The sequence below is a fragment of the Streptomyces sp. NPDC037389 genome (assembly GCF_040636475.1).
Taxonomy (GTDB): domain Bacteria; phylum Actinomycetota; class Actinomycetes; order Streptomycetales; family Streptomycetaceae; genus Streptomyces; species Streptomyces hesseae.
Map to the genome: position 1 here is coordinate 89,582 of NZ_JBEZUS010000001.1, position 54,807 is coordinate 144,388.

The following is a 54,807-nucleotide window of genomic DNA, read 5'->3' on the forward strand; positions in this document are numbered from 1 at the left end:
TCCCCGCTCCTGGCGGGGTCCCCCCCCCCCCGCGCCCCCGACCCCCCCGGGCCGGCCGGCGCGCTGCCCCCCCCCCCCCCCCGGGGGCCCCGGCCCTCGCGCCGGTCAGCCCTGCTGCGCCCCGATCCGGAACCGCAGTCGGCAGATCACCGCATCCGTATCCCGCCGCACCGCGTGGGCGACGACCGCGCCCCGCTGGTTCTGGAGCAGCCGCTGCCACAAACGCGCAGGCTCCACCTCGGGTATCAGCACCGTCACCCGCGTGTCCGGGTGGCGGTCCGACAGTTCGCGGACGTAGTCCACGATCGGCCGCCCCAGCGCCCGTGTCGGCGCCGGCAGTTCGACCAGATCAACCCCCGGCCGCCACAGCTCCCAGTCCCGCCGCAGCGACTCCGCGGCACGGCGGCCCTCCGCGTCCGGCTGGGTGACCGTCACGGCCACGACCTCGTCGCCCAGCGACACCGCCGCCGTCAGCGCCTTGCTCGTCAGCCGGGACAGCGACGACACCGGCACCACGACCACGGAGTGGCAGCGACGCGGCGCCTCCGGCACCCGGCCCAGCTCCAGCCGCTCGCCGATCCGCTCGTACGCCCGGTGGACCACCTCGAAGGCCAGCACCAGCACCGGGAGCGCCACCACGATCAGCCAGGCGCCCTCGGCGAACTTCGTCGCCGTGACGACCACCGCCGACACACCCGTCAGCACCGCGCCGAAGCCGTTGAGGAGTGCCTTGCCCTTCCATCCGGAGGAACGTTCCTGCCGCCAGTGGCGCACCATACCGACCTGGCAGATGGTGAAGCCGACGAACACGCCGATCGCGAAGAGCGGCACGAGCGTGTTGACGTCGCCACCGGAGAAGACCAGCAGCAGCGCGGAGACGGCGGCCAGCGCCAGTACGCCGTGGCGGTGGACCTGGCGGTCGGCCTTGAGGCCGAAGACGTGCGGCAGGTAGTTGTCGCGGGCCAGCAGGCCCATCAGGACCGGAAGCCCACCGAAGGACGTGTTCGCGGCCAGCGCCAGCAGCACGACGGTGGCGAACTGCACCACGTAGAAGGCCCAGTTGTGGCCGAGCGAGGCGTCCGCGAGCTGGGCGAGGACGGTGACGCCCTCGACCGGCTGGAGGTGGAAGCGGCCGATCAGCACCGACAGGCCGATCAGCATGACGCCGAGCAGCGCGCCGAGGGCGACCTCCGTGCGCTGCGCCCGCCGGGTGGCGGGGGCGCGGAAGGACGGGACGGCGTTGGCGACGGCCTCGACGCCGGTGAGGGCGGAGCAGCCCGCGGCGAAGGCCTTCAGCAGCAGGAGCGCGCCGACGGCGGTGGCGTTCCCGGCCAGCGCGGAGGCGTGCCCGGTGGCGGCCTCGGTGCTCGCGGGGGCGGAGCGGAAGAGCCCCACGACGATCATGGCGAGAATCGAGCCCACGAAGACGGCGGTCGGCACGATGAACGCCTTGGCGGATTCCACGATGCCGCGCAGATTGACGCCGGTGACCAGGACCAGCACGGCCAGGCAGATCCACAGCCGGTCCGCGTAGAGGGAGGGGAAGGCGGAGGTCAGGGCGGCGACGCCGGCGGTGACCGAGACCGCCACGTTCAGCACGTAGTCCAGGACCAGGGAGGCCGCCGTGAACAGACTGGTGCGTCGGCCCAGGTGCCGCTTGGCGACCGCGTAGGAGCCGCCGCCGTCGGGGAACGCCGCGATGACCTGCCGGTAGGAGGCGACGAGGACAGCCAGCAGGGCGGCGATCGCGAGCGTGACCGGCAGCGTGAACCCGAGGCCGTGCGCCCCGGCCGCCGCCAGTACGAGAACGATCGACTCGGGCCCGTACGCCACCGACGCCATCGCGTCGAGCGACAGGGCCGCCAGGCCCTGGACGGCCGTCAACCGGTGCCGGTCCTCGGCGGACCGCGCGGCGCCGGTATCAGGCGGTTCCTCGCCGGTGCCGGCGGCGTTCTCCGAATTGGCCAGCATGGACATGTTTTGTCGTACCTCCGTGGTGTCCGAGCGCTCAGCGTGCGCTCGGGCAGAGAGGGTCGCGACCGGCCTTGGCGGCCTCTTGGCGCGCTTTGGCGGTTTCCATACGCGTTATTGACGAGGGAGGAGGGAGGGGCGTCAGGGCGGCGCAAGGATTGGCCAACGCCACGTCAGCACGCCGTCAACATCCCGCGCCGCGTTCGGTCAGCGGTTCTAGCGTCAGGAGCATGGGACGGCGACAGACGTTACGAGCGCGGCACGGTGGCTACGTACGACGGACACACGCCGGGAAGCCCGGGAAGCCCGGGGCGTCGGGGCGCGTCCTCGCCCGGGACCTCGGCTGGCGGCGCGAAGCCCACTCGGCCTGGCTGTGCGGGCTGGGGCTCGGCGGGGCGCTGCTCCTCGCCGACGTCGCCCGGGGCAGCGTCAACTGGCCGCGCGGCGGCTGCTGGACGGTCATCGCCATGACGCTCGTCGCCGTGCTGTGGCCCGCGCGCGTCACCGCCGGCGAGAACTGGCTGGCGGTGCGGGGCCTGCTGCGCGAGCGCCGGGTACGCACCGATCTGCTCACCCGGGTGCGCAGATCGGACGGCATGTCACCGAGGCTGGTGCTGCGGGATGTGGCGGGCAACCGCGTGGAGTTCGACCCCAAGGTCCTGACCGCGAACCCACTGCTCTGGCACCACCTCGACACGGGCGCGCGCCGCGCCCGCGAGAGCGGCCTGCTGCGCGAGGGCGCGATGCCCCTGGGCGCGCTGGCGGACCGCATCGACAGCGAGGGCGCGCGCAGGCTGCTGCGGTCGGCGGGGCTGGAGTAGGGACGGGAGCGGAGACGGGAGCGGAGGCAGGGCCCGGCGGTGTCCAGGCCGCCCCCACCCCCACCCCGGCGCGACGCCCTACTCAGGGATACGTCACGCCCGTCAGCCGCTCCGACACCGCCCACAGGCCCGCGCTCGCCCGGTCGTCGCGTGTCCACCACGCTCGTACCGAGCGCGTCGGCGCGCCGCGCAACAGCTGGACGCGCGGGCCGATGAAGTCGTCCTGGCGTACGCCCGCCGCCGTGGCGGCGTAGAGCGACGGCAGCGCCCCGTCCTCCGCGCTCTGCGCGACGACACGGTTCAGGAGCTCCGCGCCCCGCTCCATCCAGGCCCGCTCCTCCATCCGGGCACCCGCTGTCTGGAGATTGGTCGCCGCGTACCCCGGGTGCGCGGCCGCCGCCACGACGGACCCGCCCTCGGCCGTCAGCCGGCGCGACAGCTCGTGCGTGAACAGCAGATTGGCGCTCTTCGAACGGCCGTAGGCGATCCAGCGCCGGTAGCGGCGGTCCATCTGCACATCGCGCGGGTCGACCGTGCCGAGGAGGTGCAGCCCGCTGGAGACGGTCACCACCCGCGCCCCGGGGCCGGCGGCGCGCAGCCGGTCCAGCAGCAGGCCCGTCAGCGCGAAGTGGCCGAGGTGGTTGGTGCCGAACTGCATCTCGAAGCCGTCCACGGTCCTGCGCTGCGGCAGCGCCATCACCCCGGCGTTGTTCATCAGCAGATCGACGCGCTGGTCCGGGAGTTCCTTCGCGAAGGCCCGTACCGACGACAGGTCGGCGAGGTCCAGTGTCGCCAACCGTAGGTCCGCGTCCGGCACCTGAGCTCGCATCAGCTCCTCGGCCGCCTTGCCCCGGGTGGCGTCCCGGCAGGCCAGCACCACCCGCGCGCCCCGCCGGGCCAGTTCCCGCGCCGTCACATAGCCGATGCCGCTGTTGGCGCCGGTGACCACGGCGGTGCGGCCGCTCTGGTCGGGGATGTCCTCAGCTCTCCAGCCAGTCATGCGGCCGACAGTACCCGTGCGGCGGCCGGAACGCGCTTCTTACGGACGTTCACCCTTTCCCCTTACGGTGGCTCACCTCCATCACCTCATGGGGGGATATCGCTGACATGATCATGCGAAGAAGAAACGTGCCGGCGCGGGTGCTCCTCGCCCTGCTGGCCGCCACCGGGCTCGTCCTGGGCGGCACGGCCCCGGCCCACGCCACCCAACGGGACTCCGCCCCGGCGGCCACGCCCGGCGGCATCGACGAGACGATCGTCTTCGGCCGGAAGCTCATCGTGCCCCAGCCGTACACGCCCGACCCCACGACCGGCATCGGGCCGAACGCCTGCCTGCTCAAGTACCACGAGTACGACCCCACGCCCGGCTGCGGCGGCTTCACCCTCGACGTGACCCTGCACAACGTCCGTTCCCAGCCCGGCTACCTCGCCGGCAAGTACGGCGGGCACAACTGGTTCAAGGCCACCGCCGACACCGCCCGCACCTTCGGCTGCCGCACGGCCGACGGCACGTTCGACTGGTCCACCGCCTTCGTGGTGCGGACGGAGCGGACCCCGCTCCTGTCCTGGTACTACTACGCCGACCCGGGGTGGATCACGAACATGTTCCGCGGGAACCCGGAGCGGGACTTCGGGCCGCAGTTCTCCATGAACTTCCCCGCCGTGAAGGTCGACTGCGCCCCGGGCACCACTCCCGTGCAGTACGGCCTCAAGGTCACCGACATCGACGTCTCGATCGAGGGCTCCGACGTCTATGGCACCACGAGCTGGCACCACGACGGGCCCTTCTACGGCTGATTCAGCCGATCCAGCCGATCCCGCACGGACGGTACCGAGGGAATTCATCGGTCATTCGCACTACCGACCTTCCGGAAAGCTGCTCGGTGCGCTGCGATCCCGGTTGTTGCGGTTAGCCTGTCGACAGCCTTCCTGACGTGGTGGGGGTGCTCGTGCCTTTCCTCCGGTGGTCCAGGGTCCCTTGGGTCCGGGCCGTGCTCGCGGGCCTGTACGTCGTCGCGCTCGCGGCCGCCGTGCCCAGGGGGGCCGGCGGTCACGGGCGGGGCGGCAACTGGTCCAGCGCGGAGGCCCGCCGCTTCTGGGGGCCCACCCGTACGGCGGACACCGCCGACGGCGCGGACGGCGCCGCGAGCGGGGTCCGGCGGATCTCCGGCAGCGCGCGCCACTTCGACGGGGTGCCCTCGGTCGGCGTGCTCTTCTACGCCGGCGAGGACATGAAGGACCACCACTGCACGGCCAGCGTGGTGCACAGCCCCAAGGGCAACCTCATCGTCACCGCCGGCCACTGCGGCTTCAGTGAGGGCGCCTCCTTCGTCCCGGACTACCAGCAGGGCGCGGGTGCCCAGCCGTACGGGGTGTGGACCGTGGACCGCGCCTTCGCCGACCCCCGGCGCGACGACTACGGCGACGGCTCCGACCTGGACTTCGCCTTCGCCACGGTCAGACCCGACGGCCGGGGCCGCCAGATCGAGCGGGTCACGGGCGCCAACCGGCTGGTCCGCACGCCCGGCTTCACCAATCTTGTCACCGTCATCGGCTACCCGAGCGCCGACAGCGACCCCGCCGACCAGGCCGTCCGCTGCGCGGCCCTGACCGCCCGGCTGGCGGGGCACAACCAGCTCAAAATGCGCTGCGACGGGTTCACCTCGGGCACCTCGGGCAGCCCCTGGCTCCTCCACTTCAGCGAGAAGGCCGGAACGGGCGACCTCGTCGGCGTCCTCGGCGGCCTCAACGGCGGCGGCCCCGACGGCGATGACGCCGACCGGGTCTCCTACAGCCCCGTCAACGACGACGAGATCTTCAAGCTCTACCTGGACGCCATCAACGGCCGTGAACCCCGGCGGTGACGCGCCCCCGGCGGTGACGGGAAACCGCCAGTGACGGCGTTCCGGGAGCGCGTCGGTCGGGTGTGCGAGCACGGTGTCCTCCTCCGCAGTCGAACAAAGGGAGGGCAACCATGCCGAGGAGTTGGGGCCGTGCCGCCGTCGCCACGGCGGTGCTGCTGGGAGCGCTGGTCCCGGCCGGAACGGCCACCGCCGGGGGAAAACGTGTCCACGCGCGCGTGGTCGCCGAGCTGGCGGGCGAGCACGTCGCCTCCGCCGTGAACAGACACGGCGAGCTCGTGTTCAGGACCAAAGAGGGCGAGCCCACGCTGTGGAACCCGGAGACGGGCGAGCGCCGGGCACTCGGAGGAGCGCCCGGTACGAATCCCACCGGCCTCACCGACGACGGCCGGGTCGTGGGCGCGCACTACAAGGACGGCCTGGTCCTGTGGGACGCCGACGGGAACGTCACCAAGCCCGGCATTCCCGCCGGCGAGACGGCGGTCGACGAGAACTCCGCCCGGATCGGCGCGGACGGATCCGTGATCCTCAAGGCCTACCACTGGATCGGCCCCGGCCCCGGACCGCGCCCGCGCCCCGAGCCCGTCCTCACGTACTACCGCTGGAACCCCGGTGCCGGATTCCGGTCACTGGGCCCGCTGAAGGGCGGCACGACCGCCGTGGCCGTCAACGACGAGGGCCTGATCGCCGGGAGCCTCGGCAACACCGCCGCCGTCTGGCACCCCGACGGCCGGACGGAGACCTACGCGCCCACCGTGGAGGGGACGACCTCGACCTGGGCCCGGGGCGTCAGCAACCGGAACGTGCTCGTCGGCGGGCAGCTGCGCCCGGGCGGGCTGAGCGTCGTCCCGACCCGCTGGGACGAGCCCACCGAGCCACGGGAGCTGCCGGACCTCGGCTTCGGCGGTGAGGCCACCTCCGTCAACAGCCACGGCTGGATCGCCGGTGTCGCCCGTACCTCCGCGAGCGACTACCGCACCGTGCCGGTGGTGTGGGAACCGCACGGCGGCATCCACCGCCTCGACGAACTGCTGGACCTTCCGGGCGGCGACAGGCCGGTGACCGTGGAGGCGCTCAACGACCGCGACCAGATGCTGGTGAGTACGTACAAGGACGACTGGACGCCGCTGGCGTGGGTGGTGCGGCTCACCTGACCGTAGCTGCCGTATGACCGTAGCTGCCGTATGACCGTAGAGGTCGTACGGCCTACCGCCCCGCCGTCTCCAGCGCCCGCTCCACGCCCGGCTCGTGCGGGCCCAGGAAGACCGGGCTGGGCCGTACGACCGCGTCCAGCGCGGCCTTGCCCGCGGCGAGGACCTCCCGGGCCCCGCCCGCCAGCCAGGTGATGTCGTGCTTCTCGCCCGCCCCGACGCCGTACGCGTCGATGCCGGCCGCCCCGCACAGCGCCACCGCGCGCCGTATGTGGAAGTCCTGGCTGATCAGGACCGCCCGGTCCACCCCGAAGACCCGTTTGGCGCGGGCGCACGAGTCCCAGGTGTCGAAACCGGCGAAGTCGCTGACGATCCGGTCGCCGGGCACCCCGCGTCTCGTCAGATACGCGCGCATCGCGTCAGGTTCGTCGTAGTCGTCACGGCTGTTGTCGCCCGTCACCAGCAGCACCCGGACCTTGCCCGCGCGGTACAGGTCCACCGCCGTGTCCAGCCGGTGGGCCAGGTACGGGGACGGCTTGCCGCCCCACAGGCCCGCGCCGAAGACCATGGCGACCGGGGCCGCCGGGACGTCACCGGCGGTCCGCACCCGGGGCGTGCCCGCCGCGTGCACCCAGGTGACGGGCAGGAGCGCCAGCACACAGCCCGCCATCACGCCCCGCACCGCCCGCCGCCGCCCGGCGACGGTCGCGGGCAGCCGCAGCCGTGGCCGCGCCCGGCGCAGCCGGTACCGCAGTCCGGGCAGCCCGGCACCGCTCGTCACACCCATATGGACCTCCCCCGTATCGCGAAGGGCCAACGTCGCGGCGGAGCCGCGGGTTCCCGGAGCGCCCCGGCACCGGCGGAGGCCCCCGCGAAGAGCCCCTCGAAGACCCCCGCACGCATCGCTGCTGTCACACCCTGGGGCTACCGTCGGGGGTATGAACGGCAGCGCAGCAGGGCCCGTGACAGAGCAGGACGGCATCGCCGGATACGACCCGGCCGACCTGGAGCGGTGGGCGCCCGAGCCCGACAAACGGCCGGGCCGCACCGCCTTCCAGCGCGACCGGGCGCGGGTGCTGCACTCCGCGGCGCTGCGCCGGCTGGCCGGCAAGACCCAGGTGGTCACCCCCGGCACCAGCGCCCGCGCCTGGGACGCCAGCCCCCGCACCCGGCTGACGCACTCCCTGGAGTGCGCCCAGGTCGGCCGGGAGCTGGGCGCCGCCCTCGGCTGCGACCCCGACCTGGTGGAGGTCGCCTGCCTGGCCCACGACCTCGGCCATCCGCCCTTCGGCCACAACGGCGAGCAGGCGCTCAACGAAGTCGCCGGACCCTGCGGCGGTTTCGAGGGCAACGCCCAGTCGCTGCGGCTGCTCACCCGCCTGGAGCCCAAGCGCTTCGTCACCGTCCCCGCCACCGGCGAGGTCGTCAGCGTCGGCCTCAACCTGACGCGCGCCGCCCTGGACGCCGCCACCAAGTACCCCTGGCCGCAGGGCGGCCACCCCACCGACCCGGACTCCCCGAAGTTCGGCGTCTACGCCGACGACATGCCCGTCTTCGCCTGGCTGCGCCAGGGCGCCCCCGGCCACCGCCGCAGCTTCGAGGCCCAGGTCATGGACTGGGCCGACGACGTCGCCTACTCCGTGCACGATGTCGAGGACGGCCTCCACGCCGGCCACCTCGACCCCCACGTCCTGCTCGCCGAGTCCGAGCGCCGGGAGATCTTCGCCGTCGCCGCCGGCCGCTACGCCCCGGGCGCCGCCCCCGACGAGCTCGCCGATGCCCTCGACCGGCTCCTGGAGCAGGAGTGGTGGCCGCACGGCTATGACGGCTCGGCCGTCTCCCAGGCGAGCCTGAAGGACGCGACGAGCCAGCTCATCGGCCGTTTCTGCCTGGCGGCGGAGGAGGCCACCCGGTCCACCCACGGGCCCGGTCGGCTCACCCGGTACCGGGCCGAACTGGTCGTCCCCCGGGGCACCCGCCTGGAGTGCGCCGTGCTCAAGGCCGTCGCCGACCGCTATGTGATGCAGCGCGAGGACCAGGAGAAGCTCCGCGCCGAACAGCGCGTCGTCATCGCCGAGCTCGCCGAGGCCCTGGTGGCCCGCGCCCCCGACGGCCTCGACCCGCAGTTCCACTCCCTGTGGACCGAGGCGAAGGACGACGCCGGGCGGCTGCGCGCGGTCGTCGACCAGATCGCCGCCCTGACCGACAGCTCCGCCCGCTCCCTCCACGCCCGGCTCGTCGGCGGCGGGGCCGCCCGGCCCCGGACGTGACCCGCCCGACCCCTTGCGGGGGCCGCCCCGTCCGGGGTACTCCCTCTACCGGCGGCACGCGGGGTACGGCACGCTCGGCGTTGGCGCCTTCCGCGGTGGCGCGGTCCGCCCGGAGGCGCGGCCCGCGGACGTGAGACCCGATGGCCGTACCACGCACGGCGTGGCACGGCGGCAGCGAGGAGGCAGCAAGTGGTGGACGCGAACCAGACGTTCGTCATCGTCGGAGGAGGACTGGCCGGCGCCAAGGCGGCCGAGACCCTCCGGCAGGAGGGCTTCACCGGCCGGGTGATCCTCATCTGCGACGAACGCGAGCACCCCTACGAGCGGCCCCCGCTCTCCAAGGGGTACCTCACGGGCCGCGACGCCCGGGACAGCGTCTTCGTCCACAAGCCCGACTGGTACGCCAAAGCCGACGTCGAGCTGCATCTCGGCCAGCCCGCCGTCCACCTCGACCGGGCCGCGAAAACCGTGCGCCTGGGCGACGGCACCCTCGTCCACTACGACAAGCTGCTGCTGGCCACCGGCGCCGAGCCCCGCCGCCTCGACATCCCCGGCACCGGCCTCGCCGGCGTCCACCACCTGCGCCGCCTCGCCCACGCCGAGCGGCTGCGCGGCGTGCTGTCCTCCCTCGGCCGGGATAACGGCCACCTCGTGATCGCCGGAGCCGGCTGGATCGGCCTGGAGGTCGCCGCCGCCGCCCGCGGCTACGGCGCCGAGGTCACCGTCGTCGAGCCCGAGCCCACCCCGCTGCACACCGTCCTCGGCCCCGAACTCGGCCAGCTCTTCACCGACCTCCACGCCGAGCACGGCGTCCGCTTCCACTTCGGCGCCCGCCTCACCGACATCGCCGGCCACGACGGCATGGTCCTGGCCGCCCGCACCGACGACGGCGAGGAGCACCCCGCCCACGACGTCCTCGCCGCCATCGGCGCCGCCCCCCGCACCGCCCTCGCCGAAGCCGCCGGCCTCGCCCTCGTCGACCGCGCCGACGGGGGTGGCATCGCCGTCGACGCCTCCCTGCGCACCTCCGACCCCGACATCTACGCCGCGGGCGACGTCGCCGCCGCCGAGCACCCATGGCTGGGCACCCGCCTGCGCGTGGAGCACTGGGCCAACGCCCTCAACGAGGGCCCCGCCGCCGCCCGCGCCATGCTCGGCCAGGAGGTCTCCTACGACCGGGTGCCGTACTTCTTCTCCGACCAGTACGACGTCGGCATGGAGTACTCCGGCTACGCACCGCCCGGCTCCTACGACCAGGTCGTCTGCCGGGGCGACGTGGGCAAGCGCGAGTTCATCGCCTTCTGGCTCGCCGAGGGCCGGGTCCTCGCCGGGATGAACGTCAATGTGTGGGACGTCACCGAGGACATCCAGAAACTCATCCGCGCCGGTGCCCGCCCGGACCTCGACGCCCTCGCCGACCCCTCCGTGCCCCTGCGGTCCTTCGTGCCGTAGCCATGAGGGCCCGCGCTGTCGGTGCCCGGCCGTAGAATTCACGGCGTGGCAGGCAGGATCAACGATGACGACGTGAAGGCGGTCCGGGACGCGGTCCCGATCGACGCCGTCGTGTCCGAGTACCTCCAGCTGCGCAACGCGGGCGGCGGAAACCTCAAGGGCCTCTGCCCCTTCCACGACGAGAAGTCCCCGTCCTTCCAGGTGAGCCCCGCCAAGGGGCTCTTCTACTGCTTCGGCTGCCAGGAGGGCGGGGACACCGTCGACTTCATCATGAAGATCGACCACCTCTCCTTCTCCGAGACGATCGAGCGCCTGGCCTCCCAGGCCGGCATCACCCTGCGCTACGAGGAGGGCGGCTACACCCCGGGCCGCCAGCAGGGCGAGCGCATCCGCCTGATCGAGGCCCACAAGATCGCCGCCCGGTTCTACGCGGACCAGCTGGCGAGCCCCGAGGCCGAGATCGGCCGGAAGTTCCTGGCGGGCCGGGGCTTCGACCAGGCCGCCGCCGAGCACTTCGGCGTGGGCTACAGCCCGGCCGGCTGGGATCACCTCACCCGCTTCCTGCGCGGCAAGGGCTTCTCCGACAAGGAGCTGCTGCTCTCCGGCCTCGCCCAGGACAGCCGCAGCGGCAAGCCCATCGACCGCTTCCGCGGCCGTCTGATGTGGCCCATCCGCGACATCACCGGCGAGGTCATCGGCTTCGGCGCCCGCAAGCTCCGCGACGACGACAACGGCCCGAAGTACCTCAACACCCCCGAGACGGCGATCTACAAGAAGTCGCACGTCCTCTACGGCATCGACCTCGCCAAGAAGGACATCGCCAAGACCGACCGCGCCGTCGTCGTCGAGGGCTACACCGACGTCATGGCCTGCCACCTGGCCGGCGTCACCACCGCCATCGCCACCTGCGGCACCGCCTTCGCGGGCGACCACATCAAGATCCTGCGGCGGCTGCTGATGGACAACGCCGCCTCCGAGGTCGTCTTCACCTTCGACGGCGACGCCGCCGGCCAGAAGGCCGCCCTGCGCGCCTTCGAGGACGACCAGAAGTTCGCCGCCGAGACCTCCATCGCCATCACCCCCGGCGGCATGGACCCCTGCGAGCTGCGCCTCGCCGAGGGCGACGCCGCCGTGGCGGCCCTGGTCGAATCCCGCACCCCGCTGTTCGCCTTCGCCATCCGCCAGGGCGTCGCCCGCCACAACCTGGACACCGCCGAGGGCCGCGCCGCCGCCCTGGAGGCGGCCGCGCCCATCGTGGCCAACATCAAGAACAGCTCCATCCAGCACGAGTACGCCGTCCAGCTCGCGGGCATGCTCGGCATCCTCGACACCCAGTTCGTGGTCCGCCGCGTCGGCCAGCTCGCCCGCTGGGCCCGCGAGCGGGGCCAGCGCCCCGACGGCCGTACGCCCACCCGGCAGAGCGCGCCCCCGGCCGCCGCGCCGCAGCCGCAGGCCGCGCGCGGGCCCGCGCTCAATCTGCGCAGTCCGGCCGCGCTCACCGAGCGCGAGCTGCTCAAGCTCGCCCTTCAGCACCCCCACCTGGTGGCCCCGGCCTTCGACGCGTACGGCGAGGACGAGTTCACCGCCGCGCCGTACGTGCTCGTGCGCCGCGCCGTCGAGGCGGCCGGCGGCGTCACGGGTGCCGACGCCGGCTATCTCGCGAAGGTCCGCGACGCCGCTCCCGACGACACGGTGCGTTCCCTGGTGACCGAGCTCGCCGTCGAGGCGGTGCGCGCGAAGACCGTCGACGAGGTCTACGCGGGCGTCCAGCTCGTCCAGGTGCGGCTGCGGGCCGTCGAGCGGCGCATCCAGGACGTCCAGGCCGGCCTCGTCCGCCTCGGCGACCGCCCCGACCCCGAGCACCTGGCCGCCGTCCAGAACGAGCTGTGGGTCCTGGAGCAGTACGGGCGTGCCCTGAAGGACCGCGGGGCAGCGGCGCTGTAGTAGCCGGCCCGTTCGTGGGCAGGCGTTCCGCGGGGCTGGGGGGGCACCTCCCAGCGGTAGCTGGGGGAGGGCGGGCACAAACCGGCCACCGGGCCGCACCCGAAAACGTCGGTACGGCACCGCCGGGCTCCCCGGCGGGGGCTGAGCGCCGTCGCGGCGGGAGGAAAACGTAAGCGCCCGGTCACGACCCGGGCTCAGAAAGTGAGCGCACGCCCCTCGTGGCGGGCACGCGTCGTGCCCCACACTGGTGGGCGGTGCCTCTAGGGGGCCCGGAGCGCGGGAGGTCCGGTGTGCCGGACCGGAATCCCCCGATGTCCGACGCCGCGCCGGCTCCCCGGCCGCCGTACGTCCAGCCGCTCGTTCTGCCGCCTCAGCAGCGATCACCTGGAGGTCGCCCCCGTGCAGACCCGGACCCCGACCCTGAAGGCCCCGGCACACCCGCTGGCGGCGGTGCCCCAGCAGGCCGAGCCGCCAGCGTCCGAGACCCTGGCCCTCCCCGACGATCCCGCCCCGGAGCCGGTCCCCGAACGGGCCGCACGGGCCGCACGGGCCGATACGAGCAGCCCTTCCTCCGACCTCTTCCGCCAGTACCTGAGGGAGATCGGCCGGATCCCGCTGCTCTCCGCCGCCGAGGAGGTGGAGCTCGCCCGCCGTGTCGAGGCGGGCCTGTTCGCCGAGGAGAAGCTCGGCAGCACCCCGGACCTCGACACCCAGCTCGCCCTCGACCTCGACCGGCTGGTCGTGCTCGGCAGGATGGCCAAGCGCCGTCTCATCGAGGCGAATCTGCGCCTCGTCGTCTCCGTCGCCAAGCGCTACATCGGCCGCGGGCTGACGATGCTCGACCTCGTCCAGGAGGGAAACCTCGGTCTCATCAGGGCGGTTGAGAAGTTCGACTACGCGCGCGGCTACAAGTTCTCGACGTACGCGACCTGGTGGATCCGTCAGGCGATGTCCCGGGCGCTGGCCGACCAGGCCCGGACCATCCGCGTCCCCGTCCACGTCGTCGAGCTGATCAACCGGGTGGTGCGCGTCCAGCGGCGGATGCTCCAGGAGCGCGGCTGCGAACCCACCGCCGAGGAGGTCGCCGCCACCCTCGACCTGTCCGAGGAACGCGTCAGCGAGGTCCTGCGGCTGGCCCAGGAACCGGTGTCGCTGCACGCGCCCGTCGGCGAGGAGGACGACGTCGCCCTCGGCGACCTCATCGAGGACGGCGACGCCGCATCGCCCGTGGAGTCGGCCGCCTTCCTGCTGCTGCGCGAGCACCTGGAGGCCGTGCTCTCCACCCTCGGCGAGCGCGAGCGCAAGGTCGTCCAGCTGCGCTACGGGCTCGTCGACGGCCGGCCGCGCACCCTGGAGGAGATCGGCCGGATCTTCGGCGTCACCAGGGAACGCATCCGCCAGATCGAGTCCAAGACCCTCAACAAGCTGCGCGACCACGCCTTCGCCGACCAGCTGCGCGGCTATCTGGACTGAGCGGGCCCACACGGGCACACGGGTCATTGGCCCGCGTCTCACCGGCCCGCGTCGAAGGCTCCCGGGTGGGTCTGCTCGCGCACGGTCGCGTACTGCCGGCGCACCGCCTGCCCGACCGGCAGGTCCTCGCCCGCGACGTCGAAGACCTGACTGGCCGCCGCGGGCCACAGCGGGGGCTGCTGCGGGGACAGCACGCCCTGCTGCGCGCCCAGCGCCCAGGCCGCCTGCCGGGCCGCGCCCAGCGCCGCGTAGTCGGCCGGCTGCGGCACGACGACCTGCGCCCCGAACAGCGACGGCGCGATCGCCTGCACGGCCGGCAGTTCGGCGGCCGCGCCCAGCAGGAACACCCGGCGCACCTCGACGCCGCGCCCGCGCAGCACGTCCAGGGCGTCCGTGAGGCCGCACAGCATGCCCTCGAAGGCCGCCCGGGCCAGGTGCTCGGGCTTCATGCTCTCGCGCCGCAGGCCGGCCAGCGTGCCCGCCGTGTGGGGCAGGTGCGGGGTCCGCTCGCCCTCCAGGTAGGGCAGCAGCACCAGCCCGTAGGAGCCGGCGGAGGAGCGCAGGGCGAGCTCGGAGAGGCCCGGCAGGTCCGTGCCGAGCATCTCGGCGGTGCCGCGCAGGACCCGCACGGCGTTGAGGGTGTGGACGACGGGCAGGTGCATGCCGGTCGCGTCGGCGAAGGACGTGATGGTGCCGGTCGCGTCCGCGAGCGCGGAGTGGTGGACGGCGAAGACGGAGCCCGAGGCGCCCAGCGAGACCACCGCGTCGCCCGGCCCCACGCCCAGCCCGAAGGCCGCCGCCATCGTCTCGCCCGTACCGGCGGAGATCAGCAGCCCCTCGGGGGTGTGCCCGGCCGGCTCGGCGGGCCCCAGCACGTCCGGGAGCGTCGCCTGGCGGCCCAGGGCCAGCTCCACCAGATCGGGCCGCCACTCGCCCGTGGCCGCGGACCAGAAGCCCGTGCCGGAGGCGTCGCCGCGGTCGGTCGCGCACCGTACCGGGCGGCCCAGCAGCTGCCAGACCAGCCAGTCGTGCGGCTGGAGGACGGTTGCCACCCGGGCCGCGGACTCCGGCTCGTTACGGGCCAGCCAGCGCAGCTTCGCCACGGCCTGCCCGGCCTGCGGCACCGAACCGACGGCCTCCGCCCACGCGGCCCGGCCGCCCAGGGCGTCGGTCAGCTCGGCCGCGGCGGCCTGGACGCGCCTGTCGTTGCCGAGGAGGGCGGGGCGGACGAGGACGCCGCCCGCGTCCAGCGTCAGCAGCCCGTGCTGCTGGGCGGCGACGCCGATGGCCTGGACGCCCTCCAGGACTCCGCCGGTGGCCGCCTCGCCCAGCGAGATCAGCCATGCCTGTGGGTCACCCTCGGGAGCGGACGCCGGATGGGGCGCGTAGCCCTGCCGCAGCACGGCTCCCGACTCCGCGTCGCAGACGACGACGCTCGTGCCCTCGGAGGAACTGCCCAACCCCGCGACTATGCCCATGCCGAGATGATGCCAAACCTTTTGGCCCCGGCGGCATCCGGACGGCCATTCGGGGGACGGTCAGGTGTTGCTCGTGCCCCAGTCGTCCTCGACGCCGCCCTGTCCCCGCTCGCGCAGGGAGCGGACCCGCTCCGCGACGGAGCCGGGCAGCCGGTCCCCGACCTTGTCGAAGGTCCGGGTGACGAGGGCCCGGCCGTTGACGGCGGCGGTCTCGGCGGTGTTGCGCACCGCCGGGTTCTGCGCGATGCGCCGCGCGCCCTTGCGCAGCTCCTCGTACCGCTCGCGCCCGGCGCGCGCGCCGAGCACGTACCCCACAGCCGCGCCGGTGATGAAGGTCAGCCGGTAGCGCATCGCGCCCGTCCTTCCGTTGGGTTCCGCTGAGCCCGCCGCCAGCCGCCTACCCTGCCGGGCCGAAGGTCACTCCCGGGGCCTGCGGGGATACCGATTGGCGGAGCACCCCCCTGCTTGCGCTAATGTATGTCTCGCAGCGAACGCGCGCCGCCCGGGAGACCGGCCGGAGGAGCATTCGAGGCAAACGCGACAATCCCCTGTAGCTCAATTGGCAGAGCAGCCGACTGTTAATCGGCAGGTTACTGGTTCGAGTCCAGTCGGGGGAGCGCGGTCCCCTGTAGCTCAATTGGCAGAGCAGCCGACTGTTAATCGGCAGGTTACTGGTTCGAGTCCAGTCGGGGGAGCAGTGAGATCAGGACCCCTCGGGGTCCTTTTTTCATGCCGGAAACCGCCGGAAGCGGGAACCGAACCGGCGTGATCGAAGTCCTCATGGTCAGACCGATCACACGATACGGACCCACCGGGGCAGCAGATCGTATGAGCGGCTATGCTGCGGCAGACGGCGCGCACAGTTGTGCGCGACGCGCCGTGAACGGGGCGGTAGCTCAGCCGGTTAGAGCAGCGGACTCATAATCCGTCGGCCGTGGGTTCGAGTCCCACCCGCCCCACACGCGCGGTTCAGGTGCAGAAACGATCTCGCCTGCCGTTTCGACGCCCCGACCGGGATCTCCCGGCCGGGGCGCGGTGTTTTCCGGGGGCGTACGCGGTCGCGGCACCCGGTGTGACACCGGTCTCGCCCCGGCCGTCCGCGGGTCGGCACGGGGCGGCCGGCACGGGGACGGCCGCCGGAATAGGCCGCCTTCCCCGCCTGTTGGCGTGCTTGGGCCACACTGGCCCGGACGCGACGGACAACCGGAAGCGGGAAGGCGCTCATGAGCAGCAGCACCGTGGAGCTCACCAAGGACAACTTCGACGAGGTCGTCTCCGGCAACGGATTCGTGCTCATCGACTTCTGGGCCGAGTGGTGCGGCCCGTGCCGGAACTTCGCCCCCGTCTTCGAGCGGGCGGCCGGGCGCCACCAGGACCTGGTGTTCGCGAAGGTGGACACCGAGGCACAGCCCGAGCTCGCGGCCACGTTCGAGATCCGGTCGATCCCCACGCTGATGATCGTGCGGGACAACATCGCCGTGTACGCCCAGCCCGGCGCGCTGCCGGAGGCCGCGCTGGAGGACATCATCGGGCAGGCGCGCGCCCTGGACATGGACGAGGTGCGGGCCTCGGTGGAGCAGGCCCGGACCGAGGGGGCGGCGGCTCCCGGCAACGATGGGTGAGCTGCTGCTGATCCGGCACGGCGAGACGGCCTGGAGCCGGGACGGACGCCACACCAGCTGGACGGACCTCCCGCTGACCGGGCACGGGGAGCGGGAGGCCGAGTCGCTGCGGCCGGCGCTGGAGGGGCGCGACATCGCCTTGGTGCTCACCAGCCCCCTGGCCAGGGCCGTGCGCACGGCCGAGCTGGCGGGGCTGAAGGGCGCGGAGACCGAGCCGGATCTGCGGGAGTGGGACTACGGCGGCTACGAGGGCGTCACCACGGCCGCCATCCAGCGGGACCGGCCGGGCTGGTTCCTCTTCGACGACGGGGTCGCGCCCGGTCCGCCGGAGCACCCCGGCGAGTCGCCGGCGGAGGTCGGCGCCCGTGCCGACCGGGTGCTGGCCCGGATCGCCTCCCGCCTGGCGGACGGTGTCCCCGGCGACGTCGCGCTGGTCGCCCACGGGCACTTCCTACGGGTGCTGACGGCTCGTAGGCTCGGGCTGCCGCCGTCGGCCGGCGCGCTGTTCCGGCTGGACACCGCCACGGTCAGCCGCATCGGCACCGAGCACGGCCGCCCCGCCCTGGTCGCCTGGAACGGGCGTGTCGGAGCCTGAGGGCGGCCGCCGGGCGCAGGATGATCGGGGCGGTTTCCACTGCATAGAGTCGTCCACGTCACAGACCACTTCATAGAGGAGACAGCGTGGCCACCAACCGCATCGCCACCACCGTCTGGAACGGTGAGCTGATCAAGGGCAACGGCGAGATCGCCTTCGAGTCGTCCGGCATCGGCACGTACCCGGTCACCTGGGCCTCCCGCGCGGAGCAGGCCAACGGCAGGACCAGCCCGGAGGAGCTGATCGCGGCCGCCCACTCCAGCTGCTTCTCCATGGCCCTCTCGCACGCCCTGACCGGCGCCGGCACCCCGCCCACCCGGCTGGAGACCAAGGCCGAGGTGACCTTCCAGCCCGGCGAGGGCATCACCGGCATCCACCTCTCCGTCCGCGGCGAGGTGCCGGGTCTGGACGAGGAGGGCTTCGCCGCGGCGGCCGAGGACGCCAAGAAGAACTGCCCGGTCAGCCAGGCGCTCACCGGGACGACGATCACCCTGGCCGCCGAGCTCGCCTGACGTCTCCCGTGCGCCGTCTACGCGAGCTTCGCGTAGACGATCAGGTCGCCCGCGCAGGTGACCAGGCGGAGCGCCTTCTCCCGGGTCTCCCCGTAGACCTTCCGCGTGGGGAAGGCGCTCTCGGCGACCTTCTCCGTGCCGGTGACCGTGAAGTGCAGTATCTTGCCGTCGCCGCGCTCGACGTCGATCACGTCGCCCTCCTTGATCCTGTGCAGGTCGCGGAAGACGGCCTTGCCGTCGGGGGTCGCGTCATGGCCGATGATCACGGCGGCGCCCCGGGTGCCCGGCTTGGCGCTGCCCCGGTACCAGCCCGCGGTCCTGCCCTTCTCCGGCGGCGGCACCCGCGCGGTGCCGTCGTCGCCGCGGCCCAGCCGCATCAGCGGGCTGTCCACGCCGAGGGACGGGATGGCGACCCGGGACGGCTCCTCGGCCTGCGCCGGACCGCCGATGGCCTTGCCGGTCCCGCCGCCCGGCGTGCAGGCGCAGGCGCCGGTCAGCACGGCGGCCACCACCAGCAGCAGCAGGGCCGTCAGGGAACGGCGGATGCGGGGTGTGGACGTGGACATGGACATGCGCCCCAACCTAGGACCCGCCCCCGCGCCCCCGCCTCGGCCGAACGGCCACTCCGCCCTCCGCCGGGAGACGGACCGGCCCGCCGCCGCTAGGGAATCAGCCGCTGGAACAGCCCCCACGTGAACTCCGCGACGTACTCCCCGGGCACCCCGGCCGCGTCCGGTGCCGTGAAGGCCAGCCGCCAGCGCGTCGGGGCGGTGCCCTCCATCGGCCGGGCGGGCGGGAAGGCCCGGGCGACCTCGTCCACCGTGCAGGACCAGGGCAGCAGCTCCTCGACCGTACGCGGCACGGCCGGGCCGGCCCCGGGCGCGCGGACCAGCCACTCGTTCCACACCGCGCCGCCGGGGGCGCTCAGCACCTCGAAGCGCAGCCCGGGCCAGAGCGGCACCGGCCAGGACGCCGCCTCGAAGGTCAGATCGCCGACGCGGCGCTCCCCGGTGCTCTCCGGCGGGCCCAGGACGGAGCGGTAGCGGGTCCCCGCGCCCCGGCCACGCGGGGAGCGCGTCATGGCCTGCCAGCGGCGGTTGGCCTCACGCATCTCGGCGCGCCCGACGCCCAGTTCGCGCAGCGCGTCCTCGACCAGCCCGGGCTGGTGGTCGGCCATCCGGCGCAGCAGCACGAGCTGGAACTCCAGGGGCCCGAAGGCGGCGACGGGACCAAGGACGGGGTCGGAAGACGGTCTCATGCGTGCCATCGTGACGCACCCGCCCCGCCTTTCGGCAACGCATCGGAAAACCTCGGCGAGTTGCCGGCCGCGCACCCCGAAGTCGCCCTTCGCGGAAGCTTTACCTACCGGCAGCCGTGAGCCCGCCCGGAGGCCGCCCACGCCGAGGTCGCGGCCGGTACGGTCTGGGGCCATGACGGAACTCGACCCCCAGCGCACCGCACTCGTCCTCGTCGACCTCATGGAGCGCCTCGTGGCGTTGCCCCTCGCGCCCCACCACGGCGACGAAGTGGCGCGGGCGGCGGCGGAGTTGGCGCGTTCCTTCCGCAAGGCGGGGGCGCCGGTGGTGGTCGTCCGGGTGGAGCGGCCCGGCCTCGCCGAACAGCCTCCCGGCAGCGGGCTGCTCGCGGGGATCGCGGAGCCGGGGGACATCGAGATCGTCAAGCGGACGGTGGGCGCGTTCCACGGCACCGGGCTCGACGACCGGCTGCGCGAGCGCGGGGTGCGGACGCTGGTGCTCGCCGGGATCGCCACCAACCTCGGGGTGGAGTCGACCGGCCGGGCGGCCGCCGACCACGGCTACGACCTCGTCTTCGTCGAGGACGCGATGAGCGCGCTGACGGCCGAGGAGCACCGGGCGTCGGTGGCGCTGGACATGCCCCGGCTGGGGACGGTCGTCACGGCGGGGGAGCTGCGGCTGCCCGCGTAGCCCTCGCCGGGCGGGCCGGGGCGACCGGTGCCGGTGCTCGCGACGCCCGGGCCGCACGCGCCCTCCGGCGCCGCCGCGTGTCAGCCGGCCGTGGGGGGTGCGGGCGGTTCCTCGCCCAGCATCCGCTTCAGCAGGTCCCGCAGCGCGGCGCGCTCCTCCTCGGACAGCCCGGCCAGCGGCTCGCGCGCGAAGTGCAGCGACTCCCGCAGCCGGGCGGCCGTCCGGCGGCCCTCCTCCGTCGCCGCCGCGAGCTTGACCCGGCGGTCGTCCGGGTCCGGGCGGCGCTCGACCAGGTCCCGGGCCTCCAGCCGGTCGACGATCCCCGTGATGTTCGACGGCTCGCACTTCAGCTTCAGGGCGATCTTCCGCATCGGCAGCGGCTCCCGGGCCAGCAGGGCCAGGACCCGGGCCTGGGCGCCGGTGAGCGAGTGCCGGGCGGCCGCCTCCTCGTACTCCTCGTGGTAGCGCGCGACGACGGTCGCGATGAGGTCGACCACCTCGAGGGTCAGGGCGTCGGCGGGTCGTGGAGGGGGTGTCATGCAAACCAGACTACTCGGTTACTTGACATAGTGAAATATCGAGGCACATGATTGGTTGAGGTTCTTAAGTATCTGGAGGGTTGTTTCCCATGACCGCCACAGCCGCCCGCATCCCCGAGACCGCCCGGGAATGGCACCTCGTCGCCCGCCCCGTGGGCTGGCCCGAGCCGGAGGACTTCGCCCTGCGCGAGGTCGCCCTCCCCGAGGTCGGCGAGGGCCAGATCCTGGTCCGCAACGTCCACCTGTCCGTCGACCCCTACATGCGCGGCCGCATGGACGAGCGCGAGTCCTACATCCCGCCGTACCAGCTGGACCGGCCGATGGACGGCGGCGCGGTCGGCGAGGTCGTGGCCTCGCGGGCCGAGGGCTTCGAGCCCGGCGACCACGTCCTGCACGGCCTCGGCTGGCGTGACTACGCGGTGGTCGACGCCGCCCGCGCCGCCAAGGTCGACCCGAAGATCGCCCCGCTCTCCGCCTACCTCGGCGTGCTGGGCATGCCCGGCATGACCGCCTACGCGGGCCTGCTGGAGGTCGCCTCCTTCAAGGAGGGCGACACCGTCTTCGTCTCCGGTGCCGCCGGCGCCGTCGGCAGCCTCGTCGGCCAGATCGCCCGGCTCAAGGGCGCCGCGCGCGTCATCGGCAGCGCGGGCTCGGCCGAGAAGGTCCGCGTGCTGCGCGAGGAGTACGGCTTCGACGCCGCCTTCAACTACAAGGACGGCCCGGTCGTCGACCAGCTGAAGGCGGCGGCCCCCGACGGCATCGACGTCTACTTCGACAACGTCGGCGGCGAGCACTTCGAGGCGGCGCTGAGCGCCCTCAACCTCCACGGCCGCGTCACGATCTGCGGCATGATCGCCCAGTACAACGCCACCGAGCCCGTGCCCGGCCCGCGCAACATGGTCAACATCCTGGCCAAGCGGCTGCGCGTCCAGGGCATGATCGTCTCGGACCACAACGCGCTGCGCCCGCAGTTCGTCGAGGAGGTCGGCGGCTGGATCCGCTCCGGCGAGCTCAAGGTCCGCGAGACCGTTGTCGAGGGCATCGAGCACAACGTCGACGCGTTCCTCGGTCTGCTGCGCGGCGAGAACACCGGAAAGATGATCGTCACGCTCTGACGGCACGGGGCCGCCCGCCCCGGCGGCTACGATGTGCCGCCATGCGAGATCTTGTGACGGGCATGTCGTACCTGGTCAAGGGCCAGCGCTGGGTGGGGCGCAACCGCCGGCAATGGGGCTTCGGGCTGCTGCCCGGGCTGATCACCCTGATCGGGTACGCGGCGGCGATGACCGCGCTCGTCTTCTGGGCCGACGACGTCGTCGACTGGGCCACGCCCTTCGCCGACGGCTGGGGCTCACCCTGGCTCGGCCTCTTCCGCGGCGCGCTGACGGCGCTCTTCTTCGGCGGCTGCCTGCTGCTGGCGATGCTCTCCTTCACCGCGGTGACGCTGCTCGTCGGACAGCCCTTCTACGAGGCGCTGTCCGAGCGGGTCGACCTGGCGGAGGGCGGCAGCGCCCCGTCGTCCGGGCTGCCGCTCTGGCGCGAGCTGTGGATCTCGGCCCGCGAGAGCCTCGCCGTGCTCGTCCGGGCCGCGCTGTGGGGCGTCCTCTTCTTCGCCCTGGGCTTTGTGCCCTTCGTCGGCCAGACGGTGGTCCCGGCCATCGGATTCTGCTTCTCCGGCTTCTTTCTGACGGAGGAACTCTCCGCCGTCGCCCTCCAGCGACGCGGGGTGCCGCTGCGCCGGCGGCTGGAGCTGCTGCGCTCCCGCAAGCTGCTGGTGCTGGGCTTCGGAGTGCCGCTGACCCTGCTCTTCCTGGTGCCGCTCGTCGCGGTGTTCGTGATGCCGGGGGCCGTGGCGGGGGCGACGCTGCTGGCGCGGGACCTGACGGGGGAGACGGGGGAGGACGAACCCGAGCCCTCGCCGTGGGAGGGGGAGTCTCCCCAGCCCCACCCCTTCCCGTAGCCGGGGCTCCGCCCCGGACCCCGTTCGACGTAAGGGTTACTCCCGGCCCGCCGACGTGAACCTCATGTCCGGGTAGCGGTCGCCGGCCACCTTGCCGGCGATGGGCTCCAGGGCCGCGAGCTCGTCCGCCGTCAGCTCGACGCGGGTGGCGCCCACGTTCTCCTCCAGACGGGAACGCTTGCGCGTGCCCGGGATCGGAACGACCGTCAGGCCCACCACCACCGCCCGCTGCTGCACCCACGCCAGCGCGACCTGGGCGAGCGTGACGCCCCGCGCCTCGGCGATCCGCCGCAGCGGCTCCAGCAGGGCGACGTTCGACGACGCGTTGTCACCCGTGAAGCGCGGCTGGGTGCGGCGCCAGTCGTCGGACGACAGCTCCTTTTCGGCGTTCGCGAAAGAACCCGTCAGGAAGCCGCGGCCCAGCGGTGAGTACGGCACGAGGGCGACGCCCAGCTCACGGGCGACCGGGACGACGTTCTCCTCGATGTCCCGGCTGAAGAGCGACCACTCCGATTGCACGGCGGCGATCGGGTGCACGGTGTGCGCCTCGCGCAGCTCGTTGCCCGTGACCTCGCTCAGGCCCAGGTGCTTGACCTTGCCCTCCGCCACCAGCTCGGCCATCGCGCCCACCGACTCCGCCAGCGGGACCTCGGGGTTGCGGCGGTGCATGTAGTAGAGGTCGATCTGCTCGACGCCCAGCCGCCGCAGGCTGCCCTCGACCGCCTCACGGATGTACGCGGGCTCGTTGCGGATGGTGCGCTTCGCGGGGTTCGTCGGGTCCTCGGGGTCCGGGGAGATCGCGAACTTCGTCGCCAGCACCACGTGTTCCCGGTTGGCCTGGATGAAGGGGGCGATGAACTTCTCGTTCTCACCCATCGCGTACATGTCGGCGGTGTCGTAGAGGGTGACGCCCAGCTCCAGCGCCCGCTCCAGCGTCGCCCGGGCCTCCGCCTCGTCCGTCGTCGGGCCGTAGGCGAAGCTCATGCCCATGCAGCCCAGGCCCTGGACGCCGACCTCCGGGCCGCCGTTGCCGAGGGCCACACGTGCGATCTTCTCGTTGCTCATCTGTCATGCCCCTTCGGACGCCCGGCGGGCGTCGGCATAGATGTCGATCTTGTAGTCCAGTACTTCCAGCGTGCTGCGCAGCTCCGCGATGCGCATCCGCACGTCGTCGCGGTGCGTGCTCAGCAGCCGTTCGCGCTCGGGGAAGGTGTGCTCGCCCTGGCGGACCAGTTCCGCGTAGCGGACCATGTCGGCCACCGGCATCCCGGTCAGCCGCAGCCGGCCCACCAGGTCCAGCCAGTCCAGGTCGCGGTCGGTGTAGCGGCGCTGCCCCGTGTGGGAGCGGTCGACGTGCGGCATCAGCCCGATCCGCTCGTACCAGCGGAGGGTGTGCGCGGACAGCCCGGCGTACGCGGCCACTTCGCTGATCGTGTAGCGCTCCCGGCCCTCCGGGCGGCGCTGGCGCTCGCGGGCGAGCGGGGAGCAGGGGTCGGGCACCGCTCCGGCCGGCGCGCTCTCGGTGTCCATCAATGTCATTGCCGCTTCCCCCTCGCTCGCCCCGTGCGGTGCGTCCCCAACGCTAGAGAGTTGGAGTGCACTCGAAGCAAGCGGGATTCCGACGTGATCCGGCCCGATCCCGCCGCGCGTTAGGCTCCTTGCCATGGAAAGCCTGCGGATGATCGAGAACTGGCCCGTCAAGACCGCGGCGGCCGCCGTCGTGCGCGCGGACGGTACCTACGCGGGTGCGCACGGCCCGACCCGCCACCGTTTCCCGCTGGCCTCCGTCACCAAACCGCTGGCCGCGTACGCCGCGCTGATCGCCGTGGAGGAAGGCGCGATCGAGCTCGACGAGCCGGCCGGCCCGCCCGGTTCCACGGTGCGCCATCTGCTCGCCCACACCTCCGGTCTCGCCTTCGACGAGTACCGCTCCATGGCCGAGCCGGGCTCCCGGCGGCTGTACTCCAACGCCGGCTTCGACGCCCTGGGCGACCACATCGCCAAGGCCACGGAGATCCCCTTCGCCGAATACCTCCGGCAGGCGGTGCTGGAGCCCCTCGGCATGGCCTCCACGGACCTTCCCGGCTCGCCCGCCAAGGACGGCGTGTCGACGGTGGACGACCTGGCCCGGTTCGCCGCCGAGCTCCAGGCGCCGCGACTGCTCTCGCGCACCACGCTGGACGAGGCCACGACGGTGGTCTTCCCCGGTGTCACGGGCGTCCTGCCCGGATACGGGCATCAGCGGCCCAACGACTGGGGCCTCGGCTTCGAGATCCGGGACGGCAAGTCCCCGCACTGGACGGGCACGTCGTCCTCGCCGCGGACGTTCGGGCACTTCGGCCAGTCCGGCACGTTCCTGTGGGTCGACCCGGACCTGGGCGCGGCGTGTGTAGCCCTCGCGGACCGGGCCTTCGGCTCCTGGGCGATCGAGGCCTGGCCGCTCCTGACGAACGCGGTCATCGCGGAGCTCCGCCAGGCATAACGGTTCGGGGCAATCGGGCGGGAGGGTGGGCGAATCCCGGCGCGCAGCGCCGGGCTACCCGAAACGCGGCTCCGCGTGCATCTCCCACGCGAGCACCTCGGCGCGGGAGCCGATCGCCTCGACCGTCGCACCGGAGGCGTCGAGAACGCGAGCCGCGTCCCCCTCCCGCAGAACGTCCTCCCCGAGCCGGACGGCTCCTCGTGCCACATGCACGTACAACCACGGCGCGTCCGGCAGCGCGGCCTGCCCGCCCGGGGGAAGGCGCCGGACATGCAAGACCGCCTCCGCCCTCCCCAACGCATACGGTGTCCCGTCGGCGATCCCCCGCACCACCTCGTACGACGGTTCGCCCCCGAAATCGGATGGCGTCAGCCACATCTGGACGAACCGCAGTGGAACGGACCCCGCGTTGCGCTCGGTGTGCCGGACGCCGGAGCCGGCGCTCAGCCGCTGGAGGTCGCCGGGGCGGACGGTCACGACCTGCCCGGTGGAGTCCTCGTGCGTGAGCTCGCCCTCGACCACCCAGGTGACGATCTCCACGTCCCGGTGCGGATGCTCGGCGAAGCCCGCGCCGCCCGCCAGCCGCTCCTCGTTGCAGGCCGCGAGCGGGCCGAACCGTACATTGTCGGGGTCGTAGAAGCCCGAGAAGGAGAAGGCGTGCCAGGTCTCGATCCCGGCCGCCGGATCGCCGCCGCGGAAGCGATCGGCGGCCCGCTGCACGTACGTCATCGGCCCACCGTAGCCCCGCCGGGCGCCCCGGAGGGGGCCCGGCGGCTCCGTATCGCACCCGAATAAGGCAGGCTTGTCCCCGTGCCCGAACCAGCCGCTCATCCCCCCCACCCCCACCGCGCCACCCTCCGCAACCTGGAACAGTCCTCCGGGACGCTGGCCGCCGCGGCCATCGCCCGCATGGACGCCCAGCTGCCGTGGTACCGGGCGATGCCCCCGGAGAACCGGTCGTGGATCGGCCTGGTCGCCCAGGCCGGTATCGCGGCGTTCACGGAGTGGTTCCGGCATCCGGAGACACCGCAGGCCATCAGCACGGACGTGTTCGGCACGGCGCCGCGCGAGCTGACCCGGGCGATCACCCTGCGCCAGACCGTGGAGATGGTCCGGACGACCATCGAGGTCATGGAGTCGGCCATCGACGAGGTGGCCGCCCCCGGCGACTCGTCGGCGCTGCGCGAGGCGCTGCTGGTCTACGCCCGGGAGATCGCCTTCGCCACGGCCCAGGTGTATGCCCAGGCCGCCGAGGCGCGCGGCGCCTGGGACGCCCGGCTGGAGTCGCTGGTCGTCAACGCGGTGCTGTCGGGCGAGGCGGACGAGGGCGCCCTGTCGCGCGCGGCCGCGCTGGGCTGGAACGCGCCGGCGCATGTCGCGGTGGTGCTGGGCACGGCGCCCAACGGGGACAGCGAGCTGACCGTCGAGGCCATCCGCCGGGCGGCGCGCCACGCCAAGCTCCAGGTCCTCACGGGCGTGCTGGGCGACCGGCTGGTGGTGATCGCCGGCGGTTCGGACAATCCGCTCCAGACGGCGAAGTCGCTGATCGGCCCGTTCGCGGCGGGCCCCGTGGTGGCCGGGCCGGTGGTGCCCGATCTGCTGGCGGCGACGAAGTCCGCGCAGGCCGCGGCGGCCGGCCTCAAGGCGTGCGCGGCCTGGCCGGACGCCCCCCGGCCCGTACTCGCGGACGATCTCCTGCCGGAGCGGGCGATGGCCGGAGACCCGGCCGCCCGTGACCAGCTGGTGGAGGAGATCTACAGACCGCTGGAGGAGGCGGGCTCGGCCCTCCTGGAGACGCTGAGCGTCTATCTGGAGCAGGCCAGCAGCCTGGAGGGCGCGGCGCGGATGCTGTTCGTCCACCCCAACACCGTGCGATACCGGCTGCGACGTGTGACGGACGTCACCGGATGGTCACCCTCCGATGTCCGCTCCGCCTTCACCCTGCGCATCGCACTGATCCTCGGGCGGCTGGCCGACGCGGAGTGACCCACTTACGCTTTTGTTGAACGCCAACAATTCCCCTGGCGGTTCTTGGTCCCTGTCCTCACGGGTGGGCGGAGCCGTCCACGAGAGAGAGTGTGAGGGTGCTCGTACTCGTCGCTCCCGGCCAGGGCGCTCAGACGCCCGGCTTCCTGACCCCCTGGCTCGACCTCCCCGGTGTCGCCGACCGCCTTCGTGCGTGGTCGGACGCCATCGACCTGGACCTTGTCCACTACGGCACGGCCGCCGACGCCGACGAGATCCGTGACACCGCCGTGGCCCAGCCGCTGCTGGTGGCCTCCGCGCTGCTCTCCGCCGGGCAGCTCTTCCCGGCCGGCGACGAGCTCGCCGCCCGGGTGGGCGCCGTGGCCGGGCACAGCGTGGGTGAGCTCGCCGCCGCCGCGCTGACCGGTGTGCTGTCCGAGGAGGAGGCCATGCGGCTGGTGCGCAAGCGCGGGCTGGCCATGGCCGAGGCCGCCGCGGTCACCGAGACCGGGATGTCCGCCCTGCTGGGCGGCGAGGCGGACGTCGTCCTGCCGCACCTGGAGAAGCTGGGCCTGACCCCCGCGAACGTCAACGGCGCGGGCCAGATCGTGGCCGCGGGTACGGCCGGGCAGCTGGCGGCGCTGGCCGAGGACAAGCCCGAGGGCACCCGTCGTGTGGTGCCGCTCAAGGTGGCGGGCGCCTTCCACACCCACCACATGGCACCGGCCGTCTCGGTCCTTCGGGCGGCGGTCGCCGAGCTGACCCCCGCCGCCCCCCGCACCCGCTATGTCTCCAACAAGGACGGCGCCGTCGTCGCCGCCGGCCCCGAGGTCGTCGCGCGGCTGGTCGGCCAGGTGGCCAACCCGGTCCGCTGGGACCTGTGCATGGAGACCTTCAAGGAGCTGGGCGTCACGGCCATGATCGAGGCGGCGCCCGGTGGCACCCTCGTGGGGCTGGCCAAGCGCGCCCTGCCGGGGGTCACTACGCTCGCGCTCAAGACCCCGGAGGACCTCGACGCCGCCCGCGCGCTCATCGCCGAGCACGCCGGCGCCGAAGTCACCCCGGCCGAATAAGGAGCCCGAGAAGCATGACCGCGAAGATCAAGCCCGCCAGGGGCGCCGCGTACGCGCGCATCATGGGCGTCGGCGGCTACCGTCCCGTCCGGGTGGTGCCGAACGAGGAGATCCTCAAGCACATCGACTCCTCGGACGAGTGGATCCGCTCGCGCTCGGGCATCGCCACCCGCCACTGGGCCGGGCCGGAGGAGACCGTTGCCGCGATGTCCCTGGAGGCCGCCGGCAAGGCGATCGCCGACGCGGGCATCACCGCCGACCAGATCGGCGCCGTCATCGTCTCGACGGTGTCGCACTTCAAGCAGACCCCGGCCGTCGCGACCGAGATCGCCCACAAGGTGGGCGCGGGCAAGCCCGCCGCCTTCGACATCTCGGCCGGCTGCGCGGGCTTCGGCTACGGCCTGGCCATGGCCCGGGACATGGTGACCGGCGGCTCCGCCGAGCACGTCCTGGTCATCGGTGTCGAGCGGCTCTCGGACCTCACCGACCTGGAGGACCGCGCGACGGCCTTCCTGTTCGGCGACGGCGCCGGTGCCGTGGTCGTCGGCCCGTCCGCCGAGCCCGCCATCGGCCCGGTCGTCTGGGGCTCCGAGGGCGACAAGGCTGAGACGATCAAGCAGACCGTCGCCTGGGACGTCTACCGCGAGGAGACGGACGTCCGCTTCCCCGCCATCACCCAGGAGGGTCAGGCGGTCTTCCGCTGGGCCGTCTTCGAAATGGCGAAGATCGCCCAGCAGGCGCTGGACGAGGCGGGCGTCAGCCCCGAGGACCTGGACGTCTTCATTCCGCACCAGGCCAACATGCGGATCATCGATTCGATGGTGAAGACCCTCAAACTGCCGGAGAGCGTCACGGTCGCCCGTGACGTGGAGACCACGGGCAACACCTCCGCGGCCTCCATTCCGCTCGCCATGGAACGGCTCCTGGCCACCGGCGCGGCGAAGAGCGGGGACACCGCGCTCCTCATCGGCTTCGGGGCGGGTCTCGTGTACGCCGCCACGGTCGTTACCCTCCCCTAGGCGAGATTCCCGGACCGGCACCCACCGGGGCCGGTCCGCACAGGACCTCGCCGCACCAGCAGTTCCCTTAATCAGCAGCACATCGCAATACATAGAAGGAGCGCGCACATGGCCGCCACCCAGGAAGAGATCCTCAAGGGCCTCGCCGAGATCGTCAACGAGATCGCCGGCATCCCGGTCGAGGACGTCAAGCTCGACAAGTCCTTCACCGACGACCTGGACGTCGACTCGCTGTCCATGGTCGAGGTCGTCGTGGCCGCCGAGGAGCGCTTCGACGTCAAGATCCCGGACGGCGACGTCAAGGACCTCAAGACGGTCGGCGACGCCGCCAGCTACATCCTGAAGCACCAGGACTGACCGTAGCGTTCGTCGCCACCCCGGCGGTGGCGGTTCCAGCACCTCTACACGTGGAGACAGAATCCCGATGAACTCGACCAATCGCACCGTGGTCGTCACCGGTATCGGCGCAACCACACCGCTGGGTGGCGACAGCGCTTCGACCTGGGAAGGCCTGCTCGCGGGCCGCTCGGGCGTCAAGCCCCTGGAGGGCGAGCGCTTCGCCGAGCTCCCGGTCCGCATCGCCGCCCCCGTGGCGGTCGACCCGGCCGACGTCCTGCCCCGCCCCATGCTGCGCAAGCTGGACCGCTCGGCGCAGCTCGCGCTGATCGCGGCGCGCGAGGCCTGGGCCGACGCGGGCTTCGCCGACAAGGCCGGTGACGACACCGGCGTCACCCCCGAGCGGCTGGGCGCGGTCGTCGCCTCCGGCATCGGCGGTGTGACCACCCTGCTCGACCAGTACGACGTGCTCCGGGAGAAGGGCGCCCGTCGCGTCTCCCCGCACACCGTGCCGATGCTGATGCCCAACAGCCCCTCCGCCAACGTCGGCCTGGAGGTGAACGCCCAGGCGGGCGTCCACACCCCGGTCAGCGCCTGCGCGTCGGGCGCCGAGGCCATCGGCTACGCCTACGAGATGATCCGCTCCGGCCGTGCCGACGTCGTCGTCGCCGGCGGCACCGAGGCGGCCATCCACCCGCTGCCGGTCGCGGCGTTCGCCAGCATGATGGCGATGTCGAAGAACAACGACGAGCCCGGCAAGGCCTCCCGCCCGTACGACAAGGCCCGTGACGGCTTCGTCCTCGGCGAGGGTGCCGGCATCGTCGTCCTGGAGTCGGCCGAGCACGCCGCCGCGCGCGGCGCCCGCGTCTACTGCGAGGTGCTGGGCCAGGGCCTGTCCGCCGACAGCCACCACATCGCGCAGCCGGAGCCGACCGGCCGCGGCATCGCGGCGGCGCTCCAGAACCTGCTCGACAGCAGCGACCTGAAGCCGGCGGAGGTCGTCCACCTCAACGCCCACGCCACCTCCACGCCGCAGGGCGACGCCGCCGAGATCAAGGCGCTGCGCAAGGTCCTGGGCGACGACCTCGACCACGTCGCGGTCTCCGCGACCAAGTCGATGACGGGCCACCTGCTGGGCGGCGCCGGCGGCATCGAGACGGTCGCGACCGTCCTCGCCCTGTACCACCGCACGGCCCCGCCGACCATCAACATCGACGAGCTGGACGAGGACATCGACGCGGACATCGTCCGCGACGAGCCCCGCCCGCTGCCGCAGGGCACGATCGCGGCGATCAACAACTCGTTCGGCTTCGGCGGCCACAACGTGGTGCTCGCGCTGCGCACGGTCTGACGATCCCGACGGGAAGGGCCCGCCCCGGCTGTGACAGCCGGGGCGGGCCCTTCCCGCTTGTCTCACTTGGTGAAGCTGGCGAAGTACGAGGCCGCCATGTCCTCGTCGCCGTGGCCCTGCTCGATCGCCCGGCGGAAGCGTTCGGCGCCCGCCGCCGCGACGTCGAGGCGCACCCCGGCGGCCTCCCCGGCGGCGACGATCAGCCGCGCGTCCTTCTCGGCCGTGGTGGTCGCGAAGGACGGCGGGGTGAGGGCGCCGTCCCTCAGCAGCCCGGCCTTGGCGCGCAGATAGCCCATGTCGAGCGGGCCACCCGCGACCGCGTCCAGGAAACGGGCCGGGTCCACGCCCAGTCCGTCGGCCAGCGCGAGGGCCTCGGCGGTGCCGTGGGTGACGGCCAGCACCCAGCTGTTGATGACGAGCTTGAGCCGGGTCGCGGCGCCGCCCGCCGCGTCGTCCCCGACCCAGACGGTCCGGGAGCCGATGGCGTCGAAGACGGGCGCCAGGGTGTCGCGGGTCTCCTCCGGCCCGGCGGCCAGCACCGTGAGCGTGCCCTCCTCGGCGGGCCGCCGGGTGCCCAGGACGGGGGCGTCGACCAGGACGAGGCCGTGCTCGCGGGCGAAGTCCGCGAGCACGGCGGTGCCGTCGAGCCCGGCGGTGGTGGACTGCGCCCAGACCGTCCCGGGGCGCAGGGCGGGGGCGGCGGCGCGCATCACGTCGAGGGCGGCCGGGCCGTCGTACAGCATGGTGACGACCACATCGGCGCCGGTGACCGCCTCGGCGGGCGTGTCCACGACTGTGACACCGTGCGCGGCCAGCGGTTCGGCCTTGTCGCGGCTACGGTTCCAGGCCCGGACGGGCAGCCCGGCCCGGGCGAGACTGCGGGCCATGGCGAAGCCCATGATGCCGGTGCCGAGGACGGTGACGGTGGCGGTGCTGGGTGAGGTCATGCGCCGACGCTAGGGCTTGGAGCGGGCTCCAACGCAAGGGCGCGTCGTGCGTGGCCGCCGGCCGTTGCGGGGGCCCGGCCCGGGAAGGGCCCCGATCCCGAGGGCTTCGCCCCGGGCCCGGGCGGGGGCGAAGCCCCTCGCCCTGCCGGGGGCTGGGGGCTTGCCCCAGGAAACGGTGAAAGGGCGGGTCCGGGGCATCCCTCCCGCCGTGTCGGCGTCCCGCCCCGGCGGCGCACCCCGAGGTGCCCAACGGCGCGGGCCGTGGTCAGACCACCTGGTGGAGCCACCGCACCGGCGCGCCCTCGCCCGCGTGGCGGAAGGGTTCCAGCTCGTCGTCCCACGGCTTGCCCAGCAGCTTCTCGACCTCTGCCCGGAGGTCCGTCTCCCCCCGGTCGGCGCGGGAGAGCGCGGCGCGGAGGCGGTCCTCCGGGATCAGGATGTCGCCGTGGATGCCGGTGACGGCGTGGAAGATGCCGAGGTCCGGGGTGGAGCTGTAGCGCTCGCCCTCGGCCGTGGCGCACGGCTCCGCGGTCACCTCGAAGCGCAGGAGGTGCCAGCCGCGCAGCGCCGAGGCGAGTTTGGAGGCGGTGCCCACCTGGCCCTGCCAGGAGAGCTCGGAGCGCCAGGTGCCGGGGGAAGCGGGCTGCCGGATCCAGTCGAGGGTGACGCGCGCGCCGAGGACGCCGCCCACGGCCCACTCGACGTGCGGGCAGAGCGCTCGGGGCGCGGAGTGCACATACAGAACTCCACGTGTCGTCACCGGGTCCTCCAGTGCGGTTCGAGGTTCGCCTTCCCCAGCGGCCTCGCAGCCGAACCGGTCCCGCCCGGGACAGCAGCAGACATTCTGCCCCAATGGCCACTCCCGCACCAGCCCGCGAGGTTACCAACAGTAAACACCATCGGGAGCAATTCTCCTGAAAAGGGACAGGATGTGACGTGTTGTGATTTGGTGCCGTCGTAGAGCGAAAGGCGGAGCGAAAGATGCCGGACCGACCCGATCACCCGGGAAAAAGCTACCGTGCGGGCGTGTCGCGGGCGTGACGTACCGTCGGTCCCGGACAGATATCACCCGGCCGGAGGGGATCACGAGCATGAGCGTCGCACGGGGGAAGAGGCGAGGGGCGGTCGGCAAAGCGGCCGTGGCGGTGGTCTGCGCCGCCCTGCTGGTCTCGGGCTGCGAGAGCGCGGGTGGCGCGGACGCCGGCGCCGAGAAGCCGGCCGCCGCCCCGGCCAAGCCCAAGCCCGTCCGCCCGGCCTGGAACACCCGACCCGAGTCGATCGCCTCCCTCGGTGACTCCATCACCCGTGGCTTCGACGCCTGTTCCATGCTCAAGGACTGCCCCGAGGCGTCCTGGGCCACCGGCACCTCCGTCGACAGCCTCGCCCGGCGGCTGCTGGCCTCGCCCGGGACCAGCAGCTGGAACCACGCCCGCACCGGCGCCCGGATGGCCGACCTGCCGGAGCAGATGCGCTCGGCCGTCGTCGACAAACCGCAGCTCGTGACGGTGCTGGTGGGGGCCAACGACGCCTGCCGCAAGAACGTGGACGACATGACCACCGTGGACGACTTCCGCGCCGACTTCGAGAAGTCGCTGCGGGAGCTGCGCCCCGCCCTGCCGAAGTCCCAGGTGTATGTGGCCGGGGTGCCGGACCTGCGGCGGCTGTGGGCGGAGGGGCGCAAGAGCCTGATCGGCCCGGAGATCTGGAAGCTGGGCTCGGTCTGCCCGTCGATGCTGGCCGACGCGGGCTCCGACGACGCGGTGGCCGAGGCCCGGCGCGTACGGGTCGAGCAGCGGGTCCTGGAGTACAACACCGTGCTCAAGAGCGTCTGCGAGCGCGACGGGCTGTGCCGCTTCGACGGCTCGGTCCACGGCTACGACTTCAGCGGCCAGGCGCTCAGTAAGTGGGACTGGTTCCACCCCAGCAAGCAGGGGCAGGGCGAACTGGCGGCCCTCGCCTACCGCACCGTCACCGCCGCCGAGCCGCCCGCCGCATAGGCCGCCGCACAGGCCGCAGGGGCGGGATCCGTCAGGTGACCCCGCCCCCGCCCCACGCACGGCCCGCCACCGGCGTACCGGGCGCGGAACCTCCGGCACCGGGGCCCGTACCCTCGCCCCGGACTCCCGGTGCCTCCCGCGCCCGCGCGATGGCGCCCGGGCCGTGACCGAAGGCGGGCACGGGTGACCGCGACCGGCCCGTACCGCCTTCCGCCCCGCACGTTATCCGATGAACGAGCGCTTCTCATAAGCGAGTTCACCCGCGCGGGGGCATGCCGTACGGATCGCCGCGCCCGTCAGTCCGTGCTCTCGCGATGGGCGTGGAGATCGATGTCGAGGATGCCCTCCCATTCGGCGAGCTCCTCCATCAGCGGATGCGCCGATCCCTTGCCCTCCAGGCTCAGCACCACGCCCGCCTCCCTGACCTTGCCCCTGGCCCGTTCCGTGCCCTCTTCCTGTCGGGCCCGGGCGTGGACCTGGACGTCCGTGACCCGGAAGCCGGACCGGGTGCACAGCTCCAGCACCCGCCCCAGCAGCCCCTTGCGGGTGCGGTAGGACAGGCTCAGCTCGACGTACTCCAGCGAGGGCGTCGCGGCCAGCCGCCGGGTCACCACCGGGAAGCCGCGCACCACCAGGAAGTGCACCGCGGCCGCCATGCCGCCCAGCAGGGGCAGCCCGCCGCCGCACGCCATGCCCACGGCGCAGGTCAGCCAGATCGTGGCGGCCGTCGTCAGGCCGCGCACGGCGTCGCGGCGGACGAAGATCAGGCCACCGCCGATGAAACCGATGCCCGAGACGATCTGCGCCGCGACCCGGGAGCCGTCGAACTGGCCCGCCCCCGTGAATCCATGGATCGAGACCTCCATGAACAGCGCGCTGCCCACGCCGACCAGCGTGTGGGTGCGCAGCCCCGCGCTCTTCTGCTGGAGCTCCCGCTCCAGCCCGATGAGCGAGGAGAGCAGCAACGCGAGTGCCAACTCGGCTAACTGGCGGGTGCCTTGACCCGTCCCGGGATCGAACAGTGGGGCGGCATCGGCTCGTCCGGCGGATATCAGCGGGTCCATCAGGAACTGCACTGTGTCCATCTCGCCATTGTGGCCTGAAATCGCCGCCACCCGAAGGGTGTTGACCACCCTCTATCGCTCCATGCGGTCACGGTGATTTCCTTCCGTCCCATGAGACCCCGTGATATATCCCGGACGCCGGGCCCGCTCCGGCTGGCCGTCCTCGGCGCCGTCCTGCTCGCCTGCTCCCCTCCCCCAGACTTCGTCCGGGGGGACCCCCATCTCGCTCCGCTCACCTTCGCCGCCCCCGCCGGGGCCGTGCCCGCCGCCCCCGCGCCCACCGTCGAGGAACAGCGGCTCCCCGGAGCCGTGCCGCAGGAGATCCTGCGCCGCAGCGGCTTCGACGACGTCGCCCCCGGCTTCGCCCGCGCCCTGGCCCGTACGCGCGGCGCCGCCGAGGCCGAGCGCCTGGCGGCCGCCGACGGCCGGCGGCTGTGGCGGCGGGCCGTGGACCGGGCCCAGGGCCGCGGCCCGGACGGCGGCGATCTGAGCCGGGACGACGACCGGCCGCTGTACTGGGCGCGGCTGGGCATGACGCGGGCGCTGCGCGAGTGGCGGCCGGCGTTCCCGCTGCCGGAGCGGCGGCGCGCGGCCCTGGAGGCCGCCGTGGAGCGCGCCTCGCGCGGCCAGGACTCCCTCGACCTTCCCCCACTGCCTGAACGGCGTGGGAGGTACCCCCACGCGGGCGAGACGGTGAAGCGGGTGCTGATCACCGGCTTCGACCCGTTCCAGCTCGACTCCGACATCCGTCGCTCCAACCCCTCCGGGGCGGCCGCGCTGGCCCTGGACGGGACCGTGATCGACACCCCGGCCGGCCCGGCGCGCGTGGAGGCGGCCGTCTTTCCGGTGCGCTGGACGGACTTCGCCGACGGCACGGTCGAACGGACCCTGCTGCCGTACTTCCGGCCCGGCCCCCGGAAGGTCGACCTGTTCACCACCATCAGCCAGGGCCGCCCCGGCCGCTTCGACGTCGAGCGCACGAACGGCGCCTGGCGCGGCGGCGCCCCGGACAACGCCAGGCTCTCGCGCACGGAGACCGTGCCGGTGCCGCCGGGCGTACCGACCGTGACCCCGCAGCCGCAGTGGACGACCACGACCCTGCCGTACGCGGCCATCACGGCGGCCACCACCGGCCCGTTCCCGGTGCGTGACAACACCTCCGTCACCGAGATCCCGGCGGGCGGCACCGAGCCCGTCGCCCGGCCGGACGGTCCCACCCCGGGCTCGACGGCCCGCGCGGGCGGCGGGGGCGACTACCTGTCCAACGAGATCGCCTACCGCGCCACCCTGCTCCGCGACGCCGTGGGCCTGAAGGTCCCGGGCGGCCATCTCCACACCCCCGTGCTGAACTTCGGCGCGGGCAACACGGACCCCGCCACCGGGCGGATCACCGACCCCGCGTTCGTCCGCGCGCGGATGGCGATCACCGCGCAGGTCAGGGCCGTGCTCGCGGTGGCCGTGGGAGCCACGGCCGGGTCATGATGTGCACATGATCATCGCAGCAGCGCAGTTCACCGCCCGGCCGTGCGACGTCGCTGCCAACGTGACCCGCATGGCCGGCCTGGTCGCCGAGGCGGGCGAGCGGGGCGCGGCCCTCGTCGTCTTCCCCGAACTCGCCGTCACCGGCTACGAGCTCGACGCCATCACCGGCGACCCCGGCCGGCTGACCCTGGCCCCGGACGACCCCCGGCTCGACCCGCTGCGCGCGGCCTGCCGGACGGCGGGCGTCGCGGCGGCGGTGAACTGCGCCGGCCGCGCCCCGGCCGGCCCGACGATCAGCACCTTCGTGTACGGCCCCGACGGGGAGCTCCTCACCCGCTACGACAAGCGCCACGTCACGGAGACGGAGACCGCCGCGGGCTTCAGGGCGGGCACGGAGGACGGCCGTTTCACGCTGGCCGGGGTCGCCTTCGGCCTCGTCATCTGCTTCGACGCCCACTTCCCCGACCTCGCGTGCCGGGCAGCCGCCGACGGCTGCGACGTGCTGCTGGCGAGCTCGCTCTACGGCCGGGGAGGCGGCGCCCGCGAACGGATGGAGATCTTCCCCGCCCTGGCCGGCTCCAACGGCCTCCACGTCCTGCTCGCCAACCACGTCGGCACGGCGGGCCCCTACGACGCCTGCGGCCTGAGCGCGGTATGGGGCCCGGACGGCGGCTTGCTGGCGGAGGGCCCGGGTGACGCGGAAGGTTTGGTCCTGGCAACGGTGAGGTAGCGCCCCGAAGGGGCGCGGGGCAGTGTCGATATGCGGCTGCCGCCGTGTGGGCGCGACAAGCCCCCACCGGCCGTCAGTGGCAAATGAACCGCCGCTCCCCACCCCGATGCTCCGTGATCGGACTGCGGCACCCCTGCGGGCAGGCGGCCGGCACGGCCGCCGCGTTGACCGCCCGCTCCGGCGGATGCGCGCACACCGAGCAGTACCAGGACGGCTGCTGGCCCGGCGTCACATCCCACCACATGGCGTTGTGACAGCGATTGCACCGCACCAGCGGGGCGCTCCGGGCGAGATGAAGGTCGGCGGACATCCCCGCATCGTCGCGCGCCCGGCGCCTCCCCGTCCCGGTTTCGGGAGCGCTCCCACCCGTACCGGGGGGCGGTCAGCCCTCGCCCGGGGTGACCAGCCCCGATTCGTAGGCGAAGATGACCGCCTGCGCACGGTCCCGGAGGTTCAGCTTCGCCAGGACCCGCCCGACGTGGGTCTTGACCGTCTGCTCGGCCAGGATCAGCCGGTCCGCGATCTCCTGGTTGGACAGGCCCCGCGCGATCAGCTCCAGCACCTCCGTCTCCCGGGGCGTCAGCCCGCCGGGGCGGGCCGTGCCCGAGCGGCGGCGGGGGGCCGGGCGCTTGGCGAAGTCCGCGATGAGCCGGCGGGTGACGGAGGGCGCCAGGAGCGCCTCGCCCGCGGCGACCACCCGGACCGCCGAGATCAGGTCGGCCGGCGGGGCGTCCTTGAGGAGGAAGCCGGAGGCGCCCGCGCGCAGCGCCTCGTAGACGTAGTCGTCGACGTCGAAGGTCGTCAGCATCAGTACCTTGGGCCGGTGCGCAATTCCGGGATAGGGGCCTCCCCGCGAAGCAGGGGAAGGGTCGAGGATCTGCCGGGCCGCCTCCAGGCCGTCCATCTCCGGCATCCGGACGTCCATCAGCACCACGTCCGGGTGGGCGGAACGGCTCAGGGCCACGCCCTGCCGGCCGTCCGCCGCGTCGCCGACGACGTCGATGTCGGACTGGGCGGCCAGCAGTGCGGCGAAGCCCGCCCGCACCATGGCCTGGTCGTCGACGATGATCACCTTGATGGTCATGCGGTGGGGGGTTCCTCTTCTGTACGCAGCGGGAGCCGGGCCGCGACCCGGAAGCCGCCCTCCGGCAGGGGGCCGGTGTCGAGCGTGCCACCCACCAGCCGGACCCGCTCCCGCATCCCGACCAGACCATGGCCGGTGTCACCGGTCTCCAGCGGCGGAGTGTCCTCCTCCGGTGCCGCGTTGACGACCAGGACCACCAGGCCCGTCCCGTCCGGGTCCGGCGAGACCGAGACGCGGGTGACCGAGCCCGGGGCGTGCCGGACGACATTGGCCAGGGCCTCCTGCACGATGCGGTAGGCGGACAGGTCCACGGCCTGCGGGAGCGCGGGCAGTTCGGGCATCGACAGCTCCACCGGCACCCCCGCCCGTACCGTCGCCTCGACCAGTTGCGGGATCCGCTCGGCCCCCGGCTGCGGGGCCCGCTCGGCCGCGCCGGGGCCGGCGGCGGTGTCCTCGCTGCGCAGCACGCCCAGCAGCCGGCGCATCTCCGTCAGCGACTCCCGGGCCGTGGCCGCGATCGACCCGAACTCCTCGCGGGCCGCGTCCGGGAGGCCCTCGATGCGGTACGGGGCGCTGTCCGCCTGCACGGTGATGACGGACATGTGGTGGGCGACGACGTCGTGCAGCTCACGGGCGATCCGGGCGCGCTCCTCCAGCAGCGTGCGGCGGGACCGTTCGGCCTCGCTGATGGTCTCCTGCTCTGCCAGCGCCCGCTGGGTGACGGCGCGTTCGCGCAGCAGGCCGCCGATGACGAGCAGCACCCCGCCGATGACGAACAGGGCCACCCAGGAGCCGTTGCTGCGCCCCGGGGCGATGGACTGGAAGACCAGGCTGACCGCGCCCGTCAGCGTCCACACCGCGACCAGGGTGCGGTTGCGCTCGCGCAGGCCGACGGCGAGCAGGAGCAGCAGCTGGCCGATGATGCCCATGGGCGTCCACGGCCAGGGCTGGGGGTTCGGGCCCGGCGGAAAGCCCAGGATGGCCGCCGCGCAGACCGTGTGGGCGGTGAAGGCGACGCCCCAGGCCGGCAGCGGCCGCCGCACGGCGAACAGCAGCGGCAGCACCTGGAAGAGGCCGAGCACCAGCGCCAGGTCGGGGTTCAGGTGGTAGCCCTGGCCCAGGAACATGACCGTGACCGGCAGCAGGATGGCGACGAACACGATCGCCACGGCATACGGCAGCCGCCGGACGAAGCGGCGCGGGGAGTGGCCGAAGAGCGGGGTGGGCGGCCCGGCGGGGGTGAAGGTCTCACGCAGCCGGGCGAGCGGGGTCGAGGTCTTGGTGGACATGGCCCGACCAGCGTAGATCGCGGGCCCGCCGCCGGGCGTCACACCACGGTGCCGACCCCGGGGGCCGGGTCATACCGTGGTATCACGTGCTCCGGCCGCCCCTGGAGCTCCGCCCTAGAGCTCCGCCAGCAGCTGTGCCTTCTTCGTGCTGAACTCGTGGTCGGTCAGCAGCCCCGCCTCGTGGAGCTCGCCAAGGTGCCGGATGCGCTCGGCGATGCCGGCGGGGTCGGGCCGGGCGGCGGAGCGGTGGTGGCCGGGGGCGGCGGGCACCTTGGCCCGTACGGCGGCGAGGACGGCCGCCGCGAACGGCAGGGACTCGTGGACGAGCCCGTAGCCCATGCCGAAGGTCACGGCCGCCGGGTCCTGGTCGGGGTCGGGGCGCCGGTCCCCGTCGTCCCCCCGCAGCACCAGGCGCAGATGGCCGCCGGCGGCCTCGGGGGAGCGCCACTCGACACCGGTCAGCTCGTCGAGGGGGAAACGCTGGTCGCCGGCCTTCCACTTGGTGGAGGAGGCGCCGGTCCAGAACCAGCGGAAGGAGACGGCCCGGCCGTCGAAGGACGCCTTGCCGTCGTAGGCCTTGAAGGTCAGCGGGGGCGTCGGCGCGGTCACCAGGTGGCGCTCGGCGGGCTCAGCGGCCAGGGGGCCGAGCCCGTCGCGTATCCGCTCGGCGTAGTACTCGGCGAGCAGCTCGCGCTCGGCCGGGAGCACCAGCCGGTAGGGGTCGTTGCCCTCCTTGAGCCGGCCGTCGGCCACGTCCATCAGCGGATCGGCGCCCGGTCTGGGCACGGCGCGCAGCACCACCGTCCCGTGCTTCCCCGGGGCCTGCTCGACGGCCGCGAGCGCCTCGAAGGGAATGCGTCGCTCGCCGAGCGCCTGGAGCAGCTTCGGTGTGCGGATCCCCCGTTCGAAGCGGATGAGCACGGAGTCGGTGCCGAACTCCCAGACGGTGTGGAAACCGGCCAGCACATCACCCATGCCGCTCATCGTAAGCGGCGCCCGCCCGCCCGTCCCCCCTCGTGGCGCTACGCGCGTCAAGCCCGTCACATCGCGGTGGCCTCGGCGTCCGGGCCCAGCCCGTCCGCGCAGCCACCGCTGTCGCTCGCGCACCGGACGGAGGCGGGGACTCCGATGCCGATCCCGGCGAAGTTGGCGAGGCTGGTGGTGCCGGGCGCGAAATAGCCGGTGTGGCCCTGGGCGTCGCCGGCGGACAGCACCCGCGCCCCGAAGCCCGCCGAGACGGGGTCGGCGCCGTGGCCGAGGCCGCCGACCTCCATGTGGGGAACGCCCTGGATCCAGTCGTCCGCGTCGCGCATCGCCCATATCCGGGCGGTGGTGTCCAGGTCGGAGACGCTCTGGGCGCGCATGCCGGGGCTGCCGGCCACGGCCACGTCGGTGACCCGGGGGGAGAGCTCGCGGGCGGCGACGCCGCACACCACCGAGCCGTAGCTGTGGCAGAACAGCGCGGCCTTCGAATCGCCGGGCAGGGCCGTGACGAGCCGGCGCAGCCGCAGCGCGCCCTCGGCCGCGAGCTTGCCGGTGGCGGCGTCCATCCCGACGCCGACGGGCGAGGTGTAGTCGGCCCAGGCGATGACGGCCGTCCTGGTGCCGGGGCTCGCCTTCCGCTCGGCGGCGTAGAGGGAGCGGGCCATGCCGACGGGGGCGCTGTAGGCGCGCTGGGTCTTCTCGAAGGTCAGCACATTGGTGTCGACGCCCGGGACGACGACGGAGACCCGCCGCGCCGTGTCGAGGTCGCCGAAGACCTCCGCGACCCGGCCGTCCCCGGCGGGGTCGAAGGCGATGATCTGCCGGTCCGGACCGAGCAGCGACTCGAAGCGGTGCATCCGGCGGGAGGCCTCATAGCGGCCCGCTGGGGTCAGCCCGGCATCGTGGGTGCGCTGCTCCTCGACCGTACGGGCCTGGGCGAGCGCGGCGCGGTTGGCGCGGTAGCGCAGCTCGGTGGGGGCGCCGCCGAGGTTGCCGACGACGAGCGGATAGCGGTCGGCGAGCCGCTCGCGCTGGTCAGCGGTGAGCGCGGTGAAGAAACGGGACAGCGCCGAGGGCTCCGCGTCGGGGGAGGGCAGCGGCCGGCCGTTCACGGAGCCGTGCCGCCAGGCCTTGAGCGAGACGGCCCGGGGGTCCGGCGCGCCCTTGTGGCTTCTGACCGCCGTCCAGCCTGTGGTCGCCAGCATCACGAACACCACGGCCAGCGCCAGAGTCGCGCGCCAGGCCGTGGAGGCGTTGGTCCAAGGGATGGAGGAGGAGCCGAGCTCCGGGAAGGAAGTCACCGCCGACCACCCTAGGAGAAATCGGCTTGCGTCCGGGGGGCCGGTGAGCTATCTCACGTTTCAATGGCCGTGATTGAGCGCACTCGTACATCTACGGCTCAAGAACGCCAGTTTTCCGCCAGTGCGGGACCGATCTGATCCAGATAAGCGGCCGTACGCTGCCGGAACCCCTCCATGTCCCCGTCCAGCAGATCGCCCCAGCGCTTGCCCACCTCGCGCATCACCCCGCTGAACGCCGCGACCAGGATGCGCGGCCGGGGGTCCTCCGCCGGCAGCCCCTCCCGGCGGGCGATCTCGTCGGTGAGCCGGTCCTCCAGCTCGGCCAGCCGGCGCAGATGGGCCGCCAGCAGCTGCGGGGTCTCCTGGATCATCCGGTACGTCCGGACGTAGAGCTCCAGCGGGACGACCGACTCGATGGCCTCCCCGATGCCGTCCCAGCCCTCGACGACGGCCGTGCGCAGCGCGGTGAGCGGCGGCTCCGCCGCCGGGCGGGCGCGGACGGCGGCGAAGATGTGCGACTCGATCGTCCGCTGGACGGCGAGGGCCACGTCCTCCTTGCCCGCGAAGTAGCGGAAGAAGGTGCGCTGCGAGACGTCCGCGGCGGCCGCGATCTCGTCGACCGTCGTGCCCTCGTACCCCCGGAGGGCGAACAGCTCCTGGGCGCACCGGACGAGGGTCTCGCGGGTGCGGCGCTTCTTGCGCTCACGCAGGCCCGTGGTGCTCTCGATCGTCTGCATCGCCGCCTCTTCTCGGTGCGTTTCCGCTGCTCAGGATAGTTGTGGCCAAGATGACAGACTGCGCCTCCTGGCATTGATTGTCGATTGTCAGCGGCTGCCATAATCTCGGTGGCATGACTCGTGGCATGACTCGGACCACCGTCGCCGAGGCGACGCCGGACCAGAAGCCCCGCAGCGGCTTACGGGGCAATCCCTGGCTGACCCTGTTATCCGTCGCGATCGGCGTGATGATGGTCGCGCTCGACGGCACGATCGTCGCCATCGCCAATCCCGCCATCCAGAAGGACCTGGGCGCCTCGCTCGCCGACGTCCAATGGATCACCAATGCCTATCTCCTCGCCCTCGCCGTCGCCCTGATCACCGCGGGCAAACTGGGTGACCGCTTCGGTCACCGGCAGGTCTTCCTCATCGGTACCACCGGATTCGCCCTCTCGTCCGGACTCATCGCCCTGTCGGGCAGCGTGTCGCTCGTCGTCGCCCTCCGGGTGCTCCAGGGCCTGTGCGGCGCGCTGCTGATGCCGACGGCGCTCGGCCTGATCCGCGCCACCTTCCCGGCCGGGAAGCTCAACATGGCCATCGGCCTGTGGGGCATGGTCGTCGGCGCCTCCACGGCCGGCGGCCCGATCGTCGGCGGCCTGCTGGTCGAGCACGTCAACTGGCAGTCCGTCTTCTTCATCAACGTTCCCGTCGGGGCCCTCGCGCTGGCGCTCGGCTCGGTCTTCCTCGCGGGCCACCGGGCCAAGGACGCGCCCCGGTCCTTCGACATCCCGGGCATCGTCCTGCTGTCCGCCGCGATGTTCTGCCTGATCTGGGCACTGATCAAGGCGCCCGCCTGGTCCTGGAGCGACGCCCGGACCGTGATCTTCCTCAGCGCCTCGGCCACCGCCTTCCTCCTCTTCGCCGTCCGGCAGACCCGCAGCCGCGAACCGCTGCTCCCGCTGAGCCTGTTCCGCTCCGTGCCGCTGTCCGCCGGGGTGGTCCTGATGGTCCTGATGGCCTTCGCCTTCATCGGCGGGCTGTTCTTCGTGACCTTCTATCTCCAGAACGTGCACGGGATGTCCCCGGTGGACGCGGGCACGCATCTGCTGCCGCTGACCGGGATGATGATCGTCGGATCGCCGTTGGCGGGCGCGCTCATCACCCGCATCGGCCCGCGGATCCCGCTGATGGCGGGCATGATCAGCGCCGCCGTGGCCTGCTTCGGGCTGTCCACGCTGGACGCCGGCACCGGCACGCTCACGATGTCGCTGTGGTTCGTGCTGATGGGCGTGGGCCTCGCGCCGGTCATGGTCGGCGCGACCGAGGTGCTCGTCGGCAACGCGCCCCTGCGGCACGCGGGTGTGGCCGGAGGGCTCCAGCAGTCGGCCATGCAGGTGGGCGGCTCACTGGGCACGGCCGTCCTCGGCGCGGTGATGGCGTCCCGGGTCGAGCACCTGCTCCCGGAGAAGTGGGCCGCGGCGGGACTCCCCCGGCTCGCCCCCGAGCAGCTCGCCCGGGCCACCGACGCGGTCTCGGTCGGGGTGGCCCCGGTGCCGGCGGGTACGCCGCCGCAGTACGCGGAGAAGATCTCCACCGTCGCGCATGACACGTTCGTGTCGGGGATGCAGGTGGGATTCCGGGTCGCCGGGTGCGTGGCGATCGTGGCGGCGCTGGTCGCGGTGCTCACCAAGCGGGGGGAGAACGCGGGGGCCTCTTCGGCCGGGGCCGGGCACCTCTGAGTGCCGGGGGACCTTCCCCCTATCAGGGTGGGAGCGGGCGGCAGCCCTTGGCAGCGACGATCACGGAGCGTGAGACTTTTCCCACCATCGGACTGGGGGAGTGATTTCTGTGGTGCGTGCTGTTGTCCTCGGGCTCGCCGCCGTTCTGGCCCTGGCGGGGGCGCCTGCCGCGCAGGCCCGGGCCGCTACGGGCACCTGCTCTGCGGGGCAGCTGTGTCTTTGGCCCAAGCCGGGCTATCGGGGGGCCGTCCATGCCAGTGAGCTGGCGGGCATCGACATCGAGAGCTGTACGGCCCTGCCGGCCGGGGTGACGGGGGCTTCGCTGGCCAACCGGACAGGGCACCCGGTCACCACGTATCAGAGCGCCACGTGTGCGGAGACGGGGGAGTTCGACACGTATCCGTCGGGGACGTGGACGCCGGAGTCTCCGTATGTGGTGCGGGCGTACAAGGTGTGGGAACACTAAAAAAATTTGCCCCCGGCCGGCGAAGCCGGTCGGGGGCAAATCTTCATGCGTTACGCGTCGCCGCCCGCGGCGCCCGGGTCGGCCGCCGCCACGTCCAGGAGCTGGTAGCGGTCGATGGCCTGCTTCAGGGCCGAGCGGTCGATCTTGCCCTCCTTGGCGAGCTCGGTGAGCACCGCCAGGACGATCGACTGCGCGTCGATGTGGAAGAAGCGACGGGCCGCGCCACGCGTGTCCGCGAAGCCGAAGCCGTCGGCACCCAGCGAGGTGTACGTGCCGGGGACCCAGCGGGAGATCTGGTCCGGGACGGCGCGCATCCAGTCGGACACGGCCACCTTCGGGCCCTCGACGCCGGTGAGCTTGCTCGTCACGTACGGGACGCGCTGGTCCTCCTCCGGGTGGAGCAGGTTGTGCTCCTCCACGGCGATGGCGTCGCGGCGCAGCTCGTTCCAGGAGGTCGCCGACCAGACGTCCGCCTTGACGTTCCACTCCTCGGCGAGGATGCGCTGGGCCTCGATCGCCCACGGCACGGCCACACCGGAGGCCATGATCTGCGCCGGGATGGCGCCCGCCTCACCCTGCTTGAACCGGTACAGACCCTTGAGGATGCCCTCGGCGTCCACGTTCTCCGGCTCGGCCGGGTGCTGGATCGGCTCGTTGTAGACGGTGAGGTAGTAGAAGATGTCCTCCGCGTTCTCGCCGTACATCCGGCGGAGACCGTCCTGGACGATGTGGGCGATCTCGAAGCCGAACGCCGGGTCGTACGCGACGACGCCCGGGTTGGTCGAGGCCAGCAGGTGCGAGTGGCCGTCGGCGTGCTGGAGGCCCTCACCGGTCAGGGTGGTGCGACCGGCGGTGGCGCCGAGGACGAAGCCGCGGGCCAGCTGGTCGGCCATCTGCCAGAACTGGTCACCCGTGCGCTGGAACCCGAACATCGAGTAGAAGACGTAGATCGGGATCAGCGGCTCGCCGTGCGTGGCGTACGCGGAACCGGCGGCGATCAGCGAGGCGGTGCAGCCCGCCTCGGAGATGCCGTCGTGCAGCATCTGACCGGTCGGGGACTCCTTGTACGCGAGCAGCAGCTCGCGGTCCACGGCCTCGTACTGCTGGCCCAGCGGGTTGTAGATCTTCGCCGACGGGAACAGCGAGTCCATGCCGAAGGTGCGGTACTCGTCGGGGGCGATCGGCACGAAGCGCTTGCCGATCTCCTTGTCCCGCATGAGGTCCTTCAGCAGGCGGACGAAGGCCATGGTGGTGGCGATCGACTGCTGGCCGGAGCCCTTCTTGGTGGGCGCGTAGGCCTTCTCGCCCGGCAGGACGAGCGGCTTGGAGCGGTCCACACGCGACGGTACGTAGCCGCCCAGCGACTTGCGCTGGTCGTGCATGTACTGGATCTCCTCCGAGTCGCGACCCGGGTGGTAGTACGGCGGCAGGCCGGACTCCAGCTCCTTGTCGGCGATCGGGATGTGGAGACGGTCACGGAAGCGCTTGAGGTCCTCGACCGTGAGCTTCTTCATCTGGTGGGTCGCGTTGCGGCCCTCGAAGTTCGGGCCGAGCGTCCAGCCCTTGACCGTCTGCGCGAGGATCACGGTCGGCTGGCCCTTGTGGGCCTTGGCCGCCGCGTAGGCCGCGAAGATCTTCTTGTGGTCGTGGCCGCCGCGACCCAGGTGGAGGATCTGGTCGTCGCTCATGCCCTCGACCATCTTGCGGAGACGCTGGTCGTCGCCGAAGAAGTGCTCACGGATGTACGCGCCGGTCTCGGTGGCGTACGTCTGGAACTGGCCGTCGGGGGTGCTGTTGAGCTTGTTGACCAGGATGCCGTCACGGTCCTGGGCGAGCAGCGGGTCCCAGGAGCGGTCCCACACCAGCTTGATCACGTTCCAGCCGGCGCCGCGGAACTGCGACTCCAGCTCCTGCATGATCTTGCCGTTGCCGCGGACCGGGCCGTCGAGGCGCTGGAGGTTGCAGTTGACGACGAAGGTCAGGTTGTCCAGGCCCTCACGGGCGGCCAGGGACAGCTGGCCGAGCGACTCGGGCTCGTCCATCTCGCCGTCGCCCAGGAACGCCCAAACGTGGGACTTGGAGGTGTCGGCGATGCCGCGCGCCTCCATGTAGCGGTTCATCCGGGCCTGGTAGATCGCGCCGAGGGGGCCGAGGCCCATCGAGACGGTCGGGAACTCCCAGAAGTCCGGCATCAGACGCGGGTGCGGGTACGACGACAGGCCGTAGGGGGCCTTCGACTTCTCCTGGCGGAACGCGTCGAGCTGCTGCTCGGACAGTCGGTCCAGCAGGAAGGCACGGGCGTAGACACCGGGGGAGGCGTGGCCCTGGAAGAAGATCTGGTCGCCGCCGTCGCCGCCGTCCTTGCCGCGGAAGAAGTGGTTGAAGCCCACGTCGTAGAGCGAGGCGGAGGAGGCGAAGGTGGCGATGTGGCCGCCGACGCCGATGCCCGGGCGCTGGGCGCGGGAGACCATGACGGCCGCGTTCCAGCGGGTCGCGTTGAGGACCTTGCGCTCGATCTCCTCGTTGCCGGGGAAGAACGGCTCGTCCTTGGTCGCGATGGTGTTGACGTAGTCCGTGCTGCGCATCTCGGGCACGGCGACACGCTTCTCACGCGCCCGCTCGATCAGGCGAAGCATGAGGTAGCGGGCACGTTCCCGGCCCCGCTCGTCGACGGCAGCGTCGAGCGAGTCGAGCCATTCCTGGGTCTCTTCGGGATCGAAGTCCGGGACCTGGCTGGGCAGACCGCCAATGATGATCGGGTTGCGATCGGATCCGGAAGCCACGCTGTTCCTTCGCTGTTCGGTCGTGTCGTGCTCTGCGCGCACGGGATGCTGCGCACGGGGTCAACACTGTCTTTGCTTATATGTCGCGCCGGCTCCCATCGTGGACCTCGGCGGCGCAAACGTCATCTCTACTGGGCGGTAACCACCGCACATGAGACGAATCGTCGAGGGTTGGTCGCCTGGGGCGGCCAAATCGCAACCATACGCTCCCATTGGGAGTCGCTCGCGTACGGCCGTTCGGGCTCGACCCCGGTCATCGCAAGGAGTAACTTCGCAAACCCGGCAGAACGCTGTGGTGTGAATCACTCGCGCTTGTTGCCTCATGGTTGGAGTTGCCATAAGACGTCCGCGTCCGTCAACGTTTCGGCGGGCCTGGCGGCCGGGTACTTGCGCGATCGGTCCGGCACGTGTGGACTACGCCCAATGCCTCGCGTACGCGAGGAACACAAGACAATTTCTCGAAACATGACAGGAGGCAATCCGTGAGCGCGACCGCGGACCACGCGGAGGAGCGGACCCTGGCCGTGAGGCTGGGTTTCCAGCCCGGACAGGTGGTCCAGGAGATCGGTTACGACGAGGACACCGATCAGGATCTCCGTGAGGCCATCGAAGAGCATGCCGGCACGGAGCTCGTCGACGAGGATTACGACGACGTCGCCGATGCCGTCCTGCTGTGGTTCCGCGATGAGGACGGCGACCTCACAGACGCGCTGGTGGATGCCATCGGCTGCTTGGAGGAGGACGGCATGATCTGCCTCCTGACCCCCAAGACGGGCCGTGACGGCTACATCGAGCCGAGCGAGATCAACGAGGCCGTGCAGACCGCCGGCCTCTCCCAGACCAAGTCCATCAGCGTGGGCAAGGACTGGAACGGCAGCCGTCTGGCCACCCCGAAGGGCGCCAGGAGCGTCCGCCGTTAGTCCACCCGGACCCGGCACACCGGACGCCTCGGAGCCCCCGGCGACAGCTGTCGCCGGGGGCTCGCGCGTTCGCGCCCTGTTCGCGCGGGGCGAACCCGCACCGGCGGTATCCGGACGGCATCCGGACGCGGGGATCACCCGCCGCGTGACGGCCGTGACGGCAGTGACAGACTGGGCCCGCCGACAGGCTCCGTCACCAGAGAGGTGTTACCCCCATGGCTATCGCCGCAGGCGACAAGGCGCCCGACTTCGCGCTGAAGAACCAGCACGGTGAGACCGTCCGGCTCTCCGACTTCCGCGGTGAGAAGAACGTCGTGCTGCTCTTCTACCCCTTCGCCTTCACCGGCGTGTGCACCGGCGAGCTGTGCGCCCTGCGCGACAACCTGCCCACCTTCGCCAACGACGAGGTGCAGCTGCTGGCCGTCTCCAACGACGCCCCCTTCAGCCTGCGCGTCTTCGCCGAGCAGGAGGGCCTGGACTACCCGCTGCTGTCCGACTTCTGGCCGCACGGCGAGACCAGCCGCGCCTACGGCGTCTTCGACGAGGAGAAGGGTTGCGCGCTGCGCGGCACCTTCATCATCGACAAGGAGGGCGTCGTCCGCTGGACGATCGTCAACGGCCTGCCCGACGCGCGTGACCTGAACGAGTACACCAAGGCTCTCGCCGCGCTCTGAGACCGCCGTTCGAGCATGTTTCCGAGCCGCCCGGGGCAACCCCTACAGGTGTCCCGGGCGTCTGAAGCGCAAGAGCCTGTTTACGGTGGGAACCGGTCACTAGGATCAAACCGTTGATCGGGTGCCATCGAACAACCGGGGGCGCGGGAATCGCCTGGCCCCCCGAACCAATGGAGGACTCGTGGGAGTCAGTCTCAGCAAGGGCGGCAACGTCTCCCTGACCAAGGCGGCCCCGAACCTGACGGCCGTGGTCGTCGGTCTCGGCTGGGACGCCCGGACCACCACCGGCACGGACTTCGACCTGGACGCCAGCGCCCTGCTCACCAATGACCAGGGCAAGGTCGCCAACGACCAGAACTTCGTCTTCTTCAACAACCTCAAGAGCCCCGACGGCTCCGTCGAGCACCAGGGTGACAACCTCACCGGTGAGGGCGAGGGCGACGACGAGGTCATCAAGGTCAATCTGGCCGGTGTCCCGGCGGACGTTCACAAGATCGTCTTCCCGGTCTCCATCTATGACGCCGAGACCCGCCAGCAGAGCTTCGGCCAGGTGCGCAACGCCTACATCCGCGTGCTGAACCAGGCCGACAACACCGAGCTGGCCCGCTACGACCTCAGCGAGGACGCCTCGACCGAGACCGCCATGGTCTTCGGTGAGCTCTACCGCAACGGTGCCGAGTGGAAGTTCCGGGCCATCGGCCAGGGCTACGCCTCGGGTCTGCGCGGCATCGCCCAGGACTTCGGCGTCAACGTCTGACGTTTCGCGTCCGAGCCGCCCGTCCGGCGCCGCAGCCCCGCCTTTCGCCGGGGGTGCGGCGCCGGACGCGCACCGGCGGCACACCGCTCCGGCCGGCGAGCAACGGGCCGCCGCCGGGCAGCACCACAACTCGGGGAGGAAAAGACCATGGGTGTCACGCTCGCCAAGGGAGGCAATGTCTCCCTCTCCAAGGCCGCGCCGAATCTCACCAACGTCACCATCGGCCTCGGCTGGGACGCGCGCTCCACCACCGGAGCCCCCTTCGACCTGGACGCCAGCGCGCTGCTGTGCTCCGCGGGCCGGGTGCTGGGCGACGAGTACTTCGTCTTCTACAACAACCTCAAGAGCCCCGACGGCTCCGTCGAACACACGGGTGACAATCTCACCGGTGAGGGCGAGGGCGACGACGAGTCCATCCTCGTCGACCTCACCAAGGTGCCGGTCACCTGCGACAAGATCGTCTTCCCGGTCTCCATCCACGAGGCCGATGTGCGCGGTCAGAGCTTCGGGCAGGTCAGCAACGCCTACATCCGCGTGGTCAACCAGGCCGACGGCTCCGAGCTGGCCCGCTACGACCTCAGCGAGGACGCCGCCGGCGAGACCGCGATGATCTTCGGCGAGGTCTACCGCTATGGCGGCGAGTGGAAGTTCAGGGCCGTGGGCCAGGGGTACGCGTCGGGCCTTCGGGGTATCGCCCTAGACTTCGGGGTCAACGTTTCGTAAAGCCGCGTCCGCGCGGAGACCCGGACAACGAAGGATTGGGTGGCCAGTGCTCCTGAAAACCTTTGGTTGGTCGTTCGCCATCACGGCGGCCGGACTGGCCTTGGCAGGCGTTCTCTGGGGATGGCAGGGGCTGGCGATCGTCGCGATCCTCTCCGTCCTGGAGATCTCGCTCTCGTTCGACAATGCGGTGATCAACGCCGGAATCCTCCGGAAGATGAACCCGTTCTGGCAGCGGATCTTCCTGACCGTGGGCATCCTCATCGCCGTCTTCGGCATGAGGCTCGTCTTCCCGGTCGTGATCGTCGCGATCACCGCCAAACTGGGGCCGATCGAAGCGGTCAAGGTCGCCATCCAGGACCACGACCGCTATGAGCAGCTGGTCACCAGCGCCCACCCGGCCATCGCCGCCTTCGGCGGAATGTTCCTGCTGATGATCTTCCTGGACTTCATCCTCGAGGACCGGGACATCAAGTGGCTGAACTGGCTGGAGAAGCCGCTGGCCCGGCTGGGCAAGCTGGAGACCCTCTCCACCGTCGTCGCCCTGGTCGTGCTGCTGATCGCCGCGACCACCGTCGCCACCACCGTCCCCGTCCACGGCGGCGAGGGAACGGTCGACAAGGCGGCCACCGTGCTGCTGGCCGGCATCGGCGGCCTGGTGACCTATCTGATCGTCGGCGGCATCTCCGGCTTCTTCGAGGACCGCCTGGAGTCGGCCGAGGAAGAGGAGGCCGAGGACGGCGTCCGGGACGCCGCGCCCGCGAAGCAGGACAAGGGCCCGTCGGTCGTCGGGCTGGCCGGCAAGGCCGCCTTCTTCATGTTCCTCTACCTTGAGGTCATCGACGCCTCCTTCTCCTTCGACGGTGTCATCGGCGCCTTCGCCATCACCAACGACATCTTCGAGATGGCCCTCGGTCTGGGCATCGGCGCGATGTACATCCGTTCGCTCACGGTCTTCCTCGTCCGCAAGGGCACCCTGGACGACTACGTCTACCTGGAGCACGGCGCCCACTACGCCATCGGCGCCCTGGCCGTGATCCTGCTGATCACCATCAAGTACGAGATCAACGAGGTCATCACCGGCTCGATCGGCGTGGTCCTGATCGGCCTGTCGTTCCTGTCCTCCGTGGTCCGCAACCGCCGGGAGGCGGCCACGGGCGACGGCTCGGGTTCAAAGGCCGAGGTCTCCTCCGGGGTGTGACAGCGGCACATTTGAGGAACGCTCTCACCGGGGCGGTCACGAGGATCATCCTCGGGCCGCCCCGTGGCATGTGTGCTCAAAGTGGGGGTGCTCGGCAATGATCAGGGAGAAGTTCTTCGGCAACTGGGGATACGCCGCCACGCGTCAGTTCGACGCGAGCGGCACCAACGGCGCGGTCGAGCTGACCAAGCGCCATCCCACGTTTTCACTGACCAAGCAGGGTGCCGTCACCGGCAATCTGCGGGTCAACCTGTCCTGGCGGATGCGGACCTCGGACTTCGACGACCGGGGCTCCTCCCTCGCCGCCTCGCTGCGCCATCCGCTGCGGAAGTTCACCCCCGACGTGGTCCAGGCCCAGGGCCAGGCGATGGTCAACGTCGACCTCGACCTCGCCTGTATGTACGAGCTCCAGGACGGGGCGAAGGGCGTAGTCCAGCCGCTCGGCAACATACTGGGCAGCATCAACGCCCCGCCGTATATTCAGCTCAGCGGTGACGACCGTTTCGGGTCGGGGTCGGGCGAGACGATCTACATCAACATGGACCACCGCGATCAGTTCAAACGCCTGCTGATCTTCGTCTACATCTATGACGGCACACCCGCGTTCGACCGTACCCACGCGATGGTGACCCTCTACCCGGGCAACGGCCCCCGGCTGGAGGTCTCGCTGCACGAGCGGGCCCCGGAGGCCCGGTCCTGCGCCGTGGTGCTGATCGAGAACATCAAGGGCGAGATCCTCGTGCGGCGCGAGATGAAGTACGTCTACGGCTTCCAGTCCGAGCTCGACCGGCTGTACGGGTGGGGCCTCCAGTGGGGCCGGGGGTACAAGAGCAAGGTCTGAGTCCGAGGCCCGGCCCCGTTCCTCTCGGTGGCGGGCCCGTCAGCGGCCGGGCAGGAACTGCGGACCCTGCGGGGGCAGCCGGAAGGCCGGATCGGGCACGGGCTGGTGCGGCGGGTAGCCGTAGGACGGCTGGGGCGACTGCTGCGACTGGTGCTGCTGCTGCGGATAGCCGTAGGCGGGCGCCGGGATCGAGGGCGGGCCGGCCGGGGGCGGGGGATAGGCATAGCCGCCGGAGGACGCCGGGGGCGCGGCCGGCGCGGGTGCGGGCTCGGGCCGGGCCCCGTCGCCGGCGGCCGGCTCGGGTACCGGTACGGGCGCGGCGGTGTCGTCCTCCCCCGGCTCGTCCACCGAGATGCCGAACTCCGTCGCCAGCCCCACCAGCCCCGAGGCGTAGCCCTGCCCGAGCGCCCGGAACTTCCAGCCGTCCCCGCGCCGGTAGAGCTCGGCGCAGAGCATGGCCGTCTCGTCGCCCGTCTCGGCCGTGACGTCGAAGCGGGCGACGGGCTCCGCGTCGGTGGAGCCCGTACCGCTTCGCGCGGTGTCGTAGAGCAGTACGCACAGGTCCCGGACGAGCCCGAAGGGCCCGCCGTCGGCGGACGCGGCCAGCACGATGCGCGTCACGGAGGGGTCGAGGGCCGACAGATCGGCCTCGACCGAGTCCGTCGCCCCCTCCACCAGCCGTTTCTTGGGCAGATGGCGGACCAGGCCGGAGGGGTGGCGCGGCTGGTTGTAGAAGACGAAGTCCTCGTCCGAGCGCACCCGGCCCTCGTCCCCCAGCAGCAGGGCGGAGGCGTCCACGTCCGGGATGCCCGGGCCGGGTGTCCAGCGCAGCACGGCCCGCACGGTGGGGGCGTCCAGCGGGATGTTCGACCCCTTCAGCATGGCGTGCGTCATGTCCGCAATCCTGCCTTCCCGTGCCGCTCCGGGACAACGCAGGGGTCCGGGAGCGGGGAGTCGCGCCCCGTTCCCGCGCCGCCCCGCGCACCGAAGCATTTACCTGAAGGAACTGTGCAGGTCATGAGCTTGTCTCAGACTTGGGGAACTCTTGACCCGTCCCCGGACGTACCATAATCGGCCACACTTCCGCGTCGTTCGACCGGCGGGAAGGCGCCCACACCGTGGCATTCGGGGAGAACAATGAGGCATTTCGGATACCTGCCGCCCACGGTGCGGAGGGGACTGTTCCATAGGGAGCCGGGCGAGTTCACCGCCGGTTCCCCCGCCCGTACGCTCTCCGTCGCGCTCGGGGCCACCCTCTACTGCCCCGCCACCCGGCCCTCCCTCGCCCTCGACGTGCGCAAGCAGGCACGCCGCGGAGTGGTGTCCATGGTGCTCTGCCTGGAGGACTCCATCGACGACGCGGACGTCACCCGCGCCGAGGAGAACCTCGTCCGGCAGCTCACCGAGCTCGCGAGGGCCGAGGAGGCCGAGGAGGACCTCCCCCTGCTGTTCGTCCGCGTCCGCGAGCCCGGCCAGATCGGGGATCTCGTCCGCCGCCTCGGCCCGGCGGGCCGGCTGTTGTCCGGATTCGTCCTGCCGAAGTTCACCGAGGAGCGCGGACTGCCGTTCCTGGAGGAGCTGACCGCCGCCGAAGCCGTCTCCGGACGGCGGCTCTTCGCCATGCCCGTCCTGGAGTCACCCGATCTGCTCCACCTGGAGAGCCGCACCGAGACGCTGACGGGCATCGCCAGAACCGTCGAGAAGTACCGCGACCGCGTCCTCGCCGTGCGGCTGGGCGTCACCGACTTCTGCTCCGCCTACGGGCTGCGCCGCGCTCCCGACATGACCGCCTACGACGTCCAGCTCGTCGCCTCCGTCATAGGCGACGTCGTCAACGTCCTCGGCCGCGCCGACGGCAGCGGCTTCACCGTCACCGGCCCGGTCTGGGAGTACTTCCCGCAGCCCGAGCGGATGTTCAAGCCCCAACTGCGCCGCAGCCCCTTCGCCGGCCCCGCCGAGGCACTGCGCACGGCCCTCATCGAGCACGACATGGACGGCCTCCTGCGCGAGATCCACCTCGACCGCGCCAATGGCCTCCAGGGCAAGACCTGCATCCATCCCTCCCACGTCGCCCCCGTCCACGCCCTCTCCGTCGTCAGCCACGAGGAGTACAGCGACGCGCGCGACATCCTGCGGCCCGACCGCGACGGTGGTGGAGTCCTGCGCTCCGCCTATACGAACAAGATGAACGAAGTGAAGCCGCACCGCGCCTGGGCCGAGCGGACCATGCTGCGCGCCGAGGTGTTCGGCGTCGCACGGGAGGACGTCAGCTTCGTGGAGCTGCTGTCGGC

Annotated in this window: 54 protein-coding genes and 3 tRNA genes (1 of these 57 running past the window's edge); 36 read left to right on the top strand and 21 right to left on the bottom strand. The window is 72.2% G+C overall.

Features of this window, described 5'->3' with window-relative positions; all coding sequences use genetic code 11:
* Positions 1 to 105 precede the first annotated feature (105 nt).
* A complete protein-coding gene (locus tag AB0E98_RS00410) occupies positions 106 to 1,977 on the bottom strand; it encodes an APC family permease (RefSeq protein WP_361696976.1) in 1,872 nt (623 codons plus the stop codon).
* 224 nt (positions 1,978 to 2,201) lie between these two features.
* Here AB0E98_RS00410 and AB0E98_RS00415 point away from each other — a divergent pair, with 224 nt between their 5' ends.
* Complete coding sequence (locus tag AB0E98_RS00415) at positions 2,202 to 2,792, top strand: hypothetical protein (RefSeq protein ID WP_361696978.1); 591 nt, start codon at positions 2,202 to 2,204, stop codon at positions 2,790 to 2,792.
* A gap of 82 nt (positions 2,793 to 2,874) precedes the next feature.
* On the opposite strand, the gene AB0E98_RS00420 is transcribed toward AB0E98_RS00415, so the two are convergent.
* Entirely contained in the window at positions 2,875 to 3,792 is a 918-nt protein-coding gene (locus AB0E98_RS00420) for an oxidoreductase (RefSeq protein ID WP_361696980.1), read from the bottom strand.
* A gap of 107 nt (positions 3,793 to 3,899) precedes the next feature.
* Here AB0E98_RS00420 and AB0E98_RS00425 point away from each other — a divergent pair, with 107 nt between their 5' ends.
* The 3 genes from AB0E98_RS00425 (at position 3,900) to AB0E98_RS00435 (ending at position 6,807) form a co-directional block, all read left to right on the top strand.
* Complete coding sequence (locus AB0E98_RS00425) at positions 3,900 to 4,589, top strand: hypothetical protein (RefSeq protein ID WP_361696982.1); 690 nt, start codon at positions 3,900 to 3,902, stop codon at positions 4,587 to 4,589.
* 194 nt (positions 4,590 to 4,783) lie between these two features.
* A complete protein-coding gene (locus AB0E98_RS00430) occupies positions 4,784 to 5,656 on the top strand; it encodes a hypothetical protein (RefSeq protein WP_361696984.1) in 873 nt (290 codons plus the stop codon).
* 110 nt (positions 5,657 to 5,766) lie between these two features.
* Positions 5,767 to 6,807 carry a hypothetical protein gene (locus AB0E98_RS00435; protein ID WP_361696986.1) on the top strand — a complete coding sequence of 347 codons (1,041 nt, stop codon included), beginning with the start codon at positions 5,767 to 5,769 and terminating at the stop codon, positions 6,805 to 6,807.
* A 52-nt stretch (positions 6,808 to 6,859) separates the two neighbouring features.
* Here AB0E98_RS00435 and AB0E98_RS00440 read toward each other — a convergent pair whose 3' ends face one another.
* Positions 6,860 to 7,591 carry an ElyC/SanA/YdcF family protein gene (locus AB0E98_RS00440; protein ID WP_361696988.1) on the bottom strand — a complete coding sequence of 244 codons (732 nt, stop codon included), beginning with the start codon at positions 7,589 to 7,591 and terminating at the stop codon, positions 6,860 to 6,862.
* A gap of 151 nt (positions 7,592 to 7,742) precedes the next feature.
* Here AB0E98_RS00440 and AB0E98_RS00445 point away from each other — a divergent pair, with 151 nt between their 5' ends.
* The 4 genes from AB0E98_RS00445 (at position 7,743) to AB0E98_RS00460 (ending at position 13,943) form a co-directional block, all read left to right on the top strand.
* Positions 7,743 to 9,074 (top strand): deoxyguanosinetriphosphate triphosphohydrolase, encoded by a 1,332-nt coding sequence (locus AB0E98_RS00445; RefSeq protein ID WP_361696990.1) that lies wholly within the window; start codon positions 7,743 to 7,745, stop codon positions 9,072 to 9,074.
* Between the two features lie 189 nt (positions 9,075 to 9,263).
* Positions 9,264 to 10,526, top strand: coding sequence for an FAD-dependent oxidoreductase (locus tag AB0E98_RS00450; RefSeq protein ID WP_361696992.1), 1,263 nt, complete (start codon positions 9,264 to 9,266; stop codon positions 10,524 to 10,526).
* Positions 10,527 to 10,571: 45 nt separating this feature from the next.
* Entirely contained in the window at positions 10,572 to 12,470 is a 1,899-nt protein-coding gene (gene dnaG / locus AB0E98_RS00455) for a DNA primase (RefSeq protein WP_361696994.1), read from the top strand.
* Positions 12,471 to 12,854: 384 nt separating this feature from the next.
* Entirely contained in the window at positions 12,855 to 13,943 is a 1,089-nt protein-coding gene (locus AB0E98_RS00460) for an RNA polymerase sigma factor (protein WP_361698096.1), read from the top strand.
* A gap of 38 nt (positions 13,944 to 13,981) precedes the next feature.
* Here AB0E98_RS00460 and AB0E98_RS00465 read toward each other — a convergent pair whose 3' ends face one another.
* Both AB0E98_RS00465 and AB0E98_RS00470 read right to left on the bottom strand, forming a co-directional pair.
* Entirely contained in the window at positions 13,982 to 15,421 is a 1,440-nt protein-coding gene (locus tag AB0E98_RS00465) for an FGGY family carbohydrate kinase (protein ID WP_361696996.1), read from the bottom strand.
* Positions 15,422 to 15,481: 60 nt separating this feature from the next.
* Entirely contained in the window at positions 15,482 to 15,772 is a 291-nt protein-coding gene (locus AB0E98_RS00470; RefSeq protein WP_361696998.1) for a YtxH domain-containing protein, read from the bottom strand.
* A gap of 193 nt (positions 15,773 to 15,965) precedes the next feature.
* Between AB0E98_RS00470 and AB0E98_RS00475 the strand changes: the two genes are divergently transcribed.
* The 6 genes from AB0E98_RS00475 (at position 15,966) to AB0E98_RS00500 (ending at position 18,150) form a co-directional block, all read left to right on the top strand.
* Positions 15,966 to 16,038: transfer RNA gene (locus tag AB0E98_RS00475), tRNA-Asn, on the top strand.
* Between the two features lie 5 nt (positions 16,039 to 16,043).
* Positions 16,044 to 16,116 (top strand) — tRNA-Asn (locus AB0E98_RS00480).
* 190 nt (positions 16,117 to 16,306) lie between these two features.
* Positions 16,307 to 16,380: transfer RNA gene (locus tag AB0E98_RS00485), tRNA-Ile, on the top strand.
* 264 nt (positions 16,381 to 16,644) lie between these two features.
* Entirely contained in the window at positions 16,645 to 17,043 is a 399-nt protein-coding gene (gene trxA / locus AB0E98_RS00490) for a thioredoxin (RefSeq protein WP_311613130.1), read from the top strand.
* The gene (locus AB0E98_RS00495; protein ID WP_361697000.1) at positions 17,036 to 17,638 is read left to right on the top strand and encodes a histidine phosphatase family protein; all 603 of its coding nucleotides are present in this window, start codon (positions 17,036 to 17,038) and stop codon (positions 17,636 to 17,638) included. The genes trxA and AB0E98_RS00495 overlap by 8 nt, the downstream gene beginning before the upstream one ends.
* Positions 17,639 to 17,724: 86 nt before the next feature.
* Complete coding sequence (locus AB0E98_RS00500) at positions 17,725 to 18,150, top strand: OsmC family protein (protein WP_361697002.1); 426 nt, start codon at positions 17,725 to 17,727, stop codon at positions 18,148 to 18,150.
* 17 nt (positions 18,151 to 18,167) lie between these two features.
* Here AB0E98_RS00500 and AB0E98_RS00505 read toward each other — a convergent pair whose 3' ends face one another.
* Complete coding sequence (locus AB0E98_RS00505) at positions 18,168 to 18,722, bottom strand: sortase (RefSeq protein ID WP_361697004.1); 555 nt, start codon at positions 18,720 to 18,722, stop codon at positions 18,168 to 18,170.
* Between the two features lie 89 nt (positions 18,723 to 18,811).
* Positions 18,812 to 19,408, bottom strand: coding sequence for a hypothetical protein (locus tag AB0E98_RS00510; RefSeq protein ID WP_361697006.1), 597 nt, complete (start codon positions 19,406 to 19,408; stop codon positions 18,812 to 18,814).
* A gap of 172 nt (positions 19,409 to 19,580) precedes the next feature.
* Here AB0E98_RS00510 and AB0E98_RS00515 point away from each other — a divergent pair, with 172 nt between their 5' ends.
* The gene (locus AB0E98_RS00515; protein ID WP_361697008.1) at positions 19,581 to 20,096 is read left to right on the top strand and encodes an isochorismatase family protein; all 516 of its coding nucleotides are present in this window, start codon (positions 19,581 to 19,583) and stop codon (positions 20,094 to 20,096) included.
* A gap of 80 nt (positions 20,097 to 20,176) precedes the next feature.
* Here AB0E98_RS00515 and AB0E98_RS00520 read toward each other — a convergent pair whose 3' ends face one another.
* A complete protein-coding gene (locus AB0E98_RS00520; RefSeq protein WP_361697010.1) occupies positions 20,177 to 20,635 on the bottom strand; it encodes a MarR family transcriptional regulator in 459 nt (152 codons plus the stop codon).
* An 89-nt stretch (positions 20,636 to 20,724) separates the two neighbouring features.
* Between AB0E98_RS00520 and AB0E98_RS00525 the strand changes: the two genes are divergently transcribed.
* Both AB0E98_RS00525 and AB0E98_RS00530 read left to right on the top strand, forming a co-directional pair.
* The gene (locus AB0E98_RS00525) at positions 20,725 to 21,750 is read left to right on the top strand and encodes an NADP-dependent oxidoreductase (protein ID WP_361697012.1); all 1,026 of its coding nucleotides are present in this window, start codon (positions 20,725 to 20,727) and stop codon (positions 21,748 to 21,750) included.
* Between the two features lie 41 nt (positions 21,751 to 21,791).
* A complete protein-coding gene (locus AB0E98_RS00530) occupies positions 21,792 to 22,595 on the top strand; it encodes an EI24 domain-containing protein (protein ID WP_361697014.1) in 804 nt (267 codons plus the stop codon).
* Positions 22,596 to 22,631: 36 nt separating this feature from the next.
* Here the strand turns inward: AB0E98_RS00530 and AB0E98_RS00535 are convergent, their stop codons facing one another.
* A complete protein-coding gene (locus tag AB0E98_RS00535) occupies positions 22,632 to 23,660 on the bottom strand; it encodes an aldo/keto reductase (protein ID WP_361697016.1) in 1,029 nt (342 codons plus the stop codon).
* Positions 23,661 to 23,663: 3 nt separating this feature from the next.
* Complete coding sequence (locus AB0E98_RS00540; RefSeq protein WP_361697018.1) at positions 23,664 to 24,134, bottom strand: MerR family transcriptional regulator; 471 nt, start codon at positions 24,132 to 24,134, stop codon at positions 23,664 to 23,666.
* A gap of 124 nt (positions 24,135 to 24,258) precedes the next feature.
* On the opposite strand from AB0E98_RS00540, the gene AB0E98_RS00545 reads away from it, so the two are divergent.
* Positions 24,259 to 25,077, top strand: coding sequence for a serine hydrolase domain-containing protein (locus AB0E98_RS00545; protein WP_361697020.1), 819 nt, complete (start codon positions 24,259 to 24,261; stop codon positions 25,075 to 25,077).
* Between the two features lie 54 nt (positions 25,078 to 25,131).
* On the opposite strand, the gene AB0E98_RS00550 is transcribed toward AB0E98_RS00545, so the two are convergent.
* Positions 25,132 to 25,806, bottom strand: a complete 675-nt coding sequence (locus AB0E98_RS00550) for a pirin family protein (RefSeq protein WP_361697022.1) — start codon at positions 25,804 to 25,806, stop codon at positions 25,132 to 25,134.
* An 81-nt stretch (positions 25,807 to 25,887) separates the two neighbouring features.
* Here AB0E98_RS00550 and AB0E98_RS00555 point away from each other — a divergent pair, with 81 nt between their 5' ends.
* From AB0E98_RS00555 to fabF, 5 genes are all read left to right on the top strand, one after another.
* A complete protein-coding gene (locus tag AB0E98_RS00555; protein ID WP_361697024.1) occupies positions 25,888 to 27,063 on the top strand; it encodes a helix-turn-helix domain-containing protein in 1,176 nt (391 codons plus the stop codon).
* A 98-nt stretch (positions 27,064 to 27,161) separates the two neighbouring features.
* Positions 27,162 to 28,115 carry an ACP S-malonyltransferase gene (locus tag AB0E98_RS00560; RefSeq protein ID WP_361697026.1) on the top strand — a complete coding sequence of 318 codons (954 nt, stop codon included), beginning with the start codon at positions 27,162 to 27,164 and terminating at the stop codon, positions 28,113 to 28,115.
* A gap of 14 nt (positions 28,116 to 28,129) precedes the next feature.
* Complete coding sequence (locus AB0E98_RS00565; protein WP_361697028.1) at positions 28,130 to 29,134, top strand: ketoacyl-ACP synthase III; 1,005 nt, start codon at positions 28,130 to 28,132, stop codon at positions 29,132 to 29,134.
* A gap of 108 nt (positions 29,135 to 29,242) precedes the next feature.
* Positions 29,243 to 29,491 (top strand): acyl carrier protein, encoded by a 249-nt coding sequence (locus AB0E98_RS00570; protein ID WP_361697030.1) that lies wholly within the window; start codon positions 29,243 to 29,245, stop codon positions 29,489 to 29,491.
* A 67-nt stretch (positions 29,492 to 29,558) separates the two neighbouring features.
* A complete protein-coding gene (gene fabF / locus AB0E98_RS00575; RefSeq protein WP_361697032.1) occupies positions 29,559 to 30,821 on the top strand; it encodes a beta-ketoacyl-ACP synthase II in 1,263 nt (420 codons plus the stop codon).
* Positions 30,822 to 30,883: 62 nt separating this feature from the next.
* Here fabF and AB0E98_RS00580 read toward each other — a convergent pair whose 3' ends face one another.
* Together AB0E98_RS00580 and AB0E98_RS00585 are read right to left on the bottom strand one after the other, a co-directional pair.
* Positions 30,884 to 31,768 (bottom strand): NAD(P)-dependent oxidoreductase, encoded by an 885-nt coding sequence (locus AB0E98_RS00580; RefSeq protein ID WP_361697034.1) that lies wholly within the window; start codon positions 31,766 to 31,768, stop codon positions 30,884 to 30,886.
* 265 nt (positions 31,769 to 32,033) lie between these two features.
* Complete coding sequence (locus tag AB0E98_RS00585; protein ID WP_311613148.1) at positions 32,034 to 32,528, bottom strand: DUF3145 domain-containing protein; 495 nt, start codon at positions 32,526 to 32,528, stop codon at positions 32,034 to 32,036.
* Between the two features lie 331 nt (positions 32,529 to 32,859).
* On the opposite strand from AB0E98_RS00585, the gene AB0E98_RS00590 reads away from it, so the two are divergent.
* Positions 32,860 to 33,765, top strand: a complete 906-nt coding sequence (locus AB0E98_RS00590; RefSeq protein WP_361697036.1) for an SGNH/GDSL hydrolase family protein — start codon at positions 32,860 to 32,862, stop codon at positions 33,763 to 33,765.
* A 296-nt stretch (positions 33,766 to 34,061) separates the two neighbouring features.
* On the opposite strand, the gene AB0E98_RS00595 is transcribed toward AB0E98_RS00590, so the two are convergent.
* On the bottom strand, positions 34,062 to 34,829 hold the full coding sequence (locus AB0E98_RS00595; protein ID WP_361698098.1) for an MgtC/SapB family protein: 768 nt from the start codon (positions 34,827 to 34,829) through the stop codon (positions 34,062 to 34,064).
* Positions 34,830 to 34,940: 111 nt separating this feature from the next.
* Here AB0E98_RS00595 and AB0E98_RS00600 point away from each other — a divergent pair, with 111 nt between their 5' ends.
* The 3 genes from AB0E98_RS00600 to AB0E98_RS00610 all read left to right on the top strand — a co-directional run bounded on the left by AB0E98_RS00600 (position 34,941) and on the right by AB0E98_RS00610 (position 37,295).
* Positions 34,941 to 36,311 (top strand): pyroglutamyl peptidase, encoded by a 1,371-nt coding sequence (locus AB0E98_RS00600; protein WP_361697038.1) that lies wholly within the window; start codon positions 34,941 to 34,943, stop codon positions 36,309 to 36,311.
* A gap of 7 nt (positions 36,312 to 36,318) precedes the next feature.
* Entirely contained in the window at positions 36,319 to 37,041 is a 723-nt protein-coding gene (locus tag AB0E98_RS00605; protein WP_361697040.1) for a carbon-nitrogen hydrolase family protein, read from the top strand.
* A 113-nt stretch (positions 37,042 to 37,154) separates the two neighbouring features.
* Entirely contained in the window at positions 37,155 to 37,295 is a 141-nt protein-coding gene (locus AB0E98_RS00610; protein WP_361697042.1) for a hypothetical protein, read from the top strand.
* A gap of 128 nt (positions 37,296 to 37,423) precedes the next feature.
* Here AB0E98_RS00610 and AB0E98_RS00615 read toward each other — a convergent pair whose 3' ends face one another.
* From AB0E98_RS00615 to AB0E98_RS00635, 5 genes are all read right to left on the bottom strand, one after another.
* Complete coding sequence (locus AB0E98_RS00615) at positions 37,424 to 38,125, bottom strand: response regulator transcription factor (RefSeq protein ID WP_361697044.1); 702 nt, start codon at positions 38,123 to 38,125, stop codon at positions 37,424 to 37,426.
* The gene (locus tag AB0E98_RS00620; protein ID WP_361697046.1) at positions 38,122 to 39,414 is read right to left on the bottom strand and encodes a sensor histidine kinase; all 1,293 of its coding nucleotides are present in this window, start codon (positions 39,412 to 39,414) and stop codon (positions 38,122 to 38,124) included. Before AB0E98_RS00620 ends, AB0E98_RS00615 begins: the two co-directional genes overlap by 4 nt.
* A 114-nt stretch (positions 39,415 to 39,528) precedes the next feature.
* Complete coding sequence (locus tag AB0E98_RS00625; protein ID WP_361697048.1) at positions 39,529 to 40,389, bottom strand: DUF4429 domain-containing protein; 861 nt, start codon at positions 40,387 to 40,389, stop codon at positions 39,529 to 39,531.
* Positions 40,390 to 40,454: 65 nt separating this feature from the next.
* Positions 40,455 to 41,699, bottom strand: coding sequence for an alpha/beta hydrolase (locus AB0E98_RS00630; RefSeq protein WP_361697050.1), 1,245 nt, complete (start codon positions 41,697 to 41,699; stop codon positions 40,455 to 40,457).
* A 98-nt stretch (positions 41,700 to 41,797) separates the two neighbouring features.
* Positions 41,798 to 42,436 carry a TetR family transcriptional regulator gene (locus AB0E98_RS00635; protein ID WP_361697052.1) on the bottom strand — a complete coding sequence of 213 codons (639 nt, stop codon included), beginning with the start codon at positions 42,434 to 42,436 and terminating at the stop codon, positions 41,798 to 41,800.
* A gap of 125 nt (positions 42,437 to 42,561) precedes the next feature.
* Between AB0E98_RS00635 and AB0E98_RS00640 the strand changes: the two genes are divergently transcribed.
* Together AB0E98_RS00640 and AB0E98_RS00645 are read left to right on the top strand one after the other, a co-directional pair.
* Positions 42,562 to 44,154: an MFS transporter gene (locus AB0E98_RS00640; protein WP_361697054.1), complete on the top strand. Its 1,593-nt coding sequence runs from the start codon at positions 42,562 to 42,564 to the stop codon at positions 44,152 to 44,154.
* 112 nt (positions 44,155 to 44,266) lie between these two features.
* The gene (locus tag AB0E98_RS00645) at positions 44,267 to 44,620 is read left to right on the top strand and encodes a peptidase inhibitor family I36 protein (RefSeq protein ID WP_361697056.1); all 354 of its coding nucleotides are present in this window, start codon (positions 44,267 to 44,269) and stop codon (positions 44,618 to 44,620) included.
* A 50-nt stretch (positions 44,621 to 44,670) separates the two neighbouring features.
* Here AB0E98_RS00645 and aceE read toward each other — a convergent pair whose 3' ends face one another.
* Entirely contained in the window at positions 44,671 to 47,403 is a 2,733-nt protein-coding gene (aceE, locus tag AB0E98_RS00650) for a pyruvate dehydrogenase (acetyl-transferring), homodimeric type (protein ID WP_361697058.1), read from the bottom strand.
* A gap of 482 nt (positions 47,404 to 47,885) precedes the next feature.
* Here aceE and AB0E98_RS00655 point away from each other — a divergent pair, with 482 nt between their 5' ends.
* From AB0E98_RS00655 to AB0E98_RS00680, 6 genes are all read left to right on the top strand, one after another.
* Positions 47,886 to 48,323: a DUF3052 domain-containing protein gene (locus tag AB0E98_RS00655; RefSeq protein WP_361697060.1), complete on the top strand. Its 438-nt coding sequence runs from the start codon at positions 47,886 to 47,888 to the stop codon at positions 48,321 to 48,323.
* A gap of 215 nt (positions 48,324 to 48,538) precedes the next feature.
* Positions 48,539 to 48,997, top strand: coding sequence for a peroxiredoxin (locus tag AB0E98_RS00660; protein ID WP_311613161.1), 459 nt, complete (start codon positions 48,539 to 48,541; stop codon positions 48,995 to 48,997).
* A 181-nt stretch (positions 48,998 to 49,178) separates the two neighbouring features.
* Positions 49,179 to 49,754 (top strand): TerD family protein, encoded by a 576-nt coding sequence (locus AB0E98_RS00665; RefSeq protein WP_361697062.1) that lies wholly within the window; start codon positions 49,179 to 49,181, stop codon positions 49,752 to 49,754.
* Between the two features lie 147 nt (positions 49,755 to 49,901).
* Positions 49,902 to 50,477 (top strand): TerD family protein, encoded by a 576-nt coding sequence (locus AB0E98_RS00670; protein WP_189452058.1) that lies wholly within the window; start codon positions 49,902 to 49,904, stop codon positions 50,475 to 50,477.
* Positions 50,478 to 50,523: 46 nt separating this feature from the next.
* Positions 50,524 to 51,675 carry a DUF475 domain-containing protein gene (locus tag AB0E98_RS00675; protein WP_361697064.1) on the top strand — a complete coding sequence of 384 codons (1,152 nt, stop codon included), beginning with the start codon at positions 50,524 to 50,526 and terminating at the stop codon, positions 51,673 to 51,675.
* A gap of 97 nt (positions 51,676 to 51,772) precedes the next feature.
* Positions 51,773 to 52,516 carry a Tellurium resistance gene (locus tag AB0E98_RS00680; RefSeq protein WP_361697067.1) on the top strand — a complete coding sequence of 248 codons (744 nt, stop codon included), beginning with the start codon at positions 51,773 to 51,775 and terminating at the stop codon, positions 52,514 to 52,516.
* Between the two features lie 39 nt (positions 52,517 to 52,555).
* On the opposite strand, the gene AB0E98_RS00685 is transcribed toward AB0E98_RS00680, so the two are convergent.
* A complete protein-coding gene (locus AB0E98_RS00685) occupies positions 52,556 to 53,410 on the bottom strand; it encodes a TerD family protein (RefSeq protein WP_361697069.1) in 855 nt (284 codons plus the stop codon).
* Between the two features lie 243 nt (positions 53,411 to 53,653).
* On the opposite strand from AB0E98_RS00685, the gene AB0E98_RS00690 reads away from it, so the two are divergent.
* Positions 53,654 to 54,807, top strand: partial view of an HpcH/HpaI aldolase/citrate lyase family protein gene (locus AB0E98_RS00690; RefSeq protein WP_361697071.1) — the 5' portion only. 19 nt of this gene lie beyond the right edge of the window; the window shows 1,154 of its 1,173 coding nt (coding positions 1-1,154); it begins with the start codon at positions 53,654 to 53,656; its stop codon lies off the right edge, out of view.

What these genes read in the sequence shown, in the direction of transcription:
- AB0E98_RS00410 (WP_361696976.1), bottom strand. Translation starts at nt 1,977, where the DNA reads ATGTCCATGCTGGCCAATTCGGAGAACGCCGCCGGCACCGGCGAGGAA.
- AB0E98_RS00415 (WP_361696978.1), top strand. Translation starts at nt 2,202, where the DNA reads ATGGGACGGCGACAGACGTTACGAGCGCGGCACGGTGGCTACGTACGA.
- AB0E98_RS00420 (WP_361696980.1), bottom strand. Translation starts at nt 3,792, where the DNA reads ATGACTGGCTGGAGAGCTGAGGACATCCCCGACCAGAGCGGCCGCACC.
- AB0E98_RS00425 (WP_361696982.1), top strand. Translation starts at nt 3,900, where the DNA reads ATGATCATGCGAAGAAGAAACGTGCCGGCGCGGGTGCTCCTCGCCCTG.
- AB0E98_RS00435 (WP_361696986.1), top strand. Translation starts at nt 5,767, where the DNA reads ATGCCGAGGAGTTGGGGCCGTGCCGCCGTCGCCACGGCGGTGCTGCTG.
- AB0E98_RS00440 (WP_361696988.1), bottom strand. Translation starts at nt 7,591, where the DNA reads ATGGGTGTGACGAGCGGTGCCGGGCTGCCCGGACTGCGGTACCGGCTG.
- AB0E98_RS00445 (WP_361696990.1), top strand. Translation starts at nt 7,743, where the DNA reads ATGAACGGCAGCGCAGCAGGGCCCGTGACAGAGCAGGACGGCATCGCC.
- AB0E98_RS00465 (WP_361696996.1), bottom strand. Translation starts at nt 15,421, where the DNA reads ATGGGCATAGTCGCGGGGTTGGGCAGTTCCTCCGAGGGCACGAGCGTC.
- AB0E98_RS00470 (WP_361696998.1), bottom strand. Translation starts at nt 15,772, where the DNA reads ATGCGCTACCGGCTGACCTTCATCACCGGCGCGGCTGTGGGGTACGTG.
- trxA (WP_311613130.1), top strand. Translation starts at nt 16,645, where the DNA reads ATGAGCAGCAGCACCGTGGAGCTCACCAAGGACAACTTCGACGAGGTC.
- AB0E98_RS00495 (WP_361697000.1), top strand. Translation starts at nt 17,036, where the DNA reads ATGGGTGAGCTGCTGCTGATCCGGCACGGCGAGACGGCCTGGAGCCGG.
- AB0E98_RS00505 (WP_361697004.1), bottom strand. Translation starts at nt 18,722, where the DNA reads ATGTCCATGTCCACGTCCACACCCCGCATCCGCCGTTCCCTGACGGCC.
- AB0E98_RS00510 (WP_361697006.1), bottom strand. Translation starts at nt 19,408, where the DNA reads ATGAGACCGTCTTCCGACCCCGTCCTTGGTCCCGTCGCCGCCTTCGGG.
- AB0E98_RS00515 (WP_361697008.1), top strand. Translation starts at nt 19,581, where the DNA reads ATGACGGAACTCGACCCCCAGCGCACCGCACTCGTCCTCGTCGACCTC.
- AB0E98_RS00520 (WP_361697010.1), bottom strand. Translation starts at nt 20,635, where the DNA reads ATGACACCCCCTCCACGACCCGCCGACGCCCTGACCCTCGAGGTGGTC.
- AB0E98_RS00525 (WP_361697012.1), top strand. Translation starts at nt 20,725, where the DNA reads ATGACCGCCACAGCCGCCCGCATCCCCGAGACCGCCCGGGAATGGCAC.
- AB0E98_RS00530 (WP_361697014.1), top strand. Translation starts at nt 21,792, where the DNA reads ATGCGAGATCTTGTGACGGGCATGTCGTACCTGGTCAAGGGCCAGCGC.
- AB0E98_RS00535 (WP_361697016.1), bottom strand. Translation starts at nt 23,660, where the DNA reads ATGAGCAACGAGAAGATCGCACGTGTGGCCCTCGGCAACGGCGGCCCG.
- AB0E98_RS00540 (WP_361697018.1), bottom strand. Translation starts at nt 24,134, where the DNA reads ATGACATTGATGGACACCGAGAGCGCGCCGGCCGGAGCGGTGCCCGAC.
- AB0E98_RS00545 (WP_361697020.1), top strand. Translation starts at nt 24,259, where the DNA reads ATGGAAAGCCTGCGGATGATCGAGAACTGGCCCGTCAAGACCGCGGCG.
- AB0E98_RS00550 (WP_361697022.1), bottom strand. Translation starts at nt 25,806, where the DNA reads ATGACGTACGTGCAGCGGGCCGCCGATCGCTTCCGCGGCGGCGATCCG.
- AB0E98_RS00565 (WP_361697028.1), top strand. Translation starts at nt 28,130, where the DNA reads ATGACCGCGAAGATCAAGCCCGCCAGGGGCGCCGCGTACGCGCGCATC.
- AB0E98_RS00570 (WP_361697030.1), top strand. Translation starts at nt 29,243, where the DNA reads ATGGCCGCCACCCAGGAAGAGATCCTCAAGGGCCTCGCCGAGATCGTC.
- fabF (WP_361697032.1), top strand. Translation starts at nt 29,559, where the DNA reads ATGAACTCGACCAATCGCACCGTGGTCGTCACCGGTATCGGCGCAACC.
- AB0E98_RS00580 (WP_361697034.1), bottom strand. Translation starts at nt 31,768, where the DNA reads ATGACCTCACCCAGCACCGCCACCGTCACCGTCCTCGGCACCGGCATC.
- AB0E98_RS00590 (WP_361697036.1), top strand. Translation starts at nt 32,860, where the DNA reads ATGAGCGTCGCACGGGGGAAGAGGCGAGGGGCGGTCGGCAAAGCGGCC.
- AB0E98_RS00595 (WP_361698098.1), bottom strand. Translation starts at nt 34,829, where the DNA reads ATGGACCCGCTGATATCCGCCGGACGAGCCGATGCCGCCCCACTGTTC.
- AB0E98_RS00600 (WP_361697038.1), top strand. Translation starts at nt 34,941, where the DNA reads ATGAGACCCCGTGATATATCCCGGACGCCGGGCCCGCTCCGGCTGGCC.
- AB0E98_RS00605 (WP_361697040.1), top strand. Translation starts at nt 36,319, where the DNA reads ATGATCATCGCAGCAGCGCAGTTCACCGCCCGGCCGTGCGACGTCGCT.
- AB0E98_RS00615 (WP_361697044.1), bottom strand. Translation starts at nt 38,125, where the DNA reads ATGACCATCAAGGTGATCATCGTCGACGACCAGGCCATGGTGCGGGCG.
- AB0E98_RS00620 (WP_361697046.1), bottom strand. Translation starts at nt 39,414, where the DNA reads ATGTCCACCAAGACCTCGACCCCGCTCGCCCGGCTGCGTGAGACCTTC.
- AB0E98_RS00625 (WP_361697048.1), bottom strand. Translation starts at nt 40,389, where the DNA reads ATGGGTGATGTGCTGGCCGGTTTCCACACCGTCTGGGAGTTCGGCACC.
- AB0E98_RS00635 (WP_361697052.1), bottom strand. Translation starts at nt 42,436, where the DNA reads ATGCAGACGATCGAGAGCACCACGGGCCTGCGTGAGCGCAAGAAGCGC.
- AB0E98_RS00640 (WP_361697054.1), top strand. Translation starts at nt 42,562, where the DNA reads ATGACTCGGACCACCGTCGCCGAGGCGACGCCGGACCAGAAGCCCCGC.
- AB0E98_RS00660 (WP_311613161.1), top strand. Translation starts at nt 48,539, where the DNA reads ATGGCTATCGCCGCAGGCGACAAGGCGCCCGACTTCGCGCTGAAGAAC.
- AB0E98_RS00670 (WP_189452058.1), top strand. Translation starts at nt 49,902, where the DNA reads ATGGGTGTCACGCTCGCCAAGGGAGGCAATGTCTCCCTCTCCAAGGCC.
- AB0E98_RS00680 (WP_361697067.1), top strand. Translation starts at nt 51,773, where the DNA reads ATGATCAGGGAGAAGTTCTTCGGCAACTGGGGATACGCCGCCACGCGT.
- AB0E98_RS00685 (WP_361697069.1), bottom strand. Translation starts at nt 53,410, where the DNA reads ATGACGCACGCCATGCTGAAGGGGTCGAACATCCCGCTGGACGCCCCC.